The sequence below is a fragment of the Gemmatimonadota bacterium genome (assembly GCA_026702745.1).
Classification (GTDB): Bacteria; JAAXHH01; JAAXHH01; order JAAXHH01; family JAAXHH01; genus JAAXHH01.
Window position 1 is genome coordinate 1 of record JAPPBT010000005.1, and the last position, 57,671, is coordinate 57,671.

General features: G+C 61.8%; 50 protein-coding genes (1 of these 50 running past the window's edge). 25 read left to right on the forward strand and 25 right to left on the reverse strand.

Annotation, left to right across the window (positions count from 1 at the left end; translation table 11 throughout):
* Nucleotides 1-1,694: efflux RND transporter permease subunit (locus tag OXH56_00735; protein MCY3553821.1), on the forward strand; the 1,694-nt coding region annotated here is incomplete at its 5' end.
* A 12-nt stretch (nucleotides 1,695-1,706) separates the two neighbouring features.
* Here OXH56_00735 and OXH56_00740 read toward each other — a convergent pair.
* A complete protein-coding gene (locus tag OXH56_00740; protein ID MCY3553822.1) occupies nucleotides 1,707-2,489 on the reverse strand; it encodes a phytanoyl-CoA dioxygenase family protein in 783 nt (260 codons plus the stop codon).
* Between the two features lie 284 nt (nucleotides 2,490-2,773).
* Here OXH56_00740 and OXH56_00745 point away from each other — a divergent pair, with 284 nt between their 5' ends.
* Complete coding sequence (locus OXH56_00745) at nucleotides 2,774-3,004, forward strand: hypothetical protein (protein MCY3553823.1); 231 nt, start codon at nucleotides 2,774-2,776, stop codon at nucleotides 3,002-3,004.
* On the opposite strand, the gene OXH56_00750 is transcribed toward OXH56_00745, so the two are convergent.
* Nucleotides 3,001-5,805 (reverse strand): alpha-N-acetylglucosaminidase C-terminal domain-containing protein, encoded by a 2,805-nt coding sequence (locus OXH56_00750; protein ID MCY3553824.1) that lies wholly within the window; start codon nucleotides 5,803-5,805, stop codon nucleotides 3,001-3,003. The two genes, OXH56_00745 and OXH56_00750, sit on opposite strands and share 4 nt — an antisense overlap.
* A 50-nt stretch (nucleotides 5,806-5,855) precedes the next feature.
* On the opposite strand from OXH56_00750, the gene OXH56_00755 reads away from it, so the two are divergent.
* Nucleotides 5,856-6,605: a TIGR02206 family membrane protein gene (locus OXH56_00755; protein ID MCY3553825.1), complete on the forward strand. Its 750-nt coding sequence runs from the start codon at nucleotides 5,856-5,858 to the stop codon at nucleotides 6,603-6,605.
* Here OXH56_00755 and OXH56_00760 read toward each other — a convergent pair.
* The gene (locus OXH56_00760) at nucleotides 6,602-7,864 is read right to left on the reverse strand and encodes a hypothetical protein (protein MCY3553826.1); all 1,263 of its coding nucleotides are present in this window, start codon (nucleotides 7,862-7,864) and stop codon (nucleotides 6,602-6,604) included. The two genes, OXH56_00755 and OXH56_00760, sit on opposite strands and share 4 nt — an antisense overlap.
* A gap of 444 nt (nucleotides 7,865-8,308) precedes the next feature.
* Between OXH56_00760 and OXH56_00765 the strand changes: the two genes are divergently transcribed.
* From OXH56_00765 to OXH56_00780, 4 genes are all read left to right on the forward strand, one after another.
* A complete protein-coding gene (locus OXH56_00765) occupies nucleotides 8,309-8,977 on the forward strand; it encodes a chloramphenicol phosphotransferase (GenBank protein ID MCY3553827.1) in 669 nt (222 codons plus the stop codon).
* 186 nt (nucleotides 8,978-9,163) lie between these two features.
* Nucleotides 9,164-10,243, forward strand: coding sequence for a sialidase family protein (locus OXH56_00770; GenBank protein MCY3553828.1), 1,080 nt, complete (start codon nucleotides 9,164-9,166; stop codon nucleotides 10,241-10,243).
* Between the two features lie 35 nt (nucleotides 10,244-10,278).
* A complete protein-coding gene (locus OXH56_00775; protein MCY3553829.1) occupies nucleotides 10,279-11,067 on the forward strand; it encodes a phytanoyl-CoA dioxygenase family protein in 789 nt (262 codons plus the stop codon).
* Between the two features lie 32 nt (nucleotides 11,068-11,099).
* Nucleotides 11,100-12,071 (forward strand): phytanoyl-CoA dioxygenase family protein, encoded by a 972-nt coding sequence (locus OXH56_00780; GenBank protein MCY3553830.1) that lies wholly within the window; start codon nucleotides 11,100-11,102, stop codon nucleotides 12,069-12,071.
* A gap of 61 nt (nucleotides 12,072-12,132) precedes the next feature.
* Here the strand turns inward: OXH56_00780 and OXH56_00785 are convergent, their stop codons facing one another.
* Nucleotides 12,133-12,633 carry a YgjV family protein gene (locus OXH56_00785; GenBank protein ID MCY3553831.1) on the reverse strand — a complete coding sequence of 167 codons (501 nt, stop codon included), beginning with the start codon at nucleotides 12,631-12,633 and terminating at the stop codon, nucleotides 12,133-12,135.
* A 152-nt stretch (nucleotides 12,634-12,785) separates the two neighbouring features.
* On the opposite strand from OXH56_00785, the gene OXH56_00790 reads away from it, so the two are divergent.
* Nucleotides 12,786-14,573 carry a peptide ABC transporter substrate-binding protein gene (locus tag OXH56_00790; GenBank protein MCY3553832.1) on the forward strand — a complete coding sequence of 596 codons (1,788 nt, stop codon included), beginning with the start codon at nucleotides 12,786-12,788 and terminating at the stop codon, nucleotides 14,571-14,573.
* 60 nt (nucleotides 14,574-14,633) lie between these two features.
* On the opposite strand, the gene OXH56_00795 is transcribed toward OXH56_00790, so the two are convergent.
* Nucleotides 14,634-14,867 carry a hypothetical protein gene (locus OXH56_00795; protein ID MCY3553833.1) on the reverse strand — a complete coding sequence of 78 codons (234 nt, stop codon included), beginning with the start codon at nucleotides 14,865-14,867 and terminating at the stop codon, nucleotides 14,634-14,636.
* A 399-nt stretch (nucleotides 14,868-15,266) separates the two neighbouring features.
* On the opposite strand from OXH56_00795, the gene OXH56_00800 reads away from it, so the two are divergent.
* Both OXH56_00800 and OXH56_00805 read left to right on the forward strand, forming a co-directional pair.
* The gene (locus OXH56_00800; GenBank protein ID MCY3553834.1) at nucleotides 15,267-15,827 is read left to right on the forward strand and encodes an RNA polymerase sigma factor; all 561 of its coding nucleotides are present in this window, start codon (nucleotides 15,267-15,269) and stop codon (nucleotides 15,825-15,827) included.
* Nucleotides 15,817-16,707, forward strand: coding sequence for a methylated-DNA--[protein]-cysteine S-methyltransferase (locus OXH56_00805; GenBank protein ID MCY3553835.1), 891 nt, complete (start codon nucleotides 15,817-15,819; stop codon nucleotides 16,705-16,707). The genes OXH56_00800 and OXH56_00805 overlap by 11 nt, the downstream gene beginning before the upstream one ends.
* Before the next feature lie 28 nt (nucleotides 16,708-16,735).
* On the opposite strand, the gene OXH56_00810 is transcribed toward OXH56_00805, so the two are convergent.
* Nucleotides 16,736-17,569 carry a phytanoyl-CoA dioxygenase family protein gene (locus OXH56_00810; GenBank protein ID MCY3553836.1) on the reverse strand — a complete coding sequence of 278 codons (834 nt, stop codon included), beginning with the start codon at nucleotides 17,567-17,569 and terminating at the stop codon, nucleotides 16,736-16,738.
* A 229-nt stretch (nucleotides 17,570-17,798) separates the two neighbouring features.
* On the opposite strand from OXH56_00810, the gene OXH56_00815 reads away from it, so the two are divergent.
* Nucleotides 17,799-19,226, forward strand: coding sequence for a pyridoxal-dependent decarboxylase (locus tag OXH56_00815; GenBank protein ID MCY3553837.1), 1,428 nt, complete (start codon nucleotides 17,799-17,801; stop codon nucleotides 19,224-19,226).
* Nucleotides 19,227-19,236: 10 nt separating this feature from the next.
* Complete coding sequence (locus tag OXH56_00820; GenBank protein MCY3553838.1) at nucleotides 19,237-20,049, forward strand: J domain-containing protein; 813 nt, start codon at nucleotides 19,237-19,239, stop codon at nucleotides 20,047-20,049.
* A 448-nt stretch (nucleotides 20,050-20,497) separates the two neighbouring features.
* Here OXH56_00820 and OXH56_00825 read toward each other — a convergent pair whose 3' ends face one another.
* The 4 genes from OXH56_00825 to tenA all read right to left on the reverse strand — a co-directional run bounded on the left by OXH56_00825 (nucleotide 20,498) and on the right by tenA (nucleotide 24,653).
* Entirely contained in the window at nucleotides 20,498-22,666 is a 2,169-nt protein-coding gene (locus tag OXH56_00825) for an ATP-binding domain-containing protein (protein MCY3553839.1), read from the reverse strand.
* Between the two features lie 332 nt (nucleotides 22,667-22,998).
* Complete coding sequence (locus OXH56_00830) at nucleotides 22,999-23,418, reverse strand: type II toxin-antitoxin system VapC family toxin (protein ID MCY3553840.1); 420 nt, start codon at nucleotides 23,416-23,418, stop codon at nucleotides 22,999-23,001.
* Nucleotides 23,415-23,699: a prevent-host-death protein gene (locus OXH56_00835; GenBank protein ID MCY3553841.1), complete on the reverse strand. Its 285-nt coding sequence runs from the start codon at nucleotides 23,697-23,699 to the stop codon at nucleotides 23,415-23,417. Before OXH56_00835 ends, OXH56_00830 begins: the two co-directional genes overlap by 4 nt.
* A gap of 270 nt (nucleotides 23,700-23,969) precedes the next feature.
* On the reverse strand, nucleotides 23,970-24,653 hold the full coding sequence (gene tenA / locus OXH56_00840; GenBank protein MCY3553842.1) for a thiaminase II: 684 nt from the start codon (nucleotides 24,651-24,653) through the stop codon (nucleotides 23,970-23,972).
* A 292-nt stretch (nucleotides 24,654-24,945) separates the two neighbouring features.
* On the opposite strand from tenA, the gene OXH56_00845 reads away from it, so the two are divergent.
* The gene (locus tag OXH56_00845; protein ID MCY3553843.1) at nucleotides 24,946-26,052 is read left to right on the forward strand and encodes an XRE family transcriptional regulator; all 1,107 of its coding nucleotides are present in this window, start codon (nucleotides 24,946-24,948) and stop codon (nucleotides 26,050-26,052) included.
* Between the two features lie 547 nt (nucleotides 26,053-26,599).
* Here the strand turns inward: OXH56_00845 and OXH56_00850 are convergent.
* From OXH56_00850 to OXH56_00860, 3 genes are all read right to left on the reverse strand, one after another.
* A complete protein-coding gene (locus OXH56_00850; protein ID MCY3553844.1) occupies nucleotides 26,600-27,406 on the reverse strand; it encodes a phytanoyl-CoA dioxygenase family protein in 807 nt (268 codons plus the stop codon).
* Nucleotides 27,407-27,440: 34 nt separating this feature from the next.
* On the reverse strand, nucleotides 27,441-28,205 hold the full coding sequence (locus tag OXH56_00855) for an aldolase/citrate lyase family protein (protein ID MCY3553845.1): 765 nt from the start codon (nucleotides 28,203-28,205) through the stop codon (nucleotides 27,441-27,443).
* A gap of 109 nt (nucleotides 28,206-28,314) precedes the next feature.
* Nucleotides 28,315-29,475: an aminotransferase class I/II-fold pyridoxal phosphate-dependent enzyme gene (locus OXH56_00860; GenBank protein MCY3553846.1), complete on the reverse strand. Its 1,161-nt coding sequence runs from the start codon at nucleotides 29,473-29,475 to the stop codon at nucleotides 28,315-28,317.
* Between the two features lie 199 nt (nucleotides 29,476-29,674).
* Here OXH56_00860 and OXH56_00865 point away from each other — a divergent pair, with 199 nt between their 5' ends.
* The gene (locus OXH56_00865; GenBank protein ID MCY3553847.1) at nucleotides 29,675-30,682 is read left to right on the forward strand and encodes an amidohydrolase family protein; all 1,008 of its coding nucleotides are present in this window, start codon (nucleotides 29,675-29,677) and stop codon (nucleotides 30,680-30,682) included.
* Between the two features lie 31 nt (nucleotides 30,683-30,713).
* Here the strand turns inward: OXH56_00865 and OXH56_00870 are convergent, their stop codons facing one another.
* The gene (locus OXH56_00870; GenBank protein ID MCY3553848.1) at nucleotides 30,714-31,565 is read right to left on the reverse strand and encodes a phytanoyl-CoA dioxygenase family protein; all 852 of its coding nucleotides are present in this window, start codon (nucleotides 31,563-31,565) and stop codon (nucleotides 30,714-30,716) included.
* A 265-nt stretch (nucleotides 31,566-31,830) separates the two neighbouring features.
* Between OXH56_00870 and OXH56_00875 the strand changes: the two genes are divergently transcribed.
* Nucleotides 31,831-32,763 carry an acetamidase/formamidase family protein gene (locus OXH56_00875; protein ID MCY3553849.1) on the forward strand — a complete coding sequence of 311 codons (933 nt, stop codon included), beginning with the start codon at nucleotides 31,831-31,833 and terminating at the stop codon, nucleotides 32,761-32,763.
* A gap of 69 nt (nucleotides 32,764-32,832) precedes the next feature.
* Here the strand turns inward: OXH56_00875 and OXH56_00880 are convergent, their stop codons facing one another.
* The 3 genes from OXH56_00880 to OXH56_00890 form a co-directional block, all read right to left on the reverse strand.
* Nucleotides 32,833-34,938 (reverse strand): amino acid permease, encoded by a 2,106-nt coding sequence (locus OXH56_00880; GenBank protein MCY3553850.1) that lies wholly within the window; start codon nucleotides 34,936-34,938, stop codon nucleotides 32,833-32,835.
* Between the two features lie 72 nt (nucleotides 34,939-35,010).
* Nucleotides 35,011-35,337, reverse strand: a complete 327-nt coding sequence (locus OXH56_00885) for an NIPSNAP family protein (GenBank protein ID MCY3553851.1) — start codon at nucleotides 35,335-35,337, stop codon at nucleotides 35,011-35,013.
* Between the two features lie 83 nt (nucleotides 35,338-35,420).
* Entirely contained in the window at nucleotides 35,421-36,566 is a 1,146-nt protein-coding gene (locus tag OXH56_00890) for an alanine--glyoxylate aminotransferase family protein (protein MCY3553852.1), read from the reverse strand.
* A 287-nt stretch (nucleotides 36,567-36,853) separates the two neighbouring features.
* On the opposite strand from OXH56_00890, the gene ggt reads away from it, so the two are divergent.
* The 3 genes from ggt to OXH56_00905 all read left to right on the forward strand — a co-directional run bounded on the left by ggt (nucleotide 36,854) and on the right by OXH56_00905 (nucleotide 41,660).
* Nucleotides 36,854-38,626 (forward strand): gamma-glutamyltransferase, encoded by a 1,773-nt coding sequence (gene ggt / locus OXH56_00895; GenBank protein ID MCY3553853.1) that lies wholly within the window; start codon nucleotides 36,854-36,856, stop codon nucleotides 38,624-38,626.
* A gap of 75 nt (nucleotides 38,627-38,701) precedes the next feature.
* A complete protein-coding gene (locus OXH56_00900) occupies nucleotides 38,702-39,721 on the forward strand; it encodes a pyridoxal-phosphate dependent enzyme (protein MCY3553854.1) in 1,020 nt (339 codons plus the stop codon).
* A gap of 49 nt (nucleotides 39,722-39,770) precedes the next feature.
* Nucleotides 39,771-41,660: an acetamidase/formamidase family protein gene (locus OXH56_00905; GenBank protein MCY3553855.1), complete on the forward strand. Its 1,890-nt coding sequence runs from the start codon at nucleotides 39,771-39,773 to the stop codon at nucleotides 41,658-41,660.
* 2 nt (nucleotides 41,661-41,662) lie between these two features.
* Here OXH56_00905 and OXH56_00910 read toward each other — a convergent pair whose 3' ends face one another.
* From OXH56_00910 to OXH56_00920, 3 genes are read right to left on the reverse strand one after another with little or no spacing between them, the layout of a single operon-like run.
* Nucleotides 41,663-42,052 carry a hypothetical protein gene (locus OXH56_00910; protein MCY3553856.1) on the reverse strand — a complete coding sequence of 130 codons (390 nt, stop codon included), beginning with the start codon at nucleotides 42,050-42,052 and terminating at the stop codon, nucleotides 41,663-41,665.
* 43 nt (nucleotides 42,053-42,095) lie between these two features.
* Entirely contained in the window at nucleotides 42,096-44,087 is a 1,992-nt protein-coding gene (locus OXH56_00915) for a hypothetical protein (protein MCY3553857.1), read from the reverse strand.
* A 59-nt stretch (nucleotides 44,088-44,146) separates the two neighbouring features.
* A complete protein-coding gene (locus tag OXH56_00920; protein MCY3553858.1) occupies nucleotides 44,147-45,517 on the reverse strand; it encodes a sulfatase in 1,371 nt (456 codons plus the stop codon).
* 181 nt (nucleotides 45,518-45,698) lie between these two features.
* On the opposite strand from OXH56_00920, the gene OXH56_00925 reads away from it, so the two are divergent.
* Nucleotides 45,699-46,544 carry a phytanoyl-CoA dioxygenase family protein gene (locus OXH56_00925; protein ID MCY3553859.1) on the forward strand — a complete coding sequence of 282 codons (846 nt, stop codon included), beginning with the start codon at nucleotides 45,699-45,701 and terminating at the stop codon, nucleotides 46,542-46,544.
* A gap of 9 nt (nucleotides 46,545-46,553) precedes the next feature.
* Here OXH56_00925 and OXH56_00930 read toward each other — a convergent pair whose 3' ends face one another.
* The 4 genes from OXH56_00930 to OXH56_00945 form a co-directional block, all read right to left on the reverse strand.
* Nucleotides 46,554-47,975 carry a sulfatase-like hydrolase/transferase gene (locus OXH56_00930; GenBank protein ID MCY3553860.1) on the reverse strand — a complete coding sequence of 474 codons (1,422 nt, stop codon included), beginning with the start codon at nucleotides 47,973-47,975 and terminating at the stop codon, nucleotides 46,554-46,556.
* Between the two features lie 56 nt (nucleotides 47,976-48,031).
* Nucleotides 48,032-49,987, reverse strand: coding sequence for a hypothetical protein (locus tag OXH56_00935; GenBank protein ID MCY3553861.1), 1,956 nt, complete (start codon nucleotides 49,985-49,987; stop codon nucleotides 48,032-48,034).
* 33 nt (nucleotides 49,988-50,020) lie between these two features.
* Nucleotides 50,021-50,848, reverse strand: a complete 828-nt coding sequence (locus OXH56_00940; GenBank protein ID MCY3553862.1) for a hypothetical protein — start codon at nucleotides 50,846-50,848, stop codon at nucleotides 50,021-50,023.
* A 94-nt stretch (nucleotides 50,849-50,942) separates the two neighbouring features.
* A complete protein-coding gene (locus OXH56_00945; GenBank protein ID MCY3553863.1) occupies nucleotides 50,943-51,692 on the reverse strand; it encodes a phytanoyl-CoA dioxygenase family protein in 750 nt (249 codons plus the stop codon).
* 227 nt (nucleotides 51,693-51,919) lie between these two features.
* Between OXH56_00945 and OXH56_00950 the strand changes: the two genes are divergently transcribed.
* The 6 genes from OXH56_00950 to OXH56_00975 all read left to right on the forward strand — a co-directional run bounded on the left by OXH56_00950 (nucleotide 51,920) and on the right by OXH56_00975 (nucleotide 57,249).
* Complete coding sequence (locus tag OXH56_00950; GenBank protein ID MCY3553864.1) at nucleotides 51,920-52,282, forward strand: hypothetical protein; 363 nt, start codon at nucleotides 51,920-51,922, stop codon at nucleotides 52,280-52,282.
* A gap of 12 nt (nucleotides 52,283-52,294) precedes the next feature.
* Nucleotides 52,295-53,098, forward strand: a complete 804-nt coding sequence (locus OXH56_00955; GenBank protein ID MCY3553865.1) for a phytanoyl-CoA dioxygenase family protein — start codon at nucleotides 52,295-52,297, stop codon at nucleotides 53,096-53,098.
* Between the two features lie 107 nt (nucleotides 53,099-53,205).
* On the forward strand, nucleotides 53,206-54,021 hold the full coding sequence (locus tag OXH56_00960) for a cupin domain-containing protein (GenBank protein MCY3553866.1): 816 nt from the start codon (nucleotides 53,206-53,208) through the stop codon (nucleotides 54,019-54,021).
* Between the two features lie 34 nt (nucleotides 54,022-54,055).
* Complete coding sequence (locus OXH56_00965; GenBank protein MCY3553867.1) at nucleotides 54,056-54,859, forward strand: phytanoyl-CoA dioxygenase family protein; 804 nt, start codon at nucleotides 54,056-54,058, stop codon at nucleotides 54,857-54,859.
* A gap of 101 nt (nucleotides 54,860-54,960) precedes the next feature.
* Complete coding sequence (locus OXH56_00970) at nucleotides 54,961-56,082, forward strand: mandelate racemase/muconate lactonizing enzyme family protein (protein MCY3553868.1); 1,122 nt, start codon at nucleotides 54,961-54,963, stop codon at nucleotides 56,080-56,082.
* A gap of 12 nt (nucleotides 56,083-56,094) precedes the next feature.
* Nucleotides 56,095-57,249 carry a cupin gene (locus tag OXH56_00975; protein ID MCY3553869.1) on the forward strand — a complete coding sequence of 385 codons (1,155 nt, stop codon included), beginning with the start codon at nucleotides 56,095-56,097 and terminating at the stop codon, nucleotides 57,247-57,249.
* A gap of 50 nt (nucleotides 57,250-57,299) precedes the next feature.
* Here the strand turns inward: OXH56_00975 and OXH56_00980 are convergent, their stop codons facing one another.
* Nucleotides 57,300-57,671, reverse strand: the 3' end of a protein-coding gene (locus OXH56_00980) for a phytanoyl-CoA dioxygenase family protein (protein ID MCY3553870.1). Its footprint extends 426 nt past the window's final position; the window shows 372 of its 798 coding nt (coding positions 427-798); its start codon lies beyond the right edge, outside the window; the stop codon is at nucleotides 57,300-57,302.

Genomic DNA, 57,671 nt, shown 5'->3' on the forward strand with positions numbered 1-57,671 from the left:
TGCTGCACCCGCGGCGCGACGTGGCGCTCATCCTGGGTGGATTCGTCATCCTGACCTTCCTGTTACCCATGCGCAGTGTGACCATGGACAATTCGTCCTCGGACCCGCGACAGGTCTGGATGTATATCGAACCCGGTGAGTTCGCCAGCCTGGAATACACGGACCGGTTCGTGACCGACCTGGAGAACCAGTGGATGGCTTCGGCCGATTCGCTGAACATCAGGGCCATTCGGTCCGATTTCCGACCCGGACGTATCACCTTTGAAGTGTTCCTCCACAGCGGCTCGGACGACTCGGTCTGGGACGTCCTGCGGCACAAGGCAAAAGCGCCGTGGGTCTGGGGATCACTCGCCCTGTGCGCGGTCGTGCTCGTCCTGGTGCGCAGGAAAAACAACGCGTTTCAGATTACCGCCGTGCTGACGGCGCTATACGTCGCGATCCTCCTGATCCTCGGTACCCAGGGGGGCCTGCAGTCGTACCGGTCTTCGGAGGAGGTCGCCAGGATCATCAGGGAGACCATACCCGAGGTGCCGGGACTGGTCGTGAAATGGCGATGGGGCGAGGGTGGCGAGGAAGACCCGAGGGTAAGCATCGCCCTGCACGGGGAGAACCCGAGGCGGCTCGAGCAGATCGCGGAAGACGTGAACGCGCGGCTGGACCAGTTGCCTGAGATTACGGCCATCACCACCGATCTGGACAACGAGGAAACGCAGGACGAGGTCCAGGTCACCGTGGACCGGGAGATGTCGGGCAAGTTCGGACTTACACCCCGGCGCGTCGCCGAAATGACCCTCTCGGGCATCCGCGGCAACGAACTGAAGCGCCTGAAGACCGAGGACCGGGAAATCCGGGTATGGGTACAGTCCAAGGAGGAAGACCGTGAGACCGTCCACCAGCTTCGGGACCAGGCGGTCTACCTGGACGACGGCACCCAGCTCCCGCTGGCCACCATGGCCAGTTTCACCCAGACTCCGGCATTCAGGACCGTCTTCCGCAGGGACAGCGAGACCATCCTGATGGTCCGCGCGAACACCACCAAAGAAGGCATAGAGACCCTCGGCGGCAAAATCAGCACCAGCCTGGCGGACCTTTCCCTGCCCAGGGGCTACTCCTGGCGCCTCGGAGACCGCTGGGAGCAGTTGGAGGAAGACACGGCTGCCATGGTGACCGCGATCCTTCTCGCGCTCGTTGCCGTGCTATTGCTCCTGGGATCCCTGTTCGAGTCCTATATCGATCCGCTGATCATCATCCTCGTGTCCATCCCCTTCGCCTACTTCGGGTGCTACTGGATGCTGTGGGCTACCGGTACCAACATGTCGATACTCGCCATGATCGGCATCGTGATCCTGATCGGGGTCGTGGTCAACAACGCCATCGTATTCATCGACCACATCAAGCACCTGGAGCGGGAGGGTCGTCTGAAGGGACAGGACCTGATCATCCAGGCCGGCCGCGACCGCCTGCGGCCGATCCTGATGACCGCCTTTACCACCATGCTCGGTCTGCTGCCCATGGCGATCGGGACCGCCACCCTCGGCGACCAGCCCTATTACCCCATGGGCCGGTCCGTCATGGGCGGGTTGATCTTCTCCACCATCGGCGCCATGATCGCGCTGCCCCTGGTCTACAGCGCCTTCGAGGACCTGAGGAACTGGTGGGGCGGCATCGTGGCGAGGATCAAGCGCCCGGTCTGACGGGTGGTGGTTCTAAGCTTCCGTGCCTAAAGCGCTCATGCCCTCGGCCAGTCGCCGCAAGCGGGGACGCCCGCTCTCCAGGAATGACCGATGGGGCCTGAACCCCTGCGGCGCGCCTTTATGCAGCATGTTCCTGTGGGCGCCGGTGCGCGGTCGCGGCCCGAACTTGAAGACGATGACCCGCCGTTTCCCCTTCTTGCCGTAAACCGCGTGGTAGAGCCACTGGTTGAACAGGACGATATCGCCCGGTTTGGTCTCGATCGAGTAGCCGGGGATCCGGGGGCCGTCGACCCCGAAGGGACTGGGATCGCCGCCGAGGTGAGCTTCCTGGAGGGGCAGAAGCGCCTGATGCAATGGGTCCCGGTGGGAGCCGGGGATGACCCGAAGCGCGCCGGTATCCTTCGTTTGCGGATCGAGGTACAGCATGACCTTGGTCCGGGTATAGTCGAGCAACCGTGACGTCTTGTGGCCGTCGAAATGCCAGGTGTGGTCGGCCAGCTTCGGATCGATCCCCCACATCCCCTCCGAACCGATCCAGATGAGGTCGTCGCCCAGCAGTTCCGTCACGGTCAGGTAGATCCGGTCGTCTTCCACGAGCCGCGTCAGCGCGGGGCGCGATTCCACGAACTCCCCGTCCCAGAACCATTCCTCTTCGCCAATGTCGCGGCCGAGCTTCTGCGCGCACGCCGCGGCGGCCTCTTGGATCAGCGCGTCTACCTCCTCCCGGGAAAACGCCTGGCGAATGACCAGGAAACCGAAGGCGTGGAATTGTTCGATCTGGCCGCTGGAGAGCATGGAGGGCTCCGGTCTTCAGCGAGGTGTCCTACTTCGAGAGGTGTCGCGCTTCGTGTTCAAGCGGTGCGTGGGTGGGAAGTATATTACGACTGCCGCGGGATAAGTGTCAAAAGCAATTGCCGTGGACGTAAGGGATTCAGATGTGGCAGGGAACAGCAGTGGGAAGTATTTGAACTTTTTTTACGAGAGCTACCGGTTATTGCCCGACTCTTTAAATTTGAGACATGACTGCGGTGGGGCCGGTAACACGAAAACATAGGGTACCGATGGACCGGAAAGCCTGGATGGACACGACGATAAAGGCGGCACTAATTGGGGCGGCCGTCCTGATGTATCTGGATTTGAGAGCCGAGATTCGGGATCTGGGTAACAAAATCGATCGGGTGGAAACGAAAGTTGATGAGGTCCGGGGGTATCTCAAGTTCAGTACTGCTGCTCCCGGCCTGGAGTCTGCTCCAAATAGGGTGTCTCCCGCGGCAGACCCTGAGAAGTTACCATCTGCACAGCAGGACTAACGTGATGCCGGTGTCCTTTCCACCACGAATGACGCCACATCCAGCTCCGTCCCGCTATCGAACCACACCTTGTAGGCCGTGTCTCCAACGCTGAAGGTAAACACCGCGACGTTATGTCCGTCCGAGGGGGCAGGTTCGTCCTCTCGGCGGATCATGTCGATCTCCGGCGGCACCGTCACCTGGTACAGGGCGATCTCGCCCCGGGCGATGTTGTATTCCCTGCGTACCTCGCGTACCGCGATAATGTCGCGAAGCTCCCGCGGAACCTCGACCCGTTCCACGAAACCGGGCACGTTGAATCCCTCGATCGTTTCGCCTGGCATCCCGTGCAGTACCAACCGGTTGCCCGGCGGCGCGTAGTCTTCCTCCAAGAGGATCTCATCGATGTCCCCGGGCGGAGGGAAGTCATCCAGCATCTCGCGGACGAGGGCATCCAGCGGCCCCTCGTAGAAGTCGTACCGGCCACTTACGGAACCGGCCTTGATGAGCCGGAGCGCAAGGGCCTCATCCTCTCCGGTCAACTCGGGTTCGCAGGTGTCCCCGTAGGGCGACCAGGGCGTGTTGCCCCGTGGTGTCGACCAGTTCGCCACGCGGGAGGGCAGATCGACGTCCGAATCCCGGTCCACGAGCCGCTCCGAGATATCCTCTCCCCGATCCATGAGCGTCCGCATCCGGTCCAGGTACTGCCGGACGCGAGGCAGGAAGTAATGGACGATCATCTCGGCGAAGTCCTCCGGGAGGTAGTCGAGCAGCACCTGCCAGTTCTCGAGGGAGATCAGCGCGGTGAAGGTGATCCAGTTGCTTTCACTGTTGGCATGTCCCGGCACGATCTCCGGCCACCGGACCGCCCAGTCATCATGGGTCTTCAGCCTGAACTGTTCGTGGGCGCTGCAGTACCGGGCCATGGCGAGCATCGCCTGCTCCGTCTCCGCGGCCATCCCTTCGAACCGTTCCCGGTCCCCGGCGCGGAAGGCCTTGCGCGCGTCGGCCAGCCGGTGGTTGAAGATGCCCGCCAGGTAGGTCCGGCCGATGTCCACCAGGTCGAAGCGGTACATGGGGGAATCTTCGAGCGCATCGTATTGGGACAGCAGGATCTCGAGCATGTCGTGCAGCGCCGGCAGAAACCCGATGAGCCGTTTGACCGAGCCCGATGTGAGACCGGGCAGCAGGGTCCCGTCCCAGTTCCGGTACAGGGGGCCGTTGTGGGTGCATGGATCGAAGTAGGACATGATCGTGCCGGCGAGTATCCCGACGGCTGGACGGGTTTCTTCTGCCGCTGGTCCGTACCGCCTTCGGTTCCACTGCTCGACGTAGGCGTCCGGTTCCAGGTCCGCGGGGTTCCAGGACAGTTCCGCGTAGAGATCCATGGTCATCACGTTCCGGTGATTGGTTTCCGAGGACACCGTGAACCCCTGCAGGTTGGATGCCCGGGGATGATCCGCCAGGGACCGGGCGTTGTCGATCGCCGTCCTGATGTCGCCGTTGGGATTGGTCTCCCGGCCGCACTGGCCGCACATGCCCGTGGACCACGGCAGCCCCCAGTAGTAGTCGCACCGGAGGAAGTCGTACATCCTCCCGGCGTGGTTGAGGAACATGTTGCCGATCACGGGCAGGCCGGCGTCGCGGACCGCCTGCGCCTGGGCGGCCGCCGTGGGGTTGTCCGTGCACACCCGGGGGCTGAACAGCACCGCGTCCGGATCGCCGTCCCGTATGGCCTGGATCATGCCGTAGACGGACGCATGGGTCAGTTCGGCGGCCCGGTCGGGGTCCTCCTCGACCCAGGTCTCCTCCGTGGGCAGCCACAGGCTGTAGAGATGATCCGTGCCCAGCGCTTCCGCGTAGGATTCCACCACGGCGGTGGTGAAGCGCCGGGTCACCGGGTCCCGCGGGTCGAGTACGATCTCGGACTCGCCGCACCATTCCAACGGCGCGAACCGGATCTTCTCTCCGGTTTTGGCTTCGTACCCGTCCACGAACTCCTGGAGCTGGCGTCCGTCGGCGTAGGGTGAGAAGCCGGGATTCACCGCCGGGGTGCCCACGTGGAGCTGCATGCGGTACCGGATCCGGATGCCGGCCTCCCGGGCATAGTCGAAGACGCGCCGCAACAAGGCGATGCGCGCGGCCTGCCACGCTGTGAGCTGCACCGGAACGCCCAGCCGGTTGGCGGCCAGCGCGCCGATACCGCAGCAGTCGGCGATGTTGCCGCTTTCCAGGATGTTGAAGCGCTTCTTGACCAGGTAGTCGACCCAGGGCCTGAACTCATCCCAGGTCCACCAGCGCATGCCGCTGTAGGCGTCCTGCATGTTCGCGAAGTACATCCGCCACTTGAACCGGGGCCTGTGGTATATCTCCGGTCCGCTCAGGTCGCCGATCGAGACGGTATCTCTTGTCGGGATCTGCTCGCCTTCTTCGAAGAAACCGCAACCGAGATGTTCTTCGAACAGCCGGTACACGGCATAAAGCGCGGAGTAGGGGCGGCGACCCGCGAGCACCAGTGTGTTGCCGGTACACCGAACGACGTATCCATCGTATCCCAGGGTGGATTCGGAGAGGTCGACGCCGAGTCCTGCGGGCGCCCATCCGATGTACACCCGGCCGGTTTCTTCATCGTGGCCGCCAGCGGATCTACCGGTCCTGTTCTCCGGCGGCCGGTCTGATGCTTCAAGGACGGGGATCTCTACCCCGCCCATGCGCTTCACGATCCGTTGGAATTCCCTGGCGGCCCGCTGCACGGAAGGTCCCACCGTGGGTGAGAGTACGATCCGCGACGCGGCCTGTCTGTTCTTGTAAAGTGTAAACATGGGTATTGCGGGTTGTCTTACTGTCCAGTTTCCTGTACTCATGTTACATCATGACGCCAACCGGTTTCCAGACCTTTGGACCGCCCCATCTCATCGTCATGGGGCTTACCCTCGTGCTGCCCATTCTGCTTTCGAAACTCGCACGAAGCGCGAGCAATGAGCGGACGGCGGTGAGGATCGGCTACCTGCTCGCCGCCATGCTGCTGGTCAACGAAATCTCGGCCTGGGGATTCCGCCTCGTGCAGTTCGGTCCTGAATACATGGTCCGAAACCACCTTCCACTGCATATCTGCGGCGTCGCAAGCCTGATCACGGCCGCTACCCTGATATTCCGGAACAAGTACACTTACGAGATCGCCTACTTCTGGGGTCTCGTCGGTTCCGCCAACGCCGTGATCACTCCGGGCGCCATGGACACCGGCTTCCCATCGTGGCGTTTCTTCCAGTATTTCATTGTCCACTCAGGGATCGTCGTGGCCGTCCTGTACGCCACCTGGGGCCTGGGCATGCGGCCCACGCTGCGCGGACTCTTTCGCGCCTTCGTCGCCCTGAATTTGTTCGCCGTCATCGTGGGTATCGTAAACCTGCTAATGGGATCGAATTACATGTACCTTTCCCGGCCGCCCTGGGGTACGGTGTCGCCCTTCTTCTTCGCACCGTGGCCCTGGTACATCCCCATCCTCGACGTGGTCGCGCTCGCCATGTTTTTCGCCGTGTACCTGCCGGTGCATCTGTCACGTGGACGCGAAGCACGGCGGGTGCGGCCGGCTGCCCGGTCCGGGCCGGTGCCACCCGCCTAGACGATCCGAATCGTCTCGCCGCCTTCGCTGTCCCAGTCCATCAGGCGCCTTATTGGAATCGTCCTCAATCCGACCTGGGCGTTCCCGGTATAGAACACGTATCCCAGGCCGTCTTTTACAACCATGCGGGGCCAGCCCGTCCAGGTGTGGTCGAAATGCTCCGTACCGATTCCAAGGGCCGGAAGTGCTGGATTCCGGGGATAGTACGACCAGTTTTTGAGGTCCGTCGAACGGGCAAGGCCCACCGAATCGCACCACCGCTCGGGCCCGGCCGCACCCGGTGGCGTCCAGGCGTTGCAGCCTTCGTACCAGAGATACCACGTATCGCCGATCCGGTTCACGGACCGCGGCCGGACATGCACGGCGTCCCAGTCGTCCAACCTTTCCGGACCGAACACCGGATTGTGTTCGGCTTCGCGCCAGTCCTCGAGATCGTCGCTGAAGAGCAGGTAGCCCCGGTCGCCGCCCGGCCAACCTCCCGATGGCCGCGGCGTGTATCCGGCATAGCACATGAGGTACCGGTAATCCGGATGGTCCACGCGCAGCAGGTCGAATTCGTGGGCGGCGTCATTGAAATGCCGGTAGACGGGATTGTGGGAACTCGGCGTGAACGGCCCCTTCGGATCGTCGGCCGAAGCCATCATGAATCCGAGCCAGGATGGATACTGCTGGACGGCGTACATGATGACGATCCGGCCGTCCGGCGTAACGACCGCGCCGTTCACGTAGATATTGTCCCCCGGGGCGTCCGCGTAGGAAAGTACCGGAACGGGATGCACTTCCCACGATCTCAAATCGTCACTCTCCGCTACGGCGACGGTGCGGCGTGAGGACCCTTCCTGGTCGCCTTCCATGCCCGCCATGCAGTACATGTAGTAGCGTTGGTCGATTTCAAGGATGGCCCCCGGAATGATCTGCTGCTCGTAGTGGCTGCCGGCCGGGCCCCGCGCGATGACCGGTTCCGTTTGCTGGTCCAGCCAGGGCAGCGCCGTGACCGTGCAGGATTCGAATCCACAGCCACCGGATGCCTCCAGCGCCAGCGTGTTCTCCCACGGTTCGTACCGACCATACCACTCTCCCGATGGTCCACGGATCCAGCCCGAGACTCCGTTAACCCCGAAGCGGAAGAAGTTGCCCTTCTTCAACACGCGGATATCCCACGGGGGCGGTCCCCCGCCGGGATAATCCTTCAGGATCGTGCGGTCTTTTCCAACCTGCCTAACCACGCGGAATCCCCGTCCGTCGATTTTCAGATGCACGCTCACGGAATCATCGGATCCGGAAAACCGGATGCGCGCCGTAGATGTGCGCGCTGCGGGTATGCACGTCGCAGGTTTCGAGTTCGCTCCGACGATTCTTGCGAAAAGCTCGTAATTGCCAGTTACACGTCGAGTAATCATCGACTGGATCACGGTTTGTGGACAACCATTTAGTGACGACGGTTTCTGGGATGACCAGATTTCCGGACAGTGAGAGGTATGCATTGAACAGGGCGATACGCAATACCGATTTGTCCTGCAGAAGATACACCCTATATTCCGATTCATCCACAGTGAATCCAATGTGCGGTCAGACCTGTTCGCAACTGAATATCCACAATTTCCGTCCCTGGTCTCTACGCACGATTCGAGGAGACTACAGCCATGCCGGATGCTGAGACTCAGCCGGATTCCGCCCCTCCGTCGGGTAGGGAGAATTCAGCCATGCCGGATACCACGGCCGGGCCGGGTATGGCCGAACCGGGTACGGCCGTGGTGCTCAATGGCGCCCCCAGATCCGGAAAATCCAGTATCGCATCCGCCATCCAGCGAATGTCGCGGGAACCGTGGATGAACCTCGGCGCCGATCGATTCATCGAAATCACTCCGGAACGACTTCGCCCCGGGATCGGGCTTCGGCCCGCCGGTATCGCGAACCGGCCAGGCGGCGAAAGACCCGATCTCGAACCGTTGATACCCATCATGTACGATGCGTTCTACGCGTCCATCGCAGCCCACCTCCGACTGGGTCTGAACGTGGTGGCCGACGTCGCGCATCACGACGATTACGCCACGCTGAGCGGTATCCTTTACGACTGCGCAAGGCGCCTGGAGGGTTTGAGAACGTACTTCGTGGGCGTACGCTGTCCCGCCGAAATCGTGTGGCAACGCCGCAAGGACACCTGGCTCAGGGAACAAGACCTACCGGATGACGCGCCCGTGCCCGAACTGGTGCGGATCTGGGATCGGGAGGTGCACAAACCCTGTATCTACGACTTCGAAGTCGATACGTCTAAGTCGGGTGCCGAGACCTGTGCCGGCAGTATCCTGGCGCATATGGAAACCGGTCCCCGGCCAGACGCGTTCCGGCGGCTTGCCGCGATGTCCGGATGAATAAAACCGACCGGCTGAATCTCACGGCACATCGTATTCATATTTCCATTTACCGCCATGCCGCCACAGGTATATTCTTGCATCCAATGTCGATTTCGATGACCTGCGAGCCTGAAAAACGACCGGGCTGCATGAATAGCCGGCGGTATGAACATCCAGTACATTTTACAGGAAGGTTGAGTCCACATGAGCTGGCGCGTAGCGGAACAAAGAACGATCTACCGCGAAGCAGGCTGGTATGGCGCCCATCCGAACGTCGTCCGGACCCCCGATGGTGACCTGTTGACCCTGTTTCACCGGTCGCCCGCCACGGGGTTCAGCCACCACAGCCACCCGCTCTTCGATGTACGGGCCTGTCGCTCCGGTGACGAAGGACGGTCCTGGGGTCCGGCCGAACTGGTGACGGTCTATCCCCACGGCGGCGTGATCGATTTCGGGACCCACACGCTTTCCAGCGGAGAGATCTTCCTGCACGCCAGCACGGTGGACCTTGTACTAGCCCAGGATCCGGAAGTTTCCAAGCATACCTGGGTCTCCCGTCCCGGCGTGGGGTTCCACGTGCGTTCCCCGGACAACGGCAGGACCTGGTCGCACCCCGAACCGTTTCCGCCGCTCCCGGATGCCGTGAACGGCCATCCCGCCTCGCATACGGGCGTCTGCCGAAGCGGCCTGCTGGAGATGCCGGACGGGCGCATGCTGCTTCCGGGCAAGGCGACGGACCACCCGGATGGCCGCCCGCCGTTCTTCGGCATGATGCAATCGTCGACCGATGGCGGCCATACCTGGGCCTACGAAGGCCGTATCTCCGAGGACGACGTCGCCCATTTCAGCGAACCGGCGATCTACCGGACGCCGTCCGGCAGGATCCTGGTGCTCTTCCGCTGTCATCCGAACCAGCCGCCCGGACAGGACGTGCACCTGGTGGAAGTGCACTCGGACGACAACGGCGAGACCTGGTCGCCCTGGCGATCGACGACCATGCGGGGTTGCCCCGGACACCTGTTGGGGCTGCGGGACGGCCGCATCCTTGCCACGGTGGGTACCCGGTGGGAAGGACAGATGGGATGCCTGGCGCGGATACTCGATCCCGAGGCCGGCGACCTGGATACCGCGCCGGATATCGTCGTGCGCGCCGATTCACTGGCGTCCGATTGCGGGTATCCATGGTCGGTCGAATTGAAGGATGGACGAGTGCTGGTCGTTTACTATTTTGTCTATGGAGACGGCACACGGGGCATAGAAGGATCGGTGCTCGAGGAATACTGAGCAGTTCCGTCTGTATAAGGCTATCGGGAGTTTCCATGTTTCAACTGGATGCACACCAGAAGGAATTCATGGATACCTTCGGGTATCTGCACTTCCCCGGCCTGCTTGACGACCGGATCGGCGAGATAGAACGGGCTTTCGACGGGTTGTTGAAAAGGCACGGCGGCGATGACCACGAAGGCCTGGAGCGACTGGCCGTGGCGCCGTTCATAAACCACGACCCGTACCTGTGCACGCTGCTGGACGATCCCCGCATCCAGGGCATCGCCGCCGGTCTGCTGGGCGAGCGGTACCAGTACTGGAACAGCGACGGCAACTTCTACGTCGGGGACACGCGGTGGCATTCCGACACCCAGTGGCCCGAGCCCATCCGTTTCTACAAGATGGCCATCTACCTGGATCCCATGACGAAGGACACGGGCGCGTTGCGGGTTATACCGGGCAGTCACCGTTTCGGTGAGGGGTATGCGGAAACCATTCACGAACACCTCTCCGGCAAGCGGGACGTTTGGGGCGGACTGCACGGCAGCGAAGTCCCGGCAATCGCCGTCGAGACCCGGCCCGGCGACCTGGCGGTCTTCAACCATTCCACCAAGCACAGCGCCTGGGGCGGCGGGAAGAAAAGGCGCATGTTCACGCTCGTGTATACCGGATTACACAAGGACGGTCGTGAACTTGAGGCCTTCAAGAAGATCATCCGCCAACACGGCTATACAACGCGGGAGGTATTCGGCGGCGAGGACGGCCCCCTGCTTTCCACGGCCACGCCCGAACGGCTTTGTCACCTGCAAAACCTGATCACGCACATACCAAAAGCGGCTTGAAGATACGGCACCGGAAGGGGAATCTTTCGATCATGTCTCTCACAAGAGATCAGTTTCAGCATTTCGTTGATGAAGGCTACGTCATCGTCGAAGGCGCGCTCACCAGTGACGACCTGGATCCGGTCATTGCGGGGATCGAGGCCTTTGTGGACGAACGGGCCAGCGAACTCCACCGCGAAGGACGCATTTCCGAGTTGCACGGGACCGAACCTTTCGAGCGGCGGCTGGCCCAGATCACGCGGGAGAACACCGCGATTTACGATGACATCGATATCATGAACATGCGGCACGAGGCGGTGTTCCGATTTCTCGGCAACGGCCGCATGCTGGACCTCGTGGAATCTCTCGTCGGACCCGAAATAACGTGCAGCCCCATTCAGCATCTGCGGGCGAAGCTGCCGGAGGACCTGAACAGCCTGGCAAGTCACGGGAATGGCGGCGGTAACGGTGGCGGCAGCGGCGAAGAGGACGCCCTGACCGCCCGCATCAGGGAGAACGTGGCGCCCTGGCACCAGGACGCGCAGGTGCATCTTGAGGACGCCGACCCGGTATTCATTCTCACCGTGTGGCTTCCCCTTTGCGACACCGACGAGGAGAACGGATGCCTGCAGATCATACCGAGGGTGCACCACAACCGGACCGTGTACTGGAGCGAAGGATTCGGCATCGAAGAAGGCCGGCTGCCCGATGGAGAGGTCCTGTCCCTGCCGATGAGGAAGGGTGACATCCTGCTCATGCACAAGCTGATTCCGCACCGGTCCATCCCCAATCGTTCGGGCACGATCCGGTGGAGCCTCGACTTGCGGTATCAACAGACCGGGCTACCCACGGGCCGGTCGTTCTACCCCAACTTCATCGTACGAAGCCAGCGCCACCCCGAGTTCGTGCTGTCGGACTACGCCACCTGGAACCGGGGTTGGGAGGAAGCACTGAAGGTCACGGCACAGCGTCCGCCCCGCAAGAACAAGCCCACCGAGCCGACCCCGATCCGGATGTACGGATAGTTCCGGCGGCGCGACAATCCCCTTCAAACCCGCGTGCGTACCTTCCTCAGGGCTTTTCCACTCAGGCCTTAATCGCGAATCTGTAGATCCGCCAGTACCCGATCATGTTGCTGACCAGGAACGTGGTCTCCATGAGCACGGCGACCGGGCTGCCGGCGATGTAGTTGTGCACCATCCAGGTCACCGCGCAGGCCATGTAGATCAGCCGTACCTTTCGGTCGGATTGCTGGAAGTTGCCGTAGGTGGGCAGCAGGGAACCGAAGAGCGCCAGGATGTCCAGGGGACGCTCGTAGGAGTAAAAAAACCCGGCCACGATCAGCGCCATGAACACGTACATCAGGCGCCGGTCGGTCGTGAAGGCCGCCGTGAAAACGCGGACGCCCATGATGACATACAGGGTTCCGGCGCTGTTTCTGCCGAGTACGAAAAAGTGGAAGGCGTTCGTCAGGGCCGAAGCGCTCAGCCAGAGCAGCACGTTGCGGCGCTTCTTGCACTGGAAGGAGACCACGCCGCACGTGAAAGCGACGGCAGCCAGTGCCTGTGAAATGAGGAAAGAATCCATGAGGCGATTCACCCGGTCGGTTGGTGTTCACGTGCAAAATAAAGACCGGCCGAACCGGGTCAAGGCGAATCACCGTACTACGCTTGACGGGGGGCCGGGAAGGACATAACGTAGTTTGCAACCCTTCCATCGCGGCGAACGGATGGCCCTCCATGATCCCTACTGCCCGTGTACTTGTAATCGTCGTGATCTTCGGCGTGGCCACGGCCGGAATCCTGCGCGTCCCGGGCGGTCCGGGCGGTCCGGGCGGTCCGGCCGGCGGCGAGCCCGCCCAATCTTCCGCCCGGTACGTCAACTCCGCGGGCGTCGAACTGCCGCCCGACGCAGCGCCGCCGTCCGAGCAGTACGTCCGCACGTTTCAACTCGATAACACCTACATGGAGTGGTTCCGCACGATCTACAAGGGGACCTACGGCCACCGGATCATCGCCGAACCGCTGATCCGCTTCGACAAGGACTTCAACCTGATCCCGGCGGCAGCGAACCGCTGGGAACCCACCGACGACGGGCTGGGATGGTATTTCTACCTGCGGGACGACCTCGAATTCTCCGACGGGAAGCCCCTGACCGCCCACGACTATGTGTTCACCCTCCGTCGAGGCGCCGACCCGGAAAACGCCTACGACGTGGAGTGGTACTACCGTCCGATCAAGAACTGGGGCCGCGTCGTGGGCAGGGAGCTGCCCCTCGACTCGCTGGGTGTCCACGCGGTCGACGACTACACCCTGCTCATCGAGACCGACGAACCTTGCGCCTACATGCCCGACCTGATGGTGGACAGCTGGGTCTCGCCCCGGCAGGCGGTGGAGAAGTATGGCGACGCCTGGTCCACGAGCCCGGAGACCTCCATCGCCAGTGGCCCCTTCTACCTGGCGGAGTGGACCAAGGCGGACCGGGTCGTGCTCAAGGCCAATCCCCGGTACCACGGGGCCGCGCGGCCCTACCTGGAGACGCTGATCGCCAGGCTGCACAATGCCTCGACGCCGCCGCCCCTGCTCGCGTCCTACGAGGCCGACGAGGTGGATTTCGGCCTCGTGACGAACCACGCCGAACTCGCCCGGATAAAGACCGATCCGCGGTTGAGGCGGGAGCTGCATTCCTACACGGATTTCGCCACGTACTACCTCACGATGGACACCTACAACCCGCCCTTCGACAATCTTAAGGTTCGCCAGGCCTTCAGCCACGCCATCGACCGGGACGCCGTGTGCGAATCCGCGCTCCAGGGTTTCGCGATTCCCGCCTACTCCATGCTGCCGCCCGGCTTCCCGGCGGAAGCGACGGATGCCCTGAAACCCGTCCAGCAATACGACCCCGCCCTTGGACGCAAACTGCTGGCTGAAGCAGGCTATCCGGAAGGGAGGGGATTCCCCCGCACTGAGATGTGGGTCCGGCGCGATGTTCGGCCGGTACACGAGGCCGGGGAGGCGATCCACGCCATGATCAAGCAGAACCTGGGGATCGACCTGGTGGTGCGCAACATGGAGGTCAAGATCTTCATGGACGCGATCAACAGCCACCAGCTTCCCCTGGGACTCGTCCGGTTCGGGGCGGATTTCATCGATCCCAGCAGCCTGATGAACCTCTGGCTATCATCGGGCCGGCATGCATGGAGGCACGACCGCTTCGACCGACTGGTGGTCCAGGCGGGAGGCGTCGTCGGCGACTACGAGGCGCGGATGGATGTCTACCGGCAGGCCGAACGCATCCTGGTGGAGGAAGTGGGCGGCCTCTTCGTATGGTACCCGACGATGAACCAGATCTGGAAGTCGGACATCAGGGGGGACGCCCTCGAACCGAACCGCCGCGGATTCAGGGCCTGGCGGGGCGAGCAGATCGGGAACACGGCCTTTACGATCTACATCGCCCAGGAGGACAATGAGCAGGATGCCGGGACAAAGGGATTCTGGGATCGGGTGCTGGGGGTGGGGAGTAGGTAGATGCGGGACGGAGGGTAGGCGGGTAGGTGGGTAGGCGGGTAGGCGGAACGGCCGTTCAAATCAGACAAAGTTCAGCATTTTGTTGGCGTAGTCTTTACCCGAAGTCGGAGCAGGCAGAGACTCGCCGTCCCTTCGATACATATCAATGGTTTCTTCCACGATCCGGCATAATTCAGAGAATACTTTTTGCTCATTCTCTTCATGACACCCACCATAAAACAGACCGGGACAGCTGCCGACGTAACACTGATCTTCTTCGGACCACTCCACAATCTTTACATAGCGTGCACTCATCTTCATTTCTGTGATTCCCTTATCGCTGCGCGAATGGCCTGTTCCTGATAGTTTCTGGCGTCATCGCCGAGGTGGCTGGACAGCACCACGATTCTAGTTACCCTTTCGTGGGCGAATTTTCAAGGGCTACCTTTCCCACCGGTTTCAACAAAACCCGCGTCTGTTCATTCCTTTATCAACGCTCATACTTTTCGAGGCATTCGTGTGAAAGGTATATCGGGTTCGCCGCAACGCAACTGGTGTGCATTAGCCAAAAACGAAGTAACTAACTGGCAAGGAAAGAAATCGTAAGTAAACTGTCAAGAAGGATACTAAATTCCGTTTTTTACCGAACGAAAACCTGATACAAGGTGTTGTAGGAATAGAACCGACATAACGCCGGATTGCAAAGGACTCTGCATGACACAGGAAGAGGGACGATGCATCGCACTGGAAATCCACCACGGCAACAGGGACGCGGTAGGGAAGCTGGTGGCGACCTACCAGGACAGGCTCTTCACCTACGCCTTCCAAATGCTCGGTGGATCGGACGACGCCCTCGACGTTACGCAGGAAGCCTTTGTCAAGGCCTACACCACGCTCACCGGAAAGTACGACGCGGAGCGCTGCCGGACGCTCGAAGTCCGTCCCTGGCTGTACCGCATCGTCCGGAACCTGGCGCTGAACAGGCTGAGGTCGCGCAAACGAAGAGACGACGCACTGGTCAGCATGAAGGGCAACTTGCCTGCACAGGTTGTCGACACCGGAAACGAACGGTCACGGACGAGCACGATCCGGGCGGCCCTCGCTGTGCTGGGAAGGGAAAGCCGGGAACTGATCATCCTGCGCTTCATCGAGCAGTACACGTACGCGGAAATCGCGACGGTCACCGGCTCTTCGGAATCGGCGCTGCGGGGCAAGGTATACCGGGCGCTGCGTAAACTTCGCAAGATCATGGAGGATGACCCTGGTGGATATTAACGAAGCGAGACAGTACCTGGATCGAATCAGGACCGGCGAGGCGGACGACGAGGCCAGCCAGTCCGTGGCGAAACACCTGGAAAGGTGCGCGGATTTGCGCGAAGAGGCCGCTTTTCTGGAAGAACTTGCCGTGGATTCTCCCAAACTGAAAATGACCGCTCCCGCAGGGATCGAGGAGGAAGTGATGATCAGGATTGCAGACCGATACGATGTGATCGACACGGATTTCGGATCGGCACACGTTGGGTTCACACCCAAAGGCATTTCAGCGGTTAAACTCGACGTGGAAGAGGACGGCGCCTTCGAATCCTACTACAAAGACAGATTGGGGCGGCCTGCGGTCAGAGGTTCGCTCCCCGAAGCGTATGCCGAAGCGGTCAGGCGGGCCATAAGAGGAGAGAAGATCGCCAAGCCACCGGTCACGCTGGAAGGGTTGACCGATTTTGAACAGACCGTGCTCGAGCACCTGGCCAGGATTCCGACGGGCGAGGTACGACCCTATGCCTGGCTGGCCCGGGAAGTGGGCCGGCCGAAGGCTATCCGGGCCGTCGGGACCGTCATGGCTCGCAATCCCGTTCCCTTCCTGATGCCCTGCCACCGTCTCGTTCCTACGACAGGAGGCGTCGGGAACTACTACTACGGACCGGAAATGAAATGGACGCTGCTGGAGCGGGAAGGGATTCCACGGGAAGACCTGGCGAACTGGAAGCAGCGCGGGGTTCGCTTCATCGGCAGCCGGACGACCGGCATCTACTGCTATCCGACCTGCCGCGACGCCCGGCGCGTTCAGCCGCGGCACCGGCTGGAATTCAGCTGTACGGAGGAAGCGGTGGACAGCGGATACCGGCCGTGCAAACACTGCAGGCCGCTGGGGATGTAGATACGGGGATGTAGATACAATGTAGATACTACCGATTACGCGGAGGAATCCGGTCGCCAACCGGCCTGGGAATGGGCCTCCAGTAACCCGAGGGATCACTGCCCCGGCAGATTACGGCCCGGTGGTATTCCGGGTAGCGGCCCCGCACGTCCGGCGGCAGGTACCGGATCGTCAGGCCGCAACGCCGACGGTCGGATACGTTCGGTTCGGAACCGTGCAGCAGCAGGTCGGTGTGCATGGAGATCTGCCCCGCCTTCATGACGAAGGGCACGGGATCTCCGCCCCACCTAAGCGGGTCCGTTACGGTCTGGCCCAGCACGTTCCGTTCGGCCTTCGTACTGTTCTCGAAGGGGATCTGCCCGTGCAGGTGGGAACCGGGGATGACCGTCATGGGCCCGTTTTCTTCGTCCACGTCGTCGATGGCCAGCCAGATCGTCACCACCTTGCTCGGGGTCAGGGGCCAGTAGGACGCGTCCTGGTGCCAGCTCACCCGCTGCACGTCGCCCGGCATCTTGCAGAAATAGTGGGTCATCTCGCAGATCAGCGTCTCCCCGACCAGGTCTTCCGCGTAGGCCAGTATCCGCTCGTTCATGGTAAGATTGTAGATCCCCTCGCAATGCCGCTGCCATCCGTTGATCGAGTAGCTGTTGTATCCTTCCTGATCGGCGCGGGCCATAAGGTCTTCGAAATACAGGCGGTTCTCTTCGGCCTCCTGCGGGGTAAAGACATCGAGGGGGCAGAGATACCCGTTCGCGTTGAAGAAGTCGACCTGTTCGCGGGAAAGTGTTTTGGGGTGCTCGTTTCTTGCCGGGAAAAACCGCAGTTCCCGCTTCATTTCGGGCAAAGCATCGGTGATGGGCATGGGTGGGTCCCCACTGAAAGTACCGACGGGCGAATTCTGTAAGCTACCGCTGTTTCGATGGAGAATATAGCGACATGGGGGGTGGTAGACAACACTGATTGCAACATGGATACACCTGGAATAGAGCGGACATCTTTATTCCAAAGTAAATGTCATCAATTTGACCACACACGTCACATCATCCGGTTTTTGCCTCAACCGGTTATCTGACTGAAAGGAGCATCCAACCTTGAAACGCGGCACAGCCTCCCTTCTCAGGACCACCACGGAACACGCCCTGAAATGGATCGACGGTCTCGACCACCGGCCAGTCGCGGCGTTGACCACAATTGATGAGTTACGTCAACGTCTGGACGGACCGATTCCCAATGGTCCTTCGGACGACGAATCCGTCATCAACGAACTTGTATCCCACACCGATGGGGGACTGATCGGATGTCCCGGTGGACGATTCTTCGGTTGGGTCATCGGTGGTACGCATCCAGCCGCGCTGGCGGCGGACTGGCTTGTGTCGACCTGGGACCAGAACGCCGCGTTGGCGGCCTGCTCTCCCGCGGAAGCCGTTATCGAAGAGACCGCCGGACGATGGCTAATCGAGTTGCTTGGCCTGCCCGGCGACTCGTCCTTCGCGTTCACATCGGGTTGCCAACTCGCCCATTTGACGGCACTCGCAGCCGCCCGACGTCATTTGCTGGTGGGGTGCGGACACGATCCGGAACGAGACGGACTCGCCGGCGGACCCCGCATGCATGTAGTATCGGGCACGCATGGCCATCACTCCGTGGAAAGGGCCGTTCGCCTACTGGGCATTGGATCTCGGCATCTGCACTTGGTACCCACCACCGATGGCTGCATAGATCCGCTTGCCCTGGGTGCACAACTGGATGCGTTGGGCGATGCGCCCGTTGCGGTGTGTCTGTCAGCCGGCGACATCAATACGGGCAACTTCGATGACTTCCGCACCGTGATTCCCCTGTGTCGCGTGCGCGACAACACGTGGGTACATGTGGACGGTGCCTTCGGCCTGTGGGCCAGGGTGTCAGCGCGTTTTTCTCATCTGCTCGACGCAGTGGAAACGGCCGATTCGTGGGCAACCGATGGACACAAGTGGCTCAATACGCCGTTCGACATTGGATTCGTGGCCGTTCGCCATCCCGAGTCCCATCGCGACGCGATAAGCATACGGGCCTCGTACCTGACCCATGGCTCTGCGCGAGACCAGCTCGACTGGAACCCGGAATGGTCGCGGCGTGGCCGCGGCGTTCCCGTGTATGCGGTCGTCAAAGCCCTCGGCCGGCAGGGCATCGCCGACATAGTGAACCGGTGTTGCGACGCGGCGGCGGGTTTGGTTGAGGGGATCGGGTCGCTTCCCGGTGCCGAAATACTCTCCCCGGCGGTCATCAACCAGGGACTGGTGCGTTTCCTGGACCCAGCAGGTACAGACCACGACCGATTCACTGACCAGGTAATTAACCGTATTCAGTCGGAGGGAACCGCGTGGTTCGGAGGTACCGACTGGTGTGGGATGCGCGCGATGCGGATCAGCGTCTGTTCCTGGGCTACCCTGGCCTCCGATGTTGAAAAAACCGTGGATGCCGTGCGTCGGATCCTGGACGCCATGCACAGTGCCGTTGACTCAGATACGTATAAGCCGTAAATAACCATGTATGGACGATACCACGAACAGGGCACTTCACTCGCTTGATCTCGCTCCGGGCGCGTCGCTGGATGACGTGAAGAAATCGTACCGGGAACTGGCGCTGATCTGGCATCCGGACAAAGTGCCCGAACGGGTGAAAGACCGGGCTACCGCCAAGTTTACGGAGATCAACGAGGCATACCAGTGGCTCGTTCGAAATCCGGAGAACCTGCGGATGTATTCGACTCACAGGTCAACTTCGCAGCGGCAGTCTCCTCCTCACTATCGTTCTTCCTCGCAATCTTCCCGTACACGAACGGAGTATTCCCGGTCCGGCGCGTCAGGTCGAGCCTCACAGTCTGGTGCCTCCTGGACCGACGCCTCCAGCGGCACGGGATCCGGGTCGTCGTCCGATCCTGCTGTTCAGCGTGTCCGACAGGCCGCTCGTGGCATCTTGACCGATGCCAGGGCCGGCCTGTACGTCTACCCCGATATCGACCCCGACCGGGCGGCGAACTTCGTCGTTTCGCTGCAGCGTGACATACGTTTCAGCGGTGTGGCCGCGACAGTGAACGACCTGCTGGTGTTTTACGATATCGACGGTTCCGGCGAGGAAGGCATGGCCATCACCCGGTCGAACCACCTGGTCAACAACAACACCGGGACCCTCTATGACATCGGCGAGCTGGTGGAAGTCCGTTTGAAGGAAGGGTTCTTCTTCTGGAGCGAGATCGTGGTGCGCAGACTGGGAAGCAGGAAGTTCGAACTCGCGGGTTATGCGGAAAATGGACCGGGACGGGCGCTGGTGAGTATTCTCGGAAACCTGATAGGAAATGACTGATCGTAGAGCAAGCTATGTACGCTCAATGTCCGAACCGAACGTTCGGTCAAGGTCCTCCGGTGGTGGATTAGAGGAGGGCATTTTGCCCTGTGCCTGTATCGCCTGAATACGATTGGAACGCATAACGGCCTCTATTACGCCCCCATAACGCTTTGTCGCGCCCCTATCGCGCTCCTGTCGCCCCCCCCCCTATCGCGCCCCCCTGCTTGAGTACCCAGCGTGTCGCCGGTCCGCGATTCCTGGTCTCGACCAGCCGTTTGTCTCTCAACTCCTCCAGAGGTCTGCGCACCTGGCGTTCGCTGACGCCAGAACCTGAGCGAGCGTGAAGATCGCGGCGCGTCAGCCCTCCTCTTCGCGATTATGCAAAACGAGAACCTCAGCATACCAGTTTGTGGAACGACCTCGGCGATCACCCGATTCCGGCACGAACTGCCCGGGTTAAATAACGCTATTCCATCAGCACATTCCTGAACCGGGCAATCGTCTCCTCGTCCAGGTCTTCGATCTGCACTTTGCCGGTTTCGAGCTCATACAGTAGATTATCCAGATGCCGGTCGCGGTTCTTGAGGCGCTTAAAATCGGCCGTGGTCATATCCCTGTGGATGAGTCGCAGCTGCTCCCGCTGCTCCGAAGTCGGATAGGTAAACCGCAACTCGAAACGCCGCGCTTTCAGTTTTTCGTACTCAGATTTCAACATGGCCATGGATTCGCCGAAACCAAGCACGCGAACCCACGCTTTGCTCCGCGTTATCGCCGTAAACAGGCCGATTCGTACACTCGCCAGATTACGTACCGCTGAATGGCAGTCCTGGGCATTGATGATATAGACCATGCCGGCTTCGTTGCCCTTGGCGCGGTGAACCCCGGTCAGGGTCACCGATGCTTTGCCCGGTCGAAAGAAGGTATTCGGATCCGTGTCGACTCCGGCGAGATGGGATCTGATGCCCATTTCCTTCAAACGTCTGCGTATCGGCTCGACGGTCAGGCGTGTCGAAAGAGGATCGGGGTTGATGACCATGATGTCGTCGTGTCGCAGTTCGTCTTTACCGAGGTTTTCGGCGATGGCCTCCGTCAGCCATTCCGTCTGTTCGTCTGCGTTCCTGAAGGTGATAAAACAGATCAGGTCATCGGGATCGGAATGGACTTCCAGAAACCCAGGACTTGTGTCCTCCGTACGGTCAAGCGTAACGGCCGAACCGTCGCGCAATGCACCGGCCCGCACCCTGTAACCGATATCCTCCCAGATATGTGCCCGATCGAACATCTGGACCAGGCCGGTTTTCGTCCCATGGGACGGTTTCCGGTATACCCCGAATCCGAGGGCAAAAGCCGTGGCTAAAACCTGCTTCGAATTGCGGTAACATTTCGACAGCATGATATCACGCTGCGGTTCGGGATGACCGGTGTCGTCAAATCGCACTTTGGGCGATCCATTCTCGTTCTTCCCGAAAATCTCCTCTGGAGAAGGCAGGGAACTGCCTCGAAGACTCTGCAGTTCGTCATAGGCGTACACCAGTCTCCCGGGGTGTTTGAGCAGTTTGTAGCAAAGCCTCAGAAACATGGGCGGTAAATCCTGCGCTTCGTCGACAAATATCGCGTCGTAGACCGGTTCGCGTTCTTGTGCATAAGCAAGGGCGTATTCGCACGCCCCTTCGAACTCCCTGCCGGGTCCGAATTTGCTGCGCGCCCTTCCGAAATCGAGGAATGCCATGCCGTGCAGTCGACAGAACTCGTGGTAGATCCCCTCGTGGTCTTTACCCCGCCAGGAACCCCAGGCGTTTACAATACGCAGCCTGTCCCAGTCAGGCTCTTCGCCGGTCTGGTCTATGAAGAAATGGTTGGTCAGGCGACGAAAATGATCCTTGAGGGAACGTGAATTGAAGGTGACTGCGATGCGCCAGTCAGGATGATGCACGTGGAGATTGGCCGCTTTCAGCGCCAGTACGATGGTTTTGCCCGAACCCGCCAGACCACGAATGCGTTGTACGCCCTCGACCGTTTCTATGACAGTTTGACTTTGGATGTTGTCCAGTGTCGCGATCGATTTCTCGAGTTTTTCCAGCTTCGCGCCGCGCGAGTCCTCCTCCGTTACGCTCCGGCCGATTCCGCTTTTACGAACCGTGGCAATGTGCTCGATTGCCGACAGCACCTTCTCACACATATCCTGCATATCCTGGCCATGGGGACCTGACCAGGTGAACCGGTTTAACGCCTCTATGAGTGAGGAAGCGTTCGCGAGCGGGTAATCGTCGATTCGGCATGAATCCGGGTTCCTCAATGCGGGGGCGAATGAGATGGTATGGATGGGAACCATGAGGTCCCGTCGCTGCATCAGTTCCTTGTGTACCTTAAGCCGGGCTTCGAGCTTGTTTGCCGCATCGTCCTGCCGCGCTCCGTAATCACCCGTATCGTGTCCCTCGATGAGATCGAAAACGACCACACCCATATCTGCCGAAACCAGCAGGGCGTCAATCATCCTGAGTCCTTCGGACGTGCTGTAAATCGGATATCCGATGAACAGTCGCCCCGACCAAGTGGTCTGCTGGGAAACGATCTCTACCAGGGCATCGCTTGAGACGGGCTTCTGGCTGGTACCTCGAACGATATCCACACTCATGACGATTCCTTCCGGTTGGTCGCTTACACAGTCGCACTACGCACGCACTACGCACGCACTACGCACGCATTACCCACTCGCCATGCACGCGTTTTCAGCGGTCCGCAAGCGACGGTTCTTACGCAGTCCGCTGCAGCGAGGCCGGGCCTGGCCGGCTGTCCGTACAGACTGCGTTCTCAGGGTTGTGTAATTGATTAGTAGGGAAAAACGGGGGATTCTTGTAAGAAAAGACCAGCTGGTGGGATGTTTTCAGTTATCCTGTTGCTGTCTATGAGGTAGCCGGGCATGAAGGCTGTGCAGGTGGGTTGGGGTATCGCGCTCGGTGAGCGAGGTCACGGCGTCTTCCACGGATTTACCGTATCGACACCGAGGTCATCGAAGTGCCTGTCGTTCCGGGTGACGACCGCAAGGCTGTGCGCTTTGGCGGTACCCGCGACGAGTGCATCGCCGAGATCCAGATTACGTCCGGCTTTGCGGGCTCGTGCCCTGAGCTCGGCCGACCACTCCGCTCCCAATCTATCCAAGGGCAATATGCGGTCTTCGTAGATCCGCACTACCGCCGCCAGCATCTCAGTCAAACGTTCCCGACGGCGACCTTGCGGGAGTAGCCGGACTCCGTACTCGATCTCATGTATAAGGATTGTTGACAACCAGAAGTCTTCGTTTTCTGACAGAAACGCCACCACGCCTTTGTCAGGAGCGGCCCTCGTCAGTTCCGAAACGACATTTGTATCCAGCAGGTACCCGCTCATGCTTCATCGTCGTCAGCGAATGGCGTCTTGCGATTGGTGCTGCGGTCCGGTAGGGTCAGTTTGGCGCCGCGCGGAATGTTTTCCAACAGCCACTGACCGAGCGCTTTCCGCGGACCTTCCTCACGCCCTCGCCAGACACGTTCCGGAATCACGACGAACGGTCTGCGCGTTCCGATGCGCTGCGGGCCCTCTTCTTCCGACAAACGCAGAATCTCGGACAGCCGCGCCTTGGCCTCGGATACCTTCCAGACTCGTGAAGGTTTAGCTTCGTACTGATTCAAAGTACCACCCTTTATGTTCGTACCGGACAATTATGGACCATTATGGACTATAATATTAAAACCTATTGCATATGTCAAGGGAAGTAAGTTCGATCATAAACCTTGAGGTTATCTAGCTGGCGGGGCCACCTTCAACCTGACTGTTAGGGTTCCAGTGCCGCCCGTCTCATGAGTGTATCCCCGTATTCACGGCGATCCTGTTCACGGAAGTCAGCGCCTGCGTCAGGTTGTCGTAACCGTTCTGTTAATTCCTGAACACCAAGTCTGCGTTCACACCGGCCACTGTTCCTTCCGATATCCCATGTCCCAGAACATCCACTCGTACCGGCTGGTCGTGACGTAATGCCCCAGCATGGCCTCGCGGTCCTCTAAGGGAAGCCCGTGCGCGACGCGGTTCGTGATCTCGAGAACGGCGACGACACACTCGGCGAACTGCTCGCCGGCGTAGGTGTCGATCCACTGCTGGTACATGGGATCCGGCGATCCCTTCTCGGCCAGCGCCTTGCCCACTTCCCAGTAGATCCAGTAGCAGGGGAGCACCACGGCCACGACCTCGTGGAAAGGCCGGCCGTAGGCCACGGAAAGCAGGTAGCTCGTGTAGGCCTGGCATACCGGCGCCTTGGGCGTGGCCCAGACCTCTTCCGACGACAGCCCGAAGACGTCGAAGAAGTTCTCCTGCATGGCCCGTTCTTCCACGAGACATCCCTTGGCGTGCTCGTTGAAGAGGATGATGGTGTCCTCGTCCGGGGCCTTCACCGCGGCGAGGCTCAGGGCCCGGGCGTAGTCCTTGAGATACAGCGCGTCCTGGACGGTGTAGAATTCGAAAGCCGAACGGTCCAGGTCGCCAGAGGTAAGTCCCTTGATGAAGGGGTGGGCGAGTATGGCGTCGTAGATCGATACCGTCTCCGACCACATGAGATCGGTGATGGATCCTGTCGCCGATGCGGTCGTCATCTAAATGCTCTCTGATTACTTACATCGCAGTAGGACATATGAAACCTACTGATTTGTAGTCCTGGTGTATGATCCTACAATCTCTTAAAAATACATGTTTCGTATAATGTAATCAAACCCAAAGCGGACTCATGGCAATTCAAGTGGACTCATAGCATTTCAAGCGCATCTGACGGACGAATGCTTACCGAGGCGAGTGCAATTTCAAGGCAATATACAAAACATATTGAATATTGCACAAAAACATTGCATATTTAAAATTGCAAGACATTTCATTCGCGGGAGGTTATTGATGACGACAGGGCTTATCGGCAGGCGAATCAAGGCGTTGCGCGAGGAACGCGGGTTATCGCAGGAAAATGTAGCGAAAATCTTCGGGTTCAGTGATCGGCAGACGGTATCGGCTATCGAGACGGGCGCGAGACGCGTGACGGCGGAGGAACTGCTGCTCGCCGTCGAAAGACTGGGCGCACCGCTTGAGTACTTTACCGACCCGTTCCTGCTGGCGGGAGAAGGACGCTTCTCCTGGCGCCAGACCGGCGTCGAAATTGAACGGCTTGAGGCCTGTGAACAATGCGCCGGTCGCTGGATCGGCGCGTACCGCACGCTCGCGCCACAGGTCGGATACGAAACGCCGCTGATGCGTCGGGCGTTCGGTCTTACCCGCCACGCGCGTTTCGAGGACGCCATGGCACTCGGCGAGCGGTTCGTCACCGAGTTGGATCTAGGTGAAGTCCCTGCCGTGCGCCTCATGGAAGTCATGGAACGCGAACTCGGTATCCTGGTGCTCATGATGGACGCCGAGCGCGGTATCTCCGGCGCGGCGTGCCGCTTGCCCGAACTCGACGCGGTGCTGATTGCGCGACATGAAGTCGTCGGACGCCGCCACTTCGATCTCGCCCATGAGTTGTTTCACCTCCTGACCTGGGATGCGATGCCACCCGAACACTCCGAGGATGCGTTGGAGACCGGAGGCAACCGCACCGAGCAACTCACCAACAACTTCGCGGCGGCGGTTCTGATGCCGGCCGCCACCCTGGCAAGGTTCGGAAGCTGGTCTGGCCTCGCAGAAGATAAGTTGATCCGGAAACTACATGCGGTGGCGAACGAGTTGCGCGTGACGGCCTCAGCACTGAGATGGCGGCTGGTCGCACTAGGCGAACTGAAACCCGCGGTCGCGCGGTCCGTACCTGATGCAGCATTGCGCAACAATAGCACAGAAATGGCCGAGAACGGCCTGCCTGCCCTGTTCTCGAGACCGTTCATGGTGGTACTCAGCCTTGCGATCGAAAGGGGCTACATCTCGGTGCGAAGCATTGCCAGCTTGCTTGACCTTGACGTCGAGGACCTCGTAGATCTCTTCGCTGCACATGACGTCCAGTGCGCAATTGAGCTGTGAGGTGTCATGGCCCGGGATCGAGGTACCGTGTTGGTTGATACTAACGTCATACTGGAGTCCTATCGGTCAGGCTCGTGGCGAGCGTTGGCCGGTGGTTATCCGGTGGAATCCGTTGAAGAATGCGTCGATGAAACGCAGCCGTGTTTTCAGCGTCGCAGGGCGGCGATTCGAGTTAGCGAAGGCGAATTGCGAGATTCCGTGAAAGCGGTCCATTCGGTCGGTAACCCCGAACACGCAGGATTGGCCGTTCGAATCCACAATATCGCTTTGGATCGGGGAGAGGCTTCGCTTTGGGCGCATGCACTGAGCAGGACCGACGCATGGGTCTTGTGCGGACCGGACCGAGCCAGTCTTCGATGCGGTGTCCGGCTTGGGTTCCGACGGCGACTGGTGTCCCTCGAGGAACTCCTCAATGGTGTCGGTTACCGGTCAAGAATCAACCTTCGCCCGCAGTACACGAAGCGTTGGCATGAGAGCGTGCTTGGTGAAATACTTCTTACGGAAGAAGATCAAATCACATAAGAACGCTTGGTAGGACGAAGTGACATTACTCTTCGCTACGTACGGCAATCCCGCCTTGCGTCACACCGTCCTTCCGCCGGTCGACCGCACGCACGTGCTCCGTGTAGTCGTCGCTGCGAAAGTAGGCGCTGTCCAGGTTGTCCGTTTCGGACGTGACCGATGCGGTGACCCAGTGCGTCGCGTAGCCGCGCCGCCAGCGGTCCGATGTATTGCGGCGCGAGGAATGGAGCGTTTCCGAGTGGTGGAAGACCACACCGCCCTTGCGCACCGGCGCGGAGGCTTCCATCTCCCAGTCGATCAGGTTGTCCGGGGGCGCCAGGTTGTAGGGCTGGCCGGGGACCTCCACGTGGTCGATAATCCCCTTCCTGTACGAACCGGAGATGTACCTGAGACAGCCGTTTTCCTCGTCCACGTCGTCGAGGGCGATCCATGCCGTGATCACGTGGCCGCCCGGCGTGCACCGGAAATAGAAGTTGTCCTGGTGGTAGGGCTTCTCCGACCCAAAACGTGGCGGTTTCATGAAGAGTTGGTCGCTCTTGAGCAGGGGTTCTTCACCAGTGAGCTGACGGAGGATGTCCCGAAGCCGGTCATCTATTGCGAAATCGCGGAACGTCGGGTGGCGCAAATACGGACTGTCGATCTTGCGCGGAGCGGTCTCGCCTGATTCGGAACGATCCAGCAGATAACCCTCCATGGATTCCTCTACGTCCATGGCATCCGCCGTTTCCACGGCCAATCGGGCGACTTCGTCCGCTTCATCGGGAGAATAGACGCCCTCGACCACAAGCCATCCACGCTCGTGGAATATCCGGACCTGTTCTTCGCTGATCATTCCGTCATCCTTCCCGGTCGCCGCCAATCGTCCGTCATCCGTTCCGCAGTGCGTCCAGGTTGTCCTGCAGGACGCGCATTCCGTAGCCCATTGGGCTTCCGACGTTGATGTACCGATAGCCCCAGTCGATCTTTTCTCGGATCTCCTCCATACCGTCCAGGGTGGTGCCCGCCATGATGCCTGAACCATCCAGGCGCTTCGGAACATCCCGCATAATCGACTGTACCTCCCTGGAATCCGTCTGGGTGATCACGCCCAGGGTGGCGGACAGGTCCGTGGGACCGACGAAGAGCACGTCGATCCCATCGACCTGCATGATCTCGTCGAGGTTCTCGTAGGCTTCCAGGCTTTCGATCTGGAGCACGAGGACGGTCTCTTCATTAGCCGTCCGGACCACATGGTTGAAATCCAGTCCCGCCAACATGGCCCAGTAAGGTGAAATACCCCGGTTTCCTTCCGGAGCGTACCGGGCATACTGAACGGCGCGCTCCGCCTCTTCGGCGGTGTTGACCTGGGGTATCATGACGGCCACTGCACCGATGTCGTAAGCCTTCTTGACGAGGGCGGGATCGTTCCAGGCGACGCGGATCATGGGCGCCACGTCTCTCTGGCGCGCGATCACCGGCACCATGTCCAGGTCTTCCACGGCGCTCGCGGAATGCTCGGTGTCGATCCAGAGGAAATCAACGTCGGAACGGCATACCACCGAGGCCGTGAACGAATCGTGGGCGGGCAGGACCGTGCCCAGCAGCAACTCGCCGTCCCGGATGCGCTGTTTCAGCGGGTTCGGGTACTTCATCTAGACCCTGCACCTTTCTGACACGCCGAAACGCGCGCCTTGTTGTCCTGCCGACAGCTGAGACGCCACGGGCTTAAAACGCACCGCGCACCTGCAACGCACCACACGCCTATAACGCGCTGCGTTCCCGCTTGAAGGCGGAGATGAAGGCCTCGTTCTCCCTGGGCAGGCCGACGGATATGCGCATGAAGCCTTCCATGTCGAAGGCCTGCCGGACGTAGACCTTCTTCTCCCACAGGCGGTCGATCAGCGTGTTCACGTTGGGACCGACTTCCACGGTGACGAAGATCGTCTGCGTACGGATGGGGCTGTACCCCATGGCCTCGAGTTCCGCGTACAGATATGCCTTGCCCCGGCGCGTGGATTCCACCGACCGGCGGACATGCTCCTGGTCGTCCAGCGCCGCGAGGGCGGCCACGGTGGACAGGGTATTCTTGTTGAGCATGCCGATGCTGAACCACGCCATGCGGTCAAGTAGCGCGGGATGGGCGATACCGTAACCGACCCGCATGCCACCCAGTCCGTAGGCCTTCGAGAAGGTCCTGGAAACCAGCAGGTTTTCCACTTCCTTGGTCAGGGAAATCATGGATGAATAGTCGGGATCGTCCACGAACTGGATGTAGGCCTCGTCCACACAGACGATGACGTCCTTCGGCATGGCCCGGATCGTCCGTTCCAGTTCGGCCGGATCGAGTATCTGGCCGGTGGGATTGTTTGGATTGCAGATGCTGATGATCCGGGTATCCCCGTCCACGGCTGCCGCCATGGCGTCCAGGTCCATCTGCCAGTCCCCGGTCAGCGGCACTTTCTTGACGGCCTGTCCGAGTTCCTCCGCCGTTCTCGGTATGGACCGGTAGGACGGGAAGGCCGTGACCGCGTTTCCCGGATTTTCCCAGAAGGCTGCCAGCGTAGCCGTGAGCAGGATCTCCGACGAGCCCACGCCCAGGACAACGGATTCGACGTCGACGTCGTGATGGGCTGCGAGGGCTTCCTCGAGCCGGTCGTGCATGGTATACCGGTTCATGCCGAACATCTTGCCGGCCACCGCCTCGATGGCCCGTTGCGAGGCGCCCAGGGGATTCTCGTTGATGCTGAGCTGGACCAGCGTGGGATCGTCGAGTCCGACGCCGTTCACCTCCTGCATCGTGGTTCCGCTGACCATCTGGGCGGCCGCCTCCCAGACCGGCGTGCCGATGAGCGAAACGCCCGCGCCTCCCAGCGCCGTGTTTCGCAAGAAACTACGCCGGTTCATGCCTTGTTCGTCAGCCATGATAACCTCCGTACTAGTTGGTAATCTAATTGCATGTTATCTCGGGGGAAATGTGCGTCCCGAATGATGGAAAGTCAAAGTTTCTTTTGGCCTTGAAAAGGGTGCGCGATATGGGTACACTGGAGGCGGTGCCGCGTTCGCTGCAACGCCGTTTTATTTGCAGCGCCTTTCAGCTACCCAGCCATCGCGAGGAGTTTTCATGAACGTACCAGACTATCAGGATTTCGATCGGAGCTTCTGGGACGAGGAACTGGCCGGTTTCGTGCCGGATACCGTCTACGACATGCACGTGCACATGTGGTCGGAACGGCACCGGGGCAAGCTGCCCCCGGACCCCACCGGGCTCCGGGTGGAGATCGACTACCAGGACCACCTGGCCTGGGCGGAGAAACTGTATCCGGGCCGCAGGATACATTACCTGGTTCTGGGCACGCCGATCCCCGGCGGGATCGACACGGAAGGCCACAACGACTGGATGGCCGAGGAGATGAAGCAGGACCCCGAATCGGCGATCAACATGATGGTCACGCCCGACATGTCGCCGGAATATGTTGCAACGCAGGTCAAGCGACACGGGTTCCTGGGCCTGAAACCCTACCGGACCTTCGCGCCGGACCCCACCCACTGCCGCATCCGGGACTTCCTGCCCGAGTCCTTCATCGAGGTGGCCCACGACCTGGGCCTCGCCATCACCATGCACATGTCCAAGCCCGAAGGGCCGGCGGACGCGGACAACCAGCAGGATCTGGCGGACTACACGAAGCGTTATCCCCGCGCCCAGTGGATCCTCGCCCATTGCGCCCGGGCCTTCAACTGCTTCATGATGGAGCGCGCCATCCACTTTCTCACGGACCTGCCCAATATCTGGTACGACACGTCGGCCGTGAACGACCTCTACTCCCAGTACCTGCTGATGAAACACGAGGACCGCTCGCGCGTCATGTTCGGTTCGGACAACGTGGTGGCGGGCTGCGCCCGGGGCAAGTACGTCACCTACGGGCGGGCGTGGACCTACTACGAGGGCACGACGGAGACGACGCCCCACTGCGATTCGCGGGCGACGCTGGTCATCTACGAGCAGCTGCGGCAGGAGAAACAGGTGGCGGACATGCTGGGCCTGACGTCGCAGGAGATCGAAGACCATTTCTCCGGCAACGCCCGGCGGTTCCTGCAGCAGGTCCGCGGGCAACAGGACTGGCGGCGGTAAGTCGGCAGGCCGCCCCATAAGCGATCGCATCCTACCCCCTCGACGGCTCCTCCATCCTCAGCCTGGCCTTGCGGACTTCCTCCACGAGATGATCCTGGTGGGCCAGGGGTTGTTCCAGGTGCTTCATGCGCGCCGGACCGGCCGTTTCCAGCATGGCTTCCCCGTAGATGCTGTCGAGCCAGAAACGGGCGGCAGCGGCGATCTCGTTCTTCAGCAAATGTACATCCTTTTCGCTGAACCGGGCCGTGCAGTTGATCGTGAACATCCTGCGCCGGTCGCTCCCGCCCCATGCGCTGTGCTTGGTGTTCTGGTTGAAAACGACGATGTCCCCCGGCTGCGTCTCGAGGGCCACAGCCGGTACCTCCCAGCCTCCAATACCCCAGTTTTCACCCGATTTCCTGATCTGGGATTCAAGCGAATCGGCATATGCATCGCCCCACCGGTGACTGCCCGGAATGACCCGCAGCGCGCCCGTTTCCCGCGTAAGTGGGTCGAGGTAGAGGGCCATTTTGAAATAGATGCGGGGTGGGGCACCACGCTTCTTGCCGGACCAGTCCGTGTCGGAATGCCAGTTGGTATCGCTGACATAGAAGTTGCCGTCGCTGCCCAGGTAGACAAAGTCATCCCCCAGGAGGCTGCCAAAAATGCCGTTGACGCGGGGGTCGTCGATGAGCGAGGACAGCACGGGATGCTGGTCGATGAAGGGCACGATACAGGACCGCGCCGTCCCGTCGTGGGGCTTGCCGTCATGGCCGCCGCCGCGCTCGTCCCATACGGCCTCGAAGGCGCCCGTGATCTCTTCGATACGGTCCTTCAGCAACCCGGGAAAACCGAGGTAGCCGAAGGTGTCCATGAACGCGAGTTGCTCTTTCGTCAGTCGCATGGGATGTTCTCCGCGCCGGACCGATGCAAGCACCGGACCGCTACAGGTGCCGGACCGCTACAGGTGCCGGACCGTTGCAAGCACCGGACCGCTGCCAGGGTCAGGTTTAGGGCTTGTAAGGCTTCGGTGGATCGAATACGTTCCTGAATATAACGCGCCTATGCCGCAAGGCGATAGAAAACACCCCGGAAATCGTAACAATATCACAATCGCACTCACAGTTAAAACCGTTTGGCCAGGTTGGACCCAAAGGAAGGAGCGTTCCATGCGCCGGTTTACCCGCACCCCCTATCTCTCCGGACCGGACGATCCGGCATTCAAGGAGATCCGCGGCGTCCTCGAACCCGGTGAGACGGTCCAGGTCGAGACCTACGGCGGGCACGACCAGGACTATCTTGCCAAGAAGGACCTGCGGGCCGGGGCGGTCATGGACGTGGATCCCTACCGGTATTCACGGCCGTGCGGACCCTTCCACATCGAGGGGATCGAGGCCGGGGACTGGGTGTCCGTGGAGATCCTCGACATGGAGGTCGGTCCCTACGGCTTCTACCGCAACGGCGGCCCCCACTGGGGCAGTCTGCGCCTGATCGCGCCGGTGCGGGACGGCCTGGTCCATTTCCCGCCCGATTTCGTGGTGCCGGTCCGGCCCATGATCGGCGTCGTCATGCTGGAATCGGTCGCCCTCCACCAGATCGATACGGGCGGCAACATGGACTTCAACGCGATCCAACCGGGCAGCACGGTCCACATTTGTGCCCAGAAACCGGGTGGACTGCTGTCCCTGGGCGACGTGCACGCCCGGATGGGGGACGGCGAGCTGACGGGGACAGGCGTGGAGATCGATTCGACGATCACGATGCGCGTGGACCGGTCGCCCGGGTTTCCGTGCAGCGCTCCGGTCGTAGAGAAGACCCGCATCGTGGAGTCGCAGGAGGAGTATCTGACCAGCGGGCAGGGCTACAATTGGGAAGAGGCCGTCAAGATCGCCTGGAGCGAGATGAACGCCCTGATCGCGGAACGGTACGATACCACCGTGGAGTACGCCAACCTCATCGTCGGCACCATCGCCGACGCCCGTCCGGGCTACGCCGCCGGCCTGCTGAACCGCCGCGGCAACGTGGACGCCCAGGCCTACGTGACCTGCCAGATGGCGGTGACGAAGGACCTGCGGCGAACAGGGACGCCCTACGTGCCCTAAGCAGGATAGAGCGTCGGAAGGCGGCATCGCCCACGCGGCCATGCCCGACGAGACCGTCAACTACGTGCCCTAGTCGTGGTACATCCGCCGGAAGGCGTTCAAGTCCCCGGGATCGCCGATGACGGTCAGCAGATCGCCCGACTTGATCACGGTGTCGCCCGAGGGGACGATCACCTCGTCGAACTGGCGTATCCACACGATCCGGCATCCCCCCGGGATTTCCATTTCCGAAACAGGCACTCCAATCAGGCCGCTCGCGGGCGACTGGGGAAGGACCGGGACGGTCAGGTACCGGTCACTTCGCAGGAAGATGTCGCGAAGGGCGTGTTCGTCGACCGCGGCGATCCACACCAGGCCGAAGTTTACGTCGTCGGTCCGTTCCGCGATCCGGGCCAGCATGCGCAAATGCAGTGAGGTGTGCTCCGCGGGGCTGACCAGGAAGAAAAACGCGTGGATTTCGTCGGAATTCAATTTGCCGGTCACGGGGTTTACATAGTCTACCTGCACGCCCTCGAATGCGCGGACGAGTACCAGTTCCGGCAGGGCGATACCCGGCATGCGAAAATGGCGCAACATCACGCCGTCGGCAACCGGTGTCCCGCCCGCAGGTGTCCCGCCCGCAGGTGTCCCGCCCGCATCGGTCTTCTGCATAAATCTGTCTTTGATTTCACCCATTGAAAGCCCCACCCGTGGCGACAGCTTTTCCGATGCGACGGCGAGCACCCGATCGAAATCGACTTCCTCTTCGAAATCGACCGGCTGGCACCGGGTGATCATGTCTTCAAAGGGGTCTTCGTCCCGAAGCCCTTTTTCCTTCAGGATCCCGCGCAGTTCCCGGTCCAGCCCCTGGTAGCGCGACCGGCCGAGCCGTTCGAATATGTGGTAGATCGCGCCGTTGCGGTCCGCCCTGAACCGTGCGTAGTAGAAGTACCACAGGGTCCCGGCGGCGATGAAGCCGACGATGAACAGGATGGCGGGCCAACCCATCTGCCAGATCACCAGGAAGGGCAGTATCATGCCCGCGATGTGCATCCAGGGGTACCAGGGCGAGCGGTATCCCGGGTCGTACTCGGCGATGCGGCTTTCGCGCATCACGACGACTGCGAGGCACACGACGGCGAATACGACGAGTTGAAAGGCGCTTGCCAGCTTGGCAATGCCCACGGGGTCGAGGGTCAGCAGGATGAAGAGGATGCTGCCCACGGTAACGATCAGCGAGCGGACGGGAACGCCCTTGGCGGTTACCTGGCTCATTCCGACGGGCAGCAGGCGGTCCCGGCTCATGGCCAGCGGATAGCGGGAAGCGCTCAGGATGCCCGCGTTCGCCACGGAGACGAAGGCGAGCAGGGCCGCCACGGAGAGGAGTACATTCCCCCACCAGCCGTACAGGATGCCGGCCGCCGTCGCCGCCGGAGTCAGGTCACCCGCCAGGCGTTCGATGGGAATGACACCTACCATGACTGTCGTACCGAGCGCGTACACTGCGATGGCAGTGGCCAGGGCCAGGAATACGCCCCGGGGTAGCGTCTTTTCCGGTTTCTCGATCTCTTCCGCGAGACTCGCGACCTTGGTCACACCTACGTAGCTGATGTAGACCAGTCCCGCCGTCCCCATGAGCGTGGTAATCTCGACGTCGAAAAGGCCCTCGAACGCGACGGCATCCAGCGCCGGGACCCCGCCGCCGATAAAACCGGCCAGCAGCAGGAGCAGGGCCATCACCAGGTAGATCTGCAGGCGGCCGCTCTTCGCGGTGCCGAAGAAGTTCACCGCGCCGAGACCCGCCGCCAGCGCCAGGGCCACGGGCAGCTGGGGCAGGCCCGGGAAGAAAAGGGCGATGTAGGCGCCCATGCCCACCAGCGCGAAGGTGACCTTGAGGATAAGCGCCAGCCAGGTCCCGATCCCCGTGATCAGCCCGGCGAAAGGTCCGAGGGACCGGTCGACGAAGTAGTACACGCCGCCTGCGCGGGGCATGGCGGTGGCCAGTTCCACGACGCAGAGCATGGCCGGTATGAGGGGAAGGGTCGCCAGCAGGTAGGCCAGCACCAGGGAAGGACCGGCCTCCATCGCCGCAAGGCCCGGCAGTAGAAAGAAGCCCGCGCTAAGCGTCGTTCCCGTCGCGACGGCATAGACTTCGAAGAACCGAAGTTCCTTCCGCAAGCGCTGTTGTTTCGCCATGTCGGTGCCGATCTACTGCAGGGGTGTTTACTGCAGGGCATTCTACTGCAGGGCATTCTACTGCAGGGCATTCTACTGCAGCGGTGAGAAGGGAACCGGCGTCAGGATCCGGTTGGCCACCTCGGCGACCAGCGCGCCGTTCCTTTCGCTTTCGGCCTTGGCCTTGATCCATGCGGGGTCGGCCATGAAAGCCGCCCAGGCCCGATCGCGGTGGTTCGCGTCATCAAAGGCCAGCAGGTAGGTGAGCTCGTGGTTGCTCGGGCCCACCGCGGTCTGCCAGAAACCGACCAGCTTCATGCCGTGTTTCTCGAAGAGGGGCACGGCGTGGTTCGTGAACCGGTCCAGGACATCCGGCACGCGGCCGGGCATGATTTTGTAAATCCGTTCTTCGTAGATCATATTGGGGTCTCCCACGGCGGCGACTCGACGTGCCTGCCCGATCATTCAGTGCCGGGCGGTCAGGGGTCGGGCGAACTGCGGTTTCAGTCCAGGCCGGCCAGGCACGCGCCGCGCGCCACGTCGAATCCCTGGCGGCGCAGGTACTGTTCCAGGCCGACGAGGAAGGGCGTCACGGCCTCCAGGTTGGCGTTGTGCGCCATGTGGCCCACGCGTACAGAACGGTTCACGTAGTCGCCCAGGCCCAGGCCGACATGCATGCCGTATTCGGCCTTCATGAAATCGGAGAAGGCGGTGGGCTTGAACCGGTCTTCCGACAGGATGACCGTCATGTTGACACAGGCGGCCCGTTCCTCGGCCATGACCTTGAGGCCCATCGCGCGCACGCCTTCCCGCACCACGCGGGAGACCTTGCGGTGCCGGGTCCAGCAGGCCTCGAGTCCCTCTTCCAGGATGTCGTCCGTGCTGCGGATCAGCGCGACGAAGTTGTTGACGGGCATGGTGCCGGGATGGGGATGGACGTCGGCCTGGGTCTCGGCGAAGTGGCGCAGGTTCTGCAGGTCGGTCATGAACCCGCGGGGCTCCCGCCGGTCCTTCATGGCGTCCCAGGCCCGGTCGCTCACGGCCACGAGGGCCAGGCCCGGTGGCGCGCCCAGGGCCTTCTGGGAGGCGCAAACCGTGACGTCGATGTCCCAGGCGTCCATCAGATACTGCTCGCCGCCCAGGGACGCGATGGTGTCCACCAGGACGAGCATCCCGTGTTCCCGGGCGGCGGCGGCCAGTTCGTGTACCGGGTTGGCCACGCCCGTCGACGTTTCCCCGTGCACCATGAAGACCGCCTTCAGGCCTGGATTCGCCGCGGCGGCCTCGTGGATGTCCGCAGCCTCGAAGGGCACGCCCCATGGCTTTTCCAATACCACCGAATCCAGCCCGAAAGCCCTGGCGAGGTCGTCCAGGCGCTTACCGAAGAGCCCATTGTCGAGTGTCAGGATCCGGTCGCCCGGATTGAACAGGCTGTTCATGACCACGTCGTTGGCCGTGTGGCCCGACCCCACGAGCGGAAAAACATCGCCTTCCGTCCCGATCACGCGCTGGAGATTGGATACGGTCTTCCGCCAGGTTTCAACCCATCGGTCGCCGTAGTGGGCGGTGAGGGGATCGCTCATGTGGGCGAGCACGTCGGGGCTGACTTCGATGGGGCCGGGGATCATCAGACGGTAGTGTTTGCGCATGGAGGTTACCTGTGGATATGGAGCATCAAATGAGTTCAGTCGTCGTTTCCTGATTCGTTTCCTGGCGGTCGAAATATCGTTCGAATATACGGCAACACGACAGGTGGATCAACAGAGAAAAACTGAAGGCAAACGGGGTGTCCGCCGTATCTTAAAATAGTGTGTTTTGTGACCTTTCGCAGGTTGCCGGATATACATTGGCCTTGACGCGGACGGGATGCTCACCTTTATTACTTCAGTCTGTACCTACTAGCGGTATCGCCCCCATAAGCATGAGGTTTCGATAAATGAACCATCGATTCAAAACCCTGGTCGTTCTGTGCGGCTTCATTCTGCTGTCCACCACCGTTCAAACTTCCCATGCGGCCTCGCGCAAGCCTGTGGTCGGCGAGAAGGGCATGGCGGTGGCCGTCGAACCCCTGGCCACGCAGATCGCCGCGGACATCCTCAAGAAGGGCGGTAACGCGGTGGACGCGGCCGTGGGACTGGGGCTGGCCCTGGCGGTGACCCATCCTTCCGCCGGCAACATCGGCGGCGGGGGCTTCATGGTCATCCGTCTGGCGGACGGAACGGCCGTTGCCGTCGACTATCGGGAGAAGGCACCCGGGAAGGCCCATGCCGGGATGTACCTGGATCCGGACGGCAACCGGGCCGTGAACCCTAACATCGTCCTCACCCGTGGCGACGGCACCCCCTACCATCCCTTTACCAACCGGATCCACCACCTGGCCATCGGCGTGCCGGGCACCGTCGCGGGATTCGCCCTGGCCCTCGAGAAGTACGGCACCATGTCTATGGCTGAGGTCGTCCAACCCGCCATCGATCTCGCCGAGAACGGTTTTATCCTGACCGAACGCATCGCCCGGGGATTGAACGGCCGCAAGGTAATCTTCGACCAGATCCCCGCGAGCAAGGCAGCCATGCTCCGCAGCGACGGCGAGGCCTGGAAGGAAGGCGACCGCTGGATCCAGAAAGACCTGGCGGAGACCCTGAAGCTTATCGCACAACACGGTCACGATGGCTTTTACAAGGGCAGGACCGCCGAGCTGATCGAGAAGGACATGATGGCCGGCGGCGGCATGATCGACCGGACCGACCTGGCCAACTACCAGGCGATCGTCAGGGAACCCATACGCAACACCTACCGCGGGGAATACGAGATCATCTCCATGCCCCCGCCGAGTTCGGGCGGCATCACCATGTCGCTGATGCTCAATATACTCGAAGGGTACGACGTGAGCCGGATGGGGCACAACGCCTCCAACACCCTTCATGTCATGACCGAAGCCATGCGCCGGGCCTACGCCGACCGCGCCCGGCACCTGGGAGACGCGGACTTCGTCGAGATTCCGGGACATCTCACGACGAAGGAGTACGCCGCGAAGCTTCGGGCCACGATCGATCCCTACTTCGCCACGCCCAGCGAGGAAGTGGGACCGGAACTGACCATGGCAGAGGAGCCCATGGAAACAACCCATTATTCCGTTGTTGACCAGTGGGGCAATGCCGTATCGAACACCTACACGCTTGAAGGCGGGTACGGCTCCCACATCGTCATCGCGGGAACAGGCATGATCACGAACAACGAGATGGGCGATTTCAATTACCAACCGGGGGTCACCAGAAATACCGGACAGATCGGCACGCCGCCGAATCTCATCGAACCGAACAAGCGGATGCTGAGTTCGATGTCGCCGACCATCGTTACGCGCAACGGCGAACTGTACCTGGTAGTGGGCAGCCCCGGGGGACGCACGATCATCAATACGACCATGCAGCTGATCCTGAATGTCGTCGATCACGGCATGAATATACAGGAAGCAGTCGACGCGCCGCGCATCCACCACCAGTGGTTCCCGGACTTCCTACGCGTGGAAGGCGGAGTGGGGACCGACGTCGTCGACGCCCTGAAGACGAAGGGGCACAGTCTCAGCAGTCGCGGATGGGGAGGCGGTTCATACCGCCAGGGAGATGGCCACAGCATCATGGTGGACCCCGATACCGGCGATCGCCTGGGCGCCCCGGACCCAAGGATCGAAGGCGCTGCATTCGGACATTAGGCGAACGCGCCGGATGATTCCCGCTGGGATGATTCCCGTGGGAAACCCGGCCTCTCGCCTGCTGGAGCAGCCATATTGAAGTTGTACGACCGTGACGCCGCGCAGGAACTGCGTCACCTTCTGGGCAGGTTCACCCGAGCGCCGGTGGCCCACCTGCCCACTCCGCTACAGGACTGTCCTCGCCTCGGGGAGGCCCTCGGGGGCCCCCGCATATTCATCAAACGCGATGACATGACCGGACTGGCCATGGGCGGAAACAAGGCCCGCCAGTTCACCTACTCGCTGGGTCCCGCCCTCGAGACCGGGTGCGACTACCTGGTCCACGGCTCCGATTCCCAGTCCAACCAGTCCGCGCAGACCGCCGCAGCCGCCGCCCGGCTGGGCATGAAGTCCATCGTGGTCATCCCGCGGGACCACCGATCCTATCCCGTTTCCGGCAACCTGCTGCTCAACCACCTCATGGCGGACCAGATCAAGTACGTCTTTCCGCTGACCGTGAAGGACGAGTTGAGGAAGCAGATCGAGGAACTGGAGTCGAAGGGATCGAAGGCATACGACACGAGCAGCGACGGTGCGATCCTGCGTGCCGTGGCCTACGTCGATGCCGTTCTCGAACTGTGCGAACAACTCGCGCAGCGGAGCATTACGCCAAGGGCCATCTATACGAGTTCCATGACCCATACCATCGTCGGTCTGGTGGTCGGACTGCGCGCCGTCTCCGCCAGCTTCAAGGCCGTCGGGCTCAACTACTGGGTGGGAGACGACCGGGAGATGCAGGAACGTCTCGCGCCCGTGGCCAACGAATGCGCCTCGGTCATCGGACTGAAACACACTTTCACACCGGACGATTTCGATGTCTCCTGCACGTTCGCCAAACCGGATTTCGGCGAACCGTCGCGAACCAGCCTCGAGACCATGCGCCTGGTGGCGCAGACCGAGGGCATCGTACTCGACCCGGTATACACGGCCAAGGCCATGGACGGCCTGGCCATACACATCCGCGAGGGGCGGTTCCAGACGGACGAATCCGTCGTATTCCTTCACACGGGAGGAACGCCCGCCGTATTCGCTTATGGAGACGAGCTCTTCGGTTGAGCCGCTCCGGTTGGATCCACCAACCCATTCACGAGAGGTTATATCTATTTTGTTTCGCAGATCATCCAGGACGTCACGAACGTCCAAGACAGGCAGCAAGGAGCAGGCCGTCCTGACCAGACGGGTTACCAGAGACCGGATACACCAGGTATTCGGGCCGAACGTCTCGCCGGCCATTACGGTGAGCCGCGGCGAAACCGTCGTAGTGGAAACGCAGGACTGCTACCGGGGCCTCCTTACGAAAGAACCCCGAACCGATGGAGAGGACGGCCGGTCCGGGGGTATACCCGTAACCGGTCCGATCTACGTGGAAGAAGCCAGCATCGGCGATGTACTGTCGATCCAGGTCAAGCAGATCGAGACGGCCGGTACCGGCGTGTTCGCCGTGCGGCCGGAGACGGGCGTTCCCGGTCAGGATATCAAGAAACCGGAGGTGCGCGTCCTCGAAGTCAACGAGAACCAGGTCCACCTGGACGACCGGCTCAAGCTGCCGCTTCACCCGGTGATCGGGAGCATGGGCGTGGCGGCCAAGCACGGGGAAATCGATACCGTCTACCCGGGCCGGCACGGCGGAAACATGGACACCCTGGAAATCACGACCGGGTCCCGAGTCTACCTCCCCGTGCAGGTCAACGGCGCCCTGTTGTCGCTGGGCGATGTGAAGGCCTGCGTGGGAGACGGACAGATCGCCGGTTCCGGCGTGGAAGTTGAAGCGGAGGTCACCCTGCGGGTGGACACGCTGCCGGGCGGCCGGTTCTCCTGGCCCCGGGTCGAATCGAAGGGCGAATGGATCACCATCACGTCCGCGTCCACGGTAGACCAGGCGGCGCGGTTGGCGATCACGGAAATGGTAAAGTGGATCTCGCAGGACAAGGGGCTCGACTTCGATACGGCCTACGCGCTGGTCAGCCTGGGTGGCAGCCTGCGTGTCAGCCAGTGGGGGAATCCGCTCACTACCGCGCGCATGGTCTTTCCCAAGCGCCTGATCAACAAGCTCAAATCGGTGCCCGCCGCATCCGGCCGACTGAATTACCGGGTGCTGCCGCCCGCGGCCAATGGCGACGCCGCGTCTGATACCGTGGCGGCCGAAGCGGAACAACCCGCGGCCCGTTCATCCCGCAAATCCGGTTCAGGACGTTCGCAGCGAGGATCGGGCAGGTCCCGGCAATCCGGCGGCCGTCGGGGAACGCGTCAGAAGTCAAACGGGACGCCGGCTCCCGCGAGCGGCGAAAACGATCAGCAGGTCGCAGCCAAAGACGACCGGAAGGATGCCGCCCAGGAGGACCAGCAGGTCACAGCCGGGGACGACCAGCAGGTCACAGCCAAAGACGACCGGAAGGACGTAGCCGGGGACGATCAGCAGACCGCGGCCGAGGTAGCCAGGAAGGACACGGTCAAAGTGGACCGGAAGGACGGTACCAAAGAGAGCCGACGAGCTACGGCCGAGGGCGAGGGGAAGGTCGACGCGCAGGTAGACCAGCAAGTCGAGGCTACAGAAGGTCCAAAGGACGCGGACGGGGACGACAGGCAAGCGGCGGCCCAGGACGGCCCTGAGGACGCGGCCAGGGACGATCAGCAGGTCGCGGCTACAGAAAAACGGCCGGGTTCGGCCAGAAGAAAGCGTGGCGGAAAGGCAAGCCCGGGTGCCGCGCGAGGCAATGGTCACCGGCGGACCCGGGGCAGATCCGCCAAAAAAGACGAAACGGACTCACAAAAGGATCCATCACCGGCGCAATCGGACGCCGGATCCGTCCCGGTGGAACCCGCTACGGCGGCCCGCGACGGAAAGGATGCCGTAACGGAATCGGCGGAAAACCCCGCGAAAGCCACGGATTCCCGCAAGGAGACGCAGCAGGCCGCAGACGAGACCGCTCAGGATACCGCTCCCCCCAAGCCCACGTTCGGAAGGAGGCAGCGTCGAGCGGTCCGCCGCTCGTAAGATCAGGGGCGTTTCGATTCGACGTCGATCCGGATTTCTGTCTCGAAAGCGGTGCTGAAATCGAAAACCTCGTCGAAGTCTTCGATGGAGTCTTCCTCGGTCTTGCGCAGTAGTCCCTCGTTGACGAGATTGAATACGATATCGCCGAAGTGCCGGGTTTTCGAGATGTTCCACTCGTCGAAGACCAGCTTCGCCGCGATGCCGAACCGCTCGAGGGCCAGATCCCGGATTCCGAGGGAGAGTTCCTTGCCCGTGATGTGCCTGCGGACGGTCAGTTTTTCCACGGTGAAGGAAACCGCCTCCATGACGAAGAGGTAAGCCCGCCGGGGATATCGGACGTCCTTTTCCAGGATGCAGTCGAGTACTTCCTGGGGATCTTTCTCTTCCGACACGTCACACCTCCGTCAATCGTACCTCGTCACCTGTACCGTTCGGTTACCAGTTCTGTACGGGATGTCCGGCCCGTGGGAACCAGGTGACGTCCGCCACGTAGGACAGAAACACGCCCAGCACGAAGGCCACGAGCATGCCCATCACCGCGGGTATGGCCTGCCGGTAGAGCTGGATGCCGCCGATCTTCAGCAGCAGGGCCTTCACGCACCAGACCAGGAACAGGGTGAAGGCCGAACTGGCCATGCCCGGCGTCAGGACCACGGTGAACCCGATGGGATGCAGCGACCACCACGTGAACCGGTGGTGAGCCTGGATCAAAAGGGCGGTGATCAAACCGCCGAACATCATGAACCAGAACTCGGTGCCTGTGATCGCCTCCCTGTTATTGATCCATTTAACCAGATTATCGTAAGGTAGCTTGGTCCCGTTGTTGAACGCAGGCTCGAAGAACTGCGAAGCCCCTCCGTGGTTGTATCCCAAATACAGCGTGAAGATCAGCGCCACCACGATACTCATCGCGAGGACGGCGGTGATCGTCTTGAAAGAACCCTTTCCGGTGCCGCCCAGTTCATCGTCCACCTTCGCGATGTGCCCCATGGAGCACATGCCGAGGGTTCGCCAGTTCCGGGCGTAGGAATTCGCGATGGCCAGGTTGGTCAGGTCCCGCGTGCTGATGCTCCCGGACCCGATGACGGCCACGGTGAAATCGTGGGTCTCGAATGGCAGGTCCAGGAAAACGATGCCCGTCTCCGCCACGATACGGGTAACGCCCACGAACATGATCAGGAGAGAGCCCATCATGAAGGCGATGATGCCGAGGGACATGCCCGACGCGTACAGCCAGCAGACGATGTACGAAATGCCCCCCAGCACGCCCAGCACGGCCATTCGGTAAGAGAAGAACTCCCTGGAGTCGTCCACGTGGGGCGCCTTGCCCAGTGCCTTCATCACGACGTCCTTCAGGTGCCGTCTTGCGGACCACAGCGCGAAAAGGGTAAACACGAGAAAACCACCGGAATGCTGCGATTTGACGACGGCAAAGGCCCCGGGCACGCCGAGGCGCGTCATGATGCCCTGCTGAATCGTCATGATGACGAAAAACACCCAGATGCTGAACAGGACGTTCAGGTTGGTAAAGTATCCGACACCCGCGACCAGGAAATTGAATTTCACGGGAATGGCGGGAAACGACCGCGCCAGCACAAGGTTGAAAAAATGCAGTGGACCGAGGGGGATCGGACTGACCCAGTTGAAGAAACCGACGATGTTCCAGAGGAAAATGAACAGCGTAATGCCGAAGGCGTACCAGAACAGCTTGGATTGCATCACGGCGGGCAGCGCCCGGCCCTTTTGCTCCTCGATCATGATCAGCGGGATCTGGGCGAGGGGAAAGGTCAGCCGCTCGTGTTCCACCCACTGCTTGCGGAGCATGACCATGGCCGATGCGCCGACCACGAAGATGGCGAGGAAGAAGGTGATCCACCAGACCATCGGAACCGTCCAGGCAGCGCGGATCATACCGAGTACCGGAGGGCGGCTGTCCGGGATGCCCTCGAAAAACCATGTGAGGGCTTGCTGTTCGTCCTGGACGATGAGCCAGGAGGGCAGGTACTGGAAGAACAGTTCCGCCCACTGGTTCTCCGTGGTGGCGTTGTAGTATGGTCCCGTGATGCCGCCGATCCAATAGGAACTGAAGGGCCACGCCGGAATGGTCGAAGCAGTGAAAACCAGGAAGAAGACGATGATCAGTTCGTTCCGGTTAAGCACCCTGGACGGCCAGAAGCGTTTCAGCAGGGGATTGAGCCCCAGCACCACCAGCAGGAAGGGGAACAGCGCGGAAACGGGCAGGTGAGTCAGACTGATAAAGGACGACTGGGAGATATAGCCCGCGTGGATCGTCCAGATGTTCAGAAGAATGGACAGAAAGACGCCGATCAGCAGCGCCCTTCGAGTGAGCCCGGTGGTCAATGTGGTTGCCAGGCCCCCGCTTCCGGACTCGCCGGTACGTGGGGTGGTCTCGCTGGTCTGGGACATGTAAGCTTCAGTTTCCGTTGTTGTTCAGGCACGGCCGCCGGGGCCGGAGCCGGCGCGGTTCAATCCCAGGTGTTTAGTCCTTCTCTGCCGAATGCCGGAAGAAGGACGAAGTGATCATCGGTTTCCTTCATCCGCTGCCGAAGCAGGTCGTGGTGCCGCGTGACCTCCGCCCGGTACGCCGGATCCTCCACGAGATTCCGCTGTTCCCATGGGTCCGCTGCAAGGTCGAAGAACTGCCAGGGCGTGCCGCCGTGGTTGTCGCCGCGTACGGTGTACTTATACCGGGCGGTACGGAACCCGCGCCATACCCAGTCGTGGAAGGCCACGCCTTTCCGCTGCTCCGCCACAAATTCCAGCATTACGCCTTCCCGGTCCAGCCTGCTGACGCCGCCGTGTATCAGCGGAGCCAGGTTATCGCCGGGCAGGGCGTCTCGCGGCTTCAGGCCGGCCAGGCCCAGTATAGTGGGTAACAGGTCCTCGGTGGAGACCGGGTCCCCGATCACGGCGCCGGCCCGGTCCGGGTGGCGGGGGTCCGCCACGATGAGGGGAATCCCCGCGGACTCTTCGTAGGGCCACTGCTTTCCCCGAAGACCATGGGCGCCGCCGAGCTCTCCATGGTCCGCCATAAACAGCACAACGGTCTCGCCGTGCAGTCCGGTGCGCAAAAGGAATGCGCCCAGGCGGCCCATGTTCCAGTCCAGGTTCTCGACCATGGCGTAGTACAGCTTCCGGTTGAGCATGACCCGTTCCATGGCCTCGGCGTCGGCCGCTTCCACGTTAGGCGGCAGCACGATGTCCATCGCCTCCCAGCTGCGCTGCAGGGCTTCCGGCGCCTCGAAGGGGTCGTGGGGCGGTTCGACGGAGATCACCATGCAGAAGGGACGGGACGGGTCCCGGTGCTCGAGGTAGTCCATGGCGAGGTCGAAGAGTCCGTCGGTCTGATATCCTTCGACCGGCCTGGGGACCGGGTCGTCATCCTCGAAATAGTAGGTGTCGAAGGGTCCGTTCCTGAGTTCGAAGCCCATCCATTTCCGCCACCGGCCCCGGTACGCCTTCTTTACGGCCGTCCTCCCGCACTGGACTGCGGACCCCATGCGTCCGTGTCCGCCGTCGAGATGCCATTTCCCCGTGTAGATCGTCTCGTAGCCCGCTTCGTTGAACTCATCGGCCAGGGTCCGTTCAGCCGGAGACATCCTGTACTCGATCGCGGGAACCTTCCGGTCGTGGGCGTACAGTCCCGTCATGAGGGTAAAGCGGAAGGGGACGCAGATGGGGCAGGTCGAACTGGCGTGCTCGAAACGCACGCCCCGTCCGGCCAGCGCGTCGACGTGGGGTGTGACGATGTTCGGGTCCCCGTAGGTGGACAGGGCCTGCCGCCGCAGTTGGTCACTCAGGACGATCAGCACATTGGGTGGTGATGGTGCCTTCATTCAAATCGCCTCGTCCGGTCTTCTGAAGACGAAAAAACAACGAAAAACCCGGTCGGCGGCGCCGGCTGAACCGGGTCAATTAGGTTGTGTTACGACGACGGGTCTGCTATATTGCCGCACAAGAGAATAACGAATAAACGGTCGTAAATCAACCCGATTCCCCTGGAGGCGACGCCACCCTATGACCAGACCGGACGACCTGGACATCTACCTGTTCGACCTGCAGGGCTTCCTCCGCCTGGAGCAGGCCCTGACAAAGGCCGAGGTGGCGGAACTGAACGCCTGCCTGGACGCGATCCCGTCCCTGTCTCCCGGTGAATGGCACGGTTACGTCCACGCCCACACCTACGGCACCGTGGACGGCCTGAACCTGCAGCAGATCTACGAAGCGGGCGCCCCTTTCGAGGCGCTGATCGACCATCCATCCTGGATCGACAGGATCAAGCACTTCGTGGGCGGGGAGGGTACCTTCGACTATGCCCACGGCCCCCTGTTCATCGATGAGAACTTCGCCAATTTCCGGGAACCGGGCGAGGCGATCGGACTGCACTCCGGCGGATATCCGCCCATCATGCGCAACGGATTCCGCTACCACGGCGGCCGGTTCATGTGCGGCCAGATCAACGTGCTGATGGCGCTGACCGATATCGGACCCGGCGACGGCGCCACCATGGTCATCCCCGGCAGCCACAAGTCCAACTTCACCCATCCCGATTTCGCCCGGCACGCCATGAAGCCGAAGGGCGCCTCGGTGGAAGGCATCGCCGCGTCGGTCGAACTTTTCATGGAAGCCGGCGACGCGCTGCTCTTCGTGGACGGTATCTCCCATGGTTCGGCCATGCGGCGGAACGCGGGCACCCGCCGTATCGTGGTCTACCGGTACGGACCGTCATGGGGTAACTTCCGCCACGGCTACCAGCCGTCTCCCGATCTGCTGGATCGCCTTACTCCGGAACAGCGGCAAATCGTCTCACCGCAAAAGGCCTCGCCCGAAGGCGCGCCCTACGACGGGCCCGGCCTGGACTAGGCGGCAGCGTCACGGCGGGAAGTGAAATCGCCGGCGCAGCCGCCTCCGCAGCGCCGCGACCATTTCCAGCTGTTCGTCCGCCACGTTATCTAACTCGTCCGGATCGCTTACCAGATCATACAGTTCGACCTCGCCCGTGTGATGCGCCACCAGCTTGTGTTCCGCGGTCCGGATCAGCCTGAACTCCCGCAGTGCACTGGCCGCTTCCTCCCGATGCGTCGTCCGTTCCCCCGCGAGCACGGGGCCCAGGTCTCGCGCATCGAGGCCTTCCTGGGCGGGCAGGCCCGCCAGTGAACACAGCGTGGGATTGACATCGATCAGTTCCACGAGGGCGTCGGACGTACGTCCGCCCGGTATGCCCGGCCCGGCGGCGATCAGGGGCACCCGCAGGGCCGCCTCGTAGGGCACAGACTTGGTGTACAGCCCGTGATCGCCCAGCATCTCGCCGTGGTCGCTGGCGAAGACGACCACGGTGTTCTCCCCCATGCCCCTCCGTTCAATCGCTTCAATGATCCGGCCCACCTGGTCGTCGATCAGTTCGATGGCCGCGCAGTACTGACGGCGGGTTACGGCAATCTCCTCGGCGGAAAGATCGCGGCGCCGGGCCTTGACCCAGTCCGGCTTTCCCTCGCGGTCTCCGTCTTCGCGACTGCCACCCTCGCAGCCATCATCCCCGTGCCCGCCACCCTCGTGCCCACTGTGCACGGCCGGCGGCACCGCCGCATCCCGGTAACGGTCGGCGTATTCGGCGGGCGGATCGAAGGGGTCATGGGGCCCCACAAAGCTGACGAAGAGGTGCCACGGGTAGTCGTCCGGCACGGCGTCGATCCATTCGGCGGCGCGGCGGCCGATGTAGACGTCCTCGAAGGCTTCGGCGGGCAGTACCGAATCGTGGGAAGCGCCTTCGATCCATCCCCGTGCCTGGCGGGCCGCGTAATCCGTACGGAATGCTTCGAACAGTCCCTGCTCCTGCAGCCAGAAGCCGTAGGGTCCCCGCGGTTCGTCCGCCATGCCCGCGTGCATCTTGCCCTCGCATTCCACGGGATGGGTGAAGCCCCAGCCGAAGACCCGGGGCCGGTCGCCGCGGCGGCCGTTGTAGGGGTCCGGCTTGGCCAGGTCGAGCTTGCCCACGCCACCGACCCGGTACCCCGCGTCCCGCAGGCGGGCGTAATAGGGCGTGATATGCCGGGGCAGGTAGCAGTTGTTGTCGAGGCACCCCAGCCGCGCGGGCTGGAGTCCGCTGGCCAGGCCGATGCGCGCAGGGGCGCAGACCGGGGCGTTGGTGATGCATTGCGTGAAACGGATCCCGCGTCTCGCCAGGCGGTCCAGGTTCGGCGTATTCAGGAACGACGCGCCCGCGGCCGACAGGTAGTCGTGGCGGTGCTGGTCGTCCATGATGAAGAGCAGATTGGGGCGTTTGGATTCGGCCATGTCTGGGTCCTTGTCGAGTTAGGGGCGCCAATCAACACGGTTCCCCCGAGAGCAGCTTAGTTTATGAACGACTCGAACTGGTGCGGCGCCGCCGGAAACCACATGCTGTCCACGAGGAACGAGAGCGCCATGCCGAGGACATACCCCACCAGGATGCCGAGGAACAGCGGCTGGGCCCTGCGGTAAAGCGCCCCTCCGCCCAAACGCAGCAGGATCACCTGGATGAGCCATGCCAGGAAGAAAGGCAGGAACATGAACCGCACGGTGTCCGCGGCCACGGCGACCAGCCCGATGGGATGGAGCGGCCACCAGAGGAACAGGAATCGACCGAGGATCATCAGCATGTACAGGACGATGCCGTTCCCGAAGAAGATCAATTCCAGGTCCGAGACGCTGCTTACGCTGCTGTTCCACGTCATGATCGTGTTGTAGAAGAAGGGCACGAGGTCGCCGGGCTTGGAAAGGAGATTGTCGGCGCCGACGGCGTATCCCGCGCTGATGTAATAGTAGAGAGAAGTCACCACGCTGACGGCGAAAGCCAGACAGATCCAGAGGAATAGATGCCGGGTGGCCGGCGTTACCCAGCGCTGCAGGAAGGCGGCGTGGGACAGCCCGATCATCGTGAAGGTCCGCCAGTTCCGGGCGAAAGCGTTCGTCATGCCGAGGGCGGTGATCGTGGACGGGTCCAGGTTGTCGGCGCCGATGATGCCCGCGGTGAAGTTGTTGGCGTTCACCGGCAGGTCCATGGCGACCAGTCCCGCCTCTGCGACGATCCGGGCCATGCCGAGGTAGATGGTGAAGAGGACCGCCAGGAGGATCAGGCTGACCGGCAGGGACATGCCGATGCTGTACAGCCAGGCCAGCAGGTAGAACACGCCGAAAATCAAACCAAAAACCGCCACCCGGTACGAGAAGAACTCGCCGCTGTCATCCACCGACGGATCCTTGCCGAAGGCCCGCCGGGCCACAGAGGCCAGGTGCCGGCGCGCCATCCACAGTCCCCACACCACCAGGGCGATCAGGGCGCCGATGGACTGGGTGCCCACGAGACCGGTCGGCGACATGGTCGTCGCCGCCGTAATTCCAAGCATGTTCAACAGCCCTCGCTGCAGCGTGGTGAACAGCAGGAAGAAACACAGGCTGAACAGGATTTCGGCATTGATGAAGAAGGCGAAGCAGAATACGAAGACATTCAGCCGGATGGGAAGGTCCGGGATCGACGGATGGACCTGTAATTGCAGCAGGTCCGGTCCCATGATGGGGACGGGCGTAACAATGTCCCAGTAGGAGGCGATGTTCCAGCACACGACGGCCAGCGACAGACCGGCGCCGATCCGGAAGGCGGTCGTGCGGACCATGGGCGGTTCGTCCCGGTCCTTCCCTACGCCCATCAGGTTGAGTGCCACCTCCCCCAGGGGAAAGCGCAGCCGTTCGTGGCTCACCCACTGCTTCCTCAGGATGACCACGATGCATGCGCCCGTCCACATCAGGGCGCCGAAACACGACATCCACCACAGCAGCGGCGAAATCCAGGCCATCCAGGGGATCCGGTAGCCCGGCACGGCGCCCTCGTAGAAAACACGTACCGCGTCGGTCTTTCCGCTGATTACCAGCCACGTGGGCAGCGTGTCGAAAAACGTCTCCGCCCAACGGTTTTCGGGACTCGCATGGTAGAAGGGTCCGGTGATGATGGAGACCAGGTACCGGGTCATGCCCCAGTCGGGCACCATGGATCCGATCATGCCCATGGCGAAGACCACGATCAGTTCGGACTTAGTCAGGGCGTACCCGGGCGCCAGCCTCTTGAGCAGGACGTGGGGACCCAGAATGAGGACCAGGAAGGGGATCAACAGCGCCGCGGGGAGATGGGCGTAAGTGGAGTAGTTGTATCCGGCGTGATCGGCGGAGAACTGGCCCCAGAAGGCGACCACGGCGGAGAGCGCGAGCCCGATGATCCCGGCCCGCAGGGTTATGGCCGAAGCGCCCCGGGACCTGGGAGGTTCAGGGGACATGGCGTTCATCCGATCCGATTGCGGCACTTGAAGTTACCCGATCCAGGGATCGAGGCGGAACAGTTTGCGGCCCAGCGGGGTCAGCGCGTCCAGGGCGTCCGGACTCAGGGGCCGGTCGGGACCAGGCGCCTGGCGGGCTTCTTCTTCGGACAGGGCCTGCAGGCGGGTGAACTGGGCGATCCTGGGCGAGGCATTATGATTGGCGCTGGCGGAGTGCGGCATCAGGTGGTGCATGAGCACATAGTCGCCGGCATCGCCCGTAACCTCCCTGGACGACTCGAAATCGACGATCTTGCCCCAGCCGTCGTTGCGCGCAAGCCCATCCGGCTCGCTTAACATGATCTCCCGCACCCGGTTCGGCGCGCCAGGCACCACGTGGATGCCGCCGCCATTGTCTTCCACGCGGTTCAGGTAATAGCATCCACCGATGCCGATGCCCGTGCGCAGGAAACCCTCGTTCAGTTCCTCCGGACCCTTCGGCACGGCGTCGAGATGGAGGTTCTGGAGCCGCCCTTCCATGGCACGGTTCCGGAGGGTGATCCCTGCCGAGCCGTCCCACACCTGGATAAACTCGGTCTCCAGGATATCCACCGCAGCACCGTACAGCCCCTCGTTCTGCAGCAGGGGCAGCATGGCTGGCTCAAAAAAACTGCCGTTACCGTCCGGATTGTGGGGTTTGAACCGGGCGTGGTTCGCGTGATAATGGTCCGGGATGACCAGGTCCCGCGGGATCAGGTCCAGTAGGAAGTCACGGGCCGTCCTGACGACGTTGTCATCCAGCGTGCCCTTCAGGACGAGGTAGCCATCGGACCAGAATTGTTCCAGTCGCTCTGCGGTCAGGTAACGGGGGGATGGGGTCATGGAGTTACTGGATTTCGACTGCAACGTAAATCGGATCGCTATTGAATGGACCGTTACGCAAACCTACGCAAACCGGTTCCAGGGATCCGCCAGCTCAGATCGCCCAATACTTCCACAGGTCCTCCGGAATCTCGTATCTGAAGTCCTGCTCCAGGTGTTTCTCGTGGTTCCAGCGGGCAAAAAGGGCGAAGCGCGGCGAGTGGCTCGTGTTCTCCGATCCGTTGTGGGTCAGGTACGAATGCCAGAGCACCACGTCGCCGGCGTTCGCGGTGAATTCCCGGCCGCCGGTGGTCGGGTTATCGCAGAAAACATCCCAGGAAAAACCTTCGATCTCCAGGAAACTCCCGTCGACATGCGAGGGATACTCCAGGAAATACCGGTGGGCGGCATGGTGGCTTCCCGGCCAGTAGATCAGGGCGCCGCCGCCGGGTTCCACGTCGTACAGATAGGTCGTCGCGCCGATCATGAAGGGCAGCCAGCGTCCCCCGTAGGCGTCGATATGGCCCGTTTGGGGGATTTCGAATGTCCGCTCCGGCTCAGGCCAGCGAATGATGGGGATGCCGTCGCCCGCGACGAAGTGTCCCCCGCTGAGCTGGTCGATGATCGACATCATGTTCGGATGGTGCACGAGGGCCGAATTGGGTGGATCGTATTCGTATCCGTCGAGACCACTCGTCTCCCGTGGCCAGGTCGCGGGATCCTCCAGGCTGCCATCGAGCGCCCGCCAGATCTGCCGCCGCCATGCTTCCAGGGTCGCCTCGTCGAACACGTTCTTCAGCACCAGGTAGCCGTTCAGCTTGAAGTGGGCGATCTGCTGGGCGTTCAAGGGTTGTGCGTTGGACATAGGCGTGAACTTAAGCGGCGCGCCGGATGCTGTCAAGACCCGCGATTTGAACGGCGAAAGTGACTCGAACGGGATGGATTGTTCCTGCTTGACACGATGCACATAATCCGTGTAACATTGCAGAAAGATTTTCGTTCCCACAGTGCTGATCATTCGCAATACATATACATTGTATCTGCAGTGTTACACAGTCCGCGACGTAGTAGCGGCAGACGGGACATCACCAAATGCAATCTGATATCAGAAAGTGGATCGCCGAAAGCAGAGTTAAACTGGACGGGAAGGGGCTGGATGACAGGGACCTGGATCGGCTGGAGGCGCTCCTTGACGGCAAGTCCCGCCCGAAGATCATGTACCTGACGGCCCGGTCGATTAATATGCGATCCGGGATCGCCGGTTGGGCGGTTTTCGTACCGGGCGAGGGACCGGAGCTCAAGTTGCCGAGTGACGAGCCGCCTTACGAATCCGTACTGGATGCGGTTGCCGACGGGTGGCGCGTGGTGCAGTACCCCATAAATAAGCTTTACGAATACAAGGACCTCGAAAACGACTACGTGGGTTTCGATTTCATACTCGAGAAGTGGAACTGAGGAGGCGTTGCCATGGCGGAGATCAGACCGACGATGACCGATGACGACGTGATGGATTTCGTGGCCAATGGATACGTCGTGCTCGACGAGATGGTGGGTGCCGATTTCAACGAGCGGTGCAGGAACCTGAAGCAAGGCCCCGCGAAGGAAACGGTCGGCTCGCACGATTTCATCCGCGAAGTACTGCTCCATCCCCGGTTGGCCGGCGTGATCCGATCGTTGCTCGGTCCGAACTTCCTGATGCCGACGGGGGGCCATCACCATCTCATCGACCAGCCGGTCTCGGGCCAGGATTGGCATTCGGATGGCATTTCCGGCCTCGGATACGAGATCAACGAACTGCAGTGCTACTATTATCCTCAGGACGTGAACATCGAAGACGGTCCGACCATGATCCTGCCCGGTTCCCACTGCCGGGCGGTCAACCGCGACGCCCTGGCCCACTACGGCGATCTTGCCGGTCAGCTTTCACTCGTTGTGAAGGCCGGCACCGTGGCCATTACCCGGTACGGCATCTGGCACCGGGCCGGCCCCAAGCTCAATCACAAGCCCCGCAGCATGATCAAGTTCTCCTACTTCCGCAATTCGGATCCGCGACGGCGTGACTGGCTGATCGATTCGGAAGAAATCCCTGCGTATCGGGATCGCCCGGCCGCGCCCTACACGAGCGGGGTGGAATCCTACCGGGACCTGAGGCGCCGCATCCACACCTGGAACTGGCTGTGCGGGCTGAGCGAGGAAGAGTCCATGGCCCACGACCGGTGGCGGCCCGCCTACGAGACCGGCACGCAGCCCGTCGAGGAAGTGGCCCTTTGAGGTTGATACCCCTTGAGGTAGATGCCCCTTGAGGTAGATGCCCCTTGAAGTTCCTGCAGGCTCACACCCCCGGATGAGGATATCGCCGGGAGCCCGGAGCGGCCAGCATGCGGATTACCCATACCAGGCGTGAAGAGATGCACCTGGGCGTTAGCCACGGCGGCGCCGCGGCAAGCTACTTCAACCCAGGCTTCAGCGAACGTGACTTCGAGTCGCCGTGGACGTTCATCCACTCGGTGATCTTCCCGCCCGGCAGCGGCATAGGACAACACAGCCACACCCACGCGGAAGAAATCTTCGTTACCATCGACAACGCCGCGCAATTCACCCACAACGGCCGCACGGCCGAAGTCGTCGGCGGCGCCGCGGTGCCCCTGCGCTCGGGCGAGTCCCACGGCATCTACAACCACACGGACCGGGACACCTGGTTCTTCAATTTTCACTGCGTGGATACGGTCCGCGAACCGAAGCACGAGGATTTCGACGACCCGCGCATCGGGGTCGAGCTGGAGTCCACGGACCGCCTGCCCGTGGGGCGTTTCGACCGCGCCCTGCTGAAACCTCGACGGCACCACGGCGGCAAGGGCGAAGTGTTTTTTCGGGAGGTATGGGGCAGCCGGGATTTCCAGACGAATTTCGAGTATCTCTGCCATATACTGCTGCCGCCAGGCACTTCCGTAGGTTACCACCGGCACGTGATCGTCGACGAGGCCTATATGATCATGAACGGCAGCGGCCGGATGACGGTCGACGACGAGACGGAAGAGGTCGTCCGCGGGGACGCTATCCCGAATAACATGGGAGGGGCGCACGGTATCTACAACCATACGGATGAGGACCTGGAACTTTTTGTCGTCGGCGTGAGCCTGGAAAAGGGCAAGGTGGACGCGACCGACCTGGGCGACGACCTGGCAGGACGATGACGGCCAGGCACCCCGTGGAAGCCGAATCTATACCATGACAGACGAATCCTTTCAAGCCCACGTACTGGACCTCAAGGTCGAAGGCTACACCATCCTGACGGGCCAGTTGACGGCGGAGGAGTGCGCCGAGGCGCGCAGGGAACTGGAAGCCCGTTACCCCGACCGGGAACAGGGCAGTTTCGAGTGGCTGTTCAACAAGGCGCGGGTCTTCGAGCGGTTCTACCAGCTGCCCGACCTGCTGCGGCTGGTCCGCCACTTCCTGGGTTCCGACGCGCTCCTGAGCGCGGTGTACGGTTCGGTGGTGATACCCGGTGAAGGCGGCCACGGCCTGCATTCCGACAGCGGCATCACGGGACACAACCGCGAGGCGTCCATGCCCGATGCCGACGAAGGACGCCGGATCACCAGCCATTCGATCGCGCTGAACGTGATCTTCTGCCTGAGCCCTTTCACCGAGACCAACGGCGCCACCGAGTTCGTCCCCGGAAGCCACCGATACGAGTACCTGGACGTGCCCGATTCGGCCTACGGCAACGCCCGGACCGCCGTCGCCCCGGAAGGGTCGCTGGTGCTCTTCGACGTGAATACCTGGCACGGCACGACGAAGAACCAGACCGATGCGCCGCGCTACGCGGTATTGAGCCCGTGGCGGAGGCGCTGGACGAAATGCGAATACGAGATGGCCCGCGTGGTCAAGCCCGACGTACTCGAGCGGGCAGGCGAGGACGGACCGGTCATCTTCGGGTTCCAGGCCCAGTCCCCCTACACGGAACTCTGGCAATGGGACCGGGAAGAAGGCGGTCCGAAACCGGAGTTCAATCACCTGCGGCGGGACTGAGGGCGTAGAGTCTTCAAACGGTCCTGGCCACCGGCAGCAGTTGTCGGCGACCGAAAGACTGCAGGCAACCACGCGGCCGAGATGACGTCCGGAGGAAACCGTTGAAAATCACCGATGTGAAAGTTCACCTGGTAGAGTCCTGGCGCAAAACCCGGGACATCGGATCGCCGTGGATCTTCGTCCAGGTCCATACCGACGAGGGCGTCGTGGGCCTGGGGGACGCCACGAACTGGCCGGGCGGTACGATCATCGCCCAATCCGTGGAGGAACTGGGCAAGCTCATCATCGGCGAGAATCCCTTCCACATCGAGTACCTGTACCATCGCATGTACTACGCCCTGGAGCAGATCGGGCAGACCGGCGCGGTCATCGCGGCCGTCAGCGGCATCGAGATCGCCCTGTGGGACATCGTGGGCAAGGTCACCGGGCAACCTATTTACAACCTCATCGGCGGACCGTGCCGCGACCGCATCCGGTTCTACAGCCACGCCTCCAACCCGGAAGAATGCGCAGCGCTGGCCGAGAAGGGCGTTACCGCCATCAAGGCGTACTTCCCCGCCGACCCGATGGTCAAAGGTGAACGCATTGACTCACCCAGGTCCGTCACGCTGCGGGAAGAGAAGCTCGCCCTGGAACACATGCGCCGGTGCCGCGAGGCGGTCGGCGACGAGGTGGACCTCTGCACCGACGTGGGATGCCGGTACACCACGAGTGCCGCGATCCGCATTGGCAACCGGCTGGAGGAGATCGGCCTGCTGTTCTACGAGGAGCCCGTCCACCCGGAGAACATCGATGCCCTGGCCCGGGTGACGGCGTCTGTCAACGTGCCCGTGTGCGTGGGGGAGCGCCGGTACACGCGCTTCGGCTTCCGGGACCTGATCGCCGCCCAGGCCGTCGACATGATCATGCCCGACGTGGTGCGCACGGGCGGCATCATGGAGACCAAGAAAATCGCCGCCATGGCCGAAAGCTACTACATGCAGGTCTCGCCCCACAATCCGAACAGCGCCCTGTCGACGACAGCGAGCCTCCACGTTATGGCCAACATCCCGAACGCCCTGGTCCTCGAGTTCGTGGACGAAAAATGGGACGCACCCTGGCGCGACGATCTGCTGACCGATCCGCCGGTCGTGGAAAGCGGCTATTTCCGGCTGCCCGAGAAACCCGGGCTGGGGACGGAGCTGAACATGGACGTCGTGGAGAAGTATCGATTCGAAGGTTGAAGGAGCAGGCCAATGCAGTTACATGACGACAAACAATCCAACCGCGCGGACAATATCCAGGGCGCCGAGATCCGGCTGCCGTCCGAGGACCTGACCGCGGACCTGGCCTTCTTCATGAAGACCCTCGGGTTCCGCATGGACAAGATCTACCCCGCCGACTACCCGACGATCTCCGTACTGTCGGGTCATGGACTGACCATCCGGCTGGAGCAGGGCGCGCCCGAGCCGCCCGGGACGCTGCGGATCCTGTGCCGCGATCCGGCAGTCCTGGCGGGCGGCGAGACCGAACTCACCGCGCCGAACGGCACTCGTGTCGAAATCGTACAGGCCGATCCGCCGCTGGAGATTCCGCCGACGCAGCACGCCTTCCTCGTGCGGCGCCTCAAGGACAACACGCCCTGGGTGATCGGCCGCGCGGGCATGCACTACCGCGACCTGGTGCCCGGACGCCTGGGTGGAAGCATTATCGCCTCCCACATCCGGATCCCCGATGCGGGTCCCGTACCCGACGTCGTGCACTACCACACCGTGGGATTCCAGTTGATCTTCGCCTACCGGGGCGAGGTGAAGCTCGTCTACGAGGACCAGGGACCGCCCTTCATGCTGAAGGCCGGGGACTGCGTCATCCAGCCCCCGGAGATCCGGCACCGGGTGCTCGAATCGTCCGAGAACCTGCAGGTGATCGAGATCGGCGTTCCGGCAGACCACGTGACCACTATCGATCACGAGGTCGAGTTGCCGACCGGGGTGCTGAATCCCGCTCGCGTCTTCGGCGGTCAAACGTTCTGCCGCCACCAGCTCAAGGACGCGGAGTGGGAACCGTGGAGACTGGCGGGATTCGAGGCACGGGAAACGGGCATTGGAAAGGCGACGGGCGGTGTGGCCTCGGTGCAGGTTGCCCGCGCGACGACGGGCACGGATGGCGCGGACGGCCGCTCCTCTGACGGCGGCGAACAGGTCACGAGCCACACGGGCGATATCCTCTTCACCTTCGTGATGGAAGGGGAGGTGACGCTGAACGGGGAAAACCAGGTCGCCCACAGGCTCGAGGCGGGGGACGCCTACGTCATTCCGCCCCACACGAAGACCTCACTCACGGACCGCTCGGCCGACCTCGAACTCCTCGAGGTGGCGCTGCCCGCGCAGTTCGAGACCATCGTGCACTAATCCACTAAGCACACCCGGTCGATATCGGGGCTGGGGCGCAGTCTGTTACGTCACACGCCCAGCACCCCGCGCAACCGGTCGGACGCCCGGGACAGCACCGTGGGCGGCACGGGTACGTGGTTATAATCGGAAAATCGCCGGTGGGCCCAGTGGGCGGCATACTGGGACTGGAAGACGTAGCGCATCCGGTCGGACGTGACCGGCGCTCCCCGGTGCCAGCACTGGTTGTTCTGAAGGTAGACGTCACCCGCCTTGCAGAAGACCGATACCGGTCCCCGGCCTTCGAACTCGGGGTGATCCTGGCTGTTGGGGTCCCTGCCGGAATAGTGGCTGCCGGGGACGAACTGCGTCGGGCCGTCCTCGACCGTGTCGATGTCGGTGAGCGCCATCTGGATGGTGAACCACTGCACCGGCATGCGGAT

Coding starts and splice junctions, on each gene's coding strand:
- OXH56_00845 (MCY3553843.1), top strand. CDS start 24,946: ATGACGACAGGGCTTATCGGCAGGCGAATCAAGGCGTTGCGCGAGGAA.
- OXH56_00800 (MCY3553834.1), top strand. CDS start 15,267: ATGACACAGGAAGAGGGACGATGCATCGCACTGGAAATCCACCACGGC.
- OXH56_00965 (MCY3553867.1), top strand. CDS start 54,056: ATGACAGACGAATCCTTTCAAGCCCACGTACTGGACCTCAAGGTCGAA.
- OXH56_00940 (MCY3553862.1), bottom strand. CDS start 50,848: ATGACCCCATCCCCCCGTTACCTGACCGCAGAGCGACTGGAACAATTC.
- OXH56_00785 (MCY3553831.1), bottom strand. CDS start 12,633: ATGGATTCTTTCCTCATTTCACAGGCACTGGCTGCCGTCGCTTTCACG.
- OXH56_00945 (MCY3553863.1), bottom strand. CDS start 51,692: ATGTCCAACGCACAACCCTTGAACGCCCAGCAGATCGCCCACTTCAAG.
- OXH56_00790 (MCY3553832.1), top strand. CDS start 12,786: ATGATCCCTACTGCCCGTGTACTTGTAATCGTCGTGATCTTCGGCGTG.
- OXH56_00750 (MCY3553824.1), bottom strand. CDS start 5,805: ATGTTTACACTTTACAAGAACAGACAGGCCGCGTCGCGGATCGTACTC.
- OXH56_00765 (MCY3553827.1), top strand. CDS start 8,309: ATGCCGGATACCACGGCCGGGCCGGGTATGGCCGAACCGGGTACGGCC.
- OXH56_00755 (MCY3553825.1), top strand. CDS start 5,856: ATGACGCCAACCGGTTTCCAGACCTTTGGACCGCCCCATCTCATCGTC.
- OXH56_00850 (MCY3553844.1), bottom strand. CDS start 27,406: ATGATCAGCGAAGAACAGGTCCGGATATTCCACGAGCGTGGATGGCTT.
- OXH56_00825 (MCY3553839.1), bottom strand. CDS start 22,666: ATGAGTGTGGATATCGTTCGAGGTACCAGCCAGAAGCCCGTCTCAAGC.
- OXH56_00865 (MCY3553847.1), top strand. CDS start 29,675: ATGAACGTACCAGACTATCAGGATTTCGATCGGAGCTTCTGGGACGAG.
- OXH56_00740 (MCY3553822.1), bottom strand. CDS start 2,489: ATGCTCTCCAGCGGCCAGATCGAACAATTCCACGCCTTCGGTTTCCTG.
- OXH56_00880 (MCY3553850.1), bottom strand. CDS start 34,938: ATGGCGAAACAACAGCGCTTGCGGAAGGAACTTCGGTTCTTCGAAGTC.
- OXH56_00830 (MCY3553840.1), bottom strand. CDS start 23,418: ATGAGCGGGTACCTGCTGGATACAAATGTCGTTTCGGAACTGACGAGG.
- OXH56_00780 (MCY3553830.1), top strand. CDS start 11,100: ATGTCTCTCACAAGAGATCAGTTTCAGCATTTCGTTGATGAAGGCTAC.
- OXH56_00950 (MCY3553864.1), top strand. CDS start 51,920: ATGCAATCTGATATCAGAAAGTGGATCGCCGAAAGCAGAGTTAAACTG.
- OXH56_00775 (MCY3553829.1), top strand. CDS start 10,279: ATGTTTCAACTGGATGCACACCAGAAGGAATTCATGGATACCTTCGGG.
- OXH56_00920 (MCY3553858.1), bottom strand. CDS start 45,517: ATGAAGGCACCATCACCACCCAATGTGCTGATCGTCCTGAGTGACCAA.
- OXH56_00795 (MCY3553833.1), bottom strand. CDS start 14,867: ATGAGTGCACGCTATGTAAAGATTGTGGAGTGGTCCGAAGAAGATCAG.
- OXH56_00870 (MCY3553848.1), bottom strand. CDS start 31,565: ATGCGACTGACGAAAGAGCAACTCGCGTTCATGGACACCTTCGGCTAC.
- OXH56_00745 (MCY3553823.1), top strand. CDS start 2,774: ATGGACACGACGATAAAGGCGGCACTAATTGGGGCGGCCGTCCTGATG.
- OXH56_00860 (MCY3553846.1), bottom strand. CDS start 29,475: ATGGCTGACGAACAAGGCATGAACCGGCGTAGTTTCTTGCGAAACACG.
- OXH56_00925 (MCY3553859.1), top strand. CDS start 45,699: ATGACCAGACCGGACGACCTGGACATCTACCTGTTCGACCTGCAGGGC.
- OXH56_00915 (MCY3553857.1), bottom strand. CDS start 44,087: ATGTCCCAGACCAGCGAGACCACCCCACGTACCGGCGAGTCCGGAAGC.
- OXH56_00935 (MCY3553861.1), bottom strand. CDS start 49,987: ATGTCCCCTGAACCTCCCAGGTCCCGGGGCGCTTCGGCCATAACCCTG.
- OXH56_00885 (MCY3553851.1), bottom strand. CDS start 35,337: ATGATCTACGAAGAACGGATTTACAAAATCATGCCCGGCCGCGTGCCG.
- tenA (MCY3553842.1), bottom strand. CDS start 24,653: ATGACGACCGCATCGGCGACAGGATCCATCACCGATCTCATGTGGTCG.
- OXH56_00820 (MCY3553838.1), top strand. CDS start 19,237: ATGGACGATACCACGAACAGGGCACTTCACTCGCTTGATCTCGCTCCG.
- OXH56_00975 (MCY3553869.1), top strand. CDS start 56,095: ATGCAGTTACATGACGACAAACAATCCAACCGCGCGGACAATATCCAG.
- OXH56_00855 (MCY3553845.1), bottom strand. CDS start 28,205: ATGAAGTACCCGAACCCGCTGAAACAGCGCATCCGGGACGGCGAGTTG.
- OXH56_00890 (MCY3553852.1), bottom strand. CDS start 36,566: ATGCGCAAACACTACCGTCTGATGATCCCCGGCCCCATCGAAGTCAGC.
- OXH56_00960 (MCY3553866.1), top strand. CDS start 53,206: ATGCGGATTACCCATACCAGGCGTGAAGAGATGCACCTGGGCGTTAGC.
- OXH56_00930 (MCY3553860.1), bottom strand. CDS start 47,975: ATGGCCGAATCCAAACGCCCCAATCTGCTCTTCATCATGGACGACCAG.
- OXH56_00875 (MCY3553849.1), top strand. CDS start 31,831: ATGCGCCGGTTTACCCGCACCCCCTATCTCTCCGGACCGGACGATCCG.
- OXH56_00770 (MCY3553828.1), top strand. CDS start 9,164: ATGAGCTGGCGCGTAGCGGAACAAAGAACGATCTACCGCGAAGCAGGC.
- OXH56_00955 (MCY3553865.1), top strand. CDS start 52,295: ATGGCGGAGATCAGACCGACGATGACCGATGACGACGTGATGGATTTC.
- OXH56_00810 (MCY3553836.1), bottom strand. CDS start 17,569: ATGCCCATCACCGATGCTTTGCCCGAAATGAAGCGGGAACTGCGGTTT.
- ggt (MCY3553853.1), top strand. CDS start 36,854: ATGAACCATCGATTCAAAACCCTGGTCGTTCTGTGCGGCTTCATTCTG.